Origin of the sequence: Pseudomonas sp. CNPSo 3701, from assembly GCF_028674975.1 — a bacterium.
Classification (GTDB): domain Bacteria; phylum Pseudomonadota; class Gammaproteobacteria; order Pseudomonadales; family Pseudomonadaceae; genus Aquipseudomonas; species Aquipseudomonas straminea.
The window spans coordinates 511,477-566,817 of the sequence record NZ_JAQZSI010000001.1 but is presented as its reverse complement, the minus strand read 5'-3'; the positions used below and the strand labels follow the sequence as shown (position 1 = coordinate 566,817).

General features: G+C 62.9%; 55 protein-coding genes and 1 pseudogene (2 of these 56 cut by a window edge). 23 read left to right on the top strand and 33 right to left on the bottom strand.

Features of this window, described 5'->3' with window-relative positions; all coding sequences use genetic code 11:
* The 3 genes from hemC to PVA39_RS02565 all read right to left on the bottom strand — a co-directional run.
* On the bottom strand, positions 1-145 hold the 5' end (the start) of the coding sequence (gene hemC, locus PVA39_RS02575; RefSeq protein ID WP_274122667.1) for a hydroxymethylbilane synthase. The gene continues 794 nt to the left of window position 1, outside the view; only the first 145 of its 939 coding nucleotides appear in the window; it begins with the start codon at positions 143-145; its stop codon lies off the left edge, out of view.
* A gap of 111 nt (positions 146-256) precedes the next feature.
* Complete coding sequence (locus PVA39_RS02570) at positions 257-1,003, bottom strand: LytR/AlgR family response regulator transcription factor (RefSeq protein WP_093500379.1); 747 nt, start codon at positions 1,001-1,003, stop codon at positions 257-259.
* Positions 1,000-2,076: a sensor histidine kinase gene (locus PVA39_RS02565; RefSeq protein WP_274122666.1), complete on the bottom strand. Its 1,077-nt coding sequence runs from the start codon at positions 2,074-2,076 to the stop codon at positions 1,000-1,002. Before PVA39_RS02565 ends, PVA39_RS02570 begins: the two co-directional genes overlap by 4 nt.
* A 219-nt stretch (positions 2,077-2,295) precedes the next feature.
* On the opposite strand from PVA39_RS02565, the gene argH reads away from it, so the two are divergent.
* From argH to PVA39_RS02550, 3 genes are read left to right on the top strand one after another with little or no spacing between them, the layout of a single operon-like run.
* Positions 2,296-3,690, top strand: a complete 1,395-nt coding sequence (gene argH, locus PVA39_RS02560) for an argininosuccinate lyase (protein ID WP_274122665.1) — start codon at positions 2,296-2,298, stop codon at positions 3,688-3,690.
* A 35-nt stretch (positions 3,691-3,725) separates the two neighbouring features.
* Complete coding sequence (locus PVA39_RS02555; protein ID WP_274122663.1) at positions 3,726-3,968, top strand: hypothetical protein; 243 nt, start codon at positions 3,726-3,728, stop codon at positions 3,966-3,968.
* A gap of 19 nt (positions 3,969-3,987) precedes the next feature.
* Complete coding sequence (locus PVA39_RS02550) at positions 3,988-4,467, top strand: GNAT family N-acetyltransferase (protein ID WP_093500388.1); 480 nt, start codon at positions 3,988-3,990, stop codon at positions 4,465-4,467.
* Position 4,468: 1 nt separating this feature from the next.
* Here the strand turns inward: PVA39_RS02550 and PVA39_RS02545 are convergent, their stop codons facing one another.
* Positions 4,469-5,134 (bottom strand): glutathione S-transferase family protein, encoded by a 666-nt coding sequence (locus PVA39_RS02545; RefSeq protein WP_274122661.1) that lies wholly within the window; start codon positions 5,132-5,134, stop codon positions 4,469-4,471.
* Between the two features lie 200 nt (positions 5,135-5,334).
* Between PVA39_RS02545 and PVA39_RS02540 the strand changes: the two genes are divergently transcribed.
* A complete protein-coding gene (locus tag PVA39_RS02540; RefSeq protein ID WP_075960223.1) occupies positions 5,335-5,577 on the top strand; it encodes a DUF4282 domain-containing protein in 243 nt (80 codons plus the stop codon).
* 27 nt (positions 5,578-5,604) lie between these two features.
* Here the strand turns inward: PVA39_RS02540 and PVA39_RS02535 are convergent, their stop codons facing one another.
* Entirely contained in the window at positions 5,605-6,228 is a 624-nt protein-coding gene (locus PVA39_RS02535) for a 2-dehydro-3-deoxy-6-phosphogalactonate aldolase (RefSeq protein ID WP_093500392.1), read from the bottom strand.
* A gap of 45 nt (positions 6,229-6,273) precedes the next feature.
* Positions 6,274-7,053, bottom strand: coding sequence for an IclR family transcriptional regulator (locus tag PVA39_RS02530; RefSeq protein ID WP_274122657.1), 780 nt, complete (start codon positions 7,051-7,053; stop codon positions 6,274-6,276).
* Positions 7,054-7,214: 161 nt separating this feature from the next.
* Here PVA39_RS02530 and PVA39_RS02525 point away from each other — a divergent pair, with 161 nt between their 5' ends.
* The 4 genes from PVA39_RS02525 (at position 7,215) to PVA39_RS02510 (ending at position 11,601) form a co-directional block, all read left to right on the top strand.
* Complete coding sequence (locus tag PVA39_RS02525) at positions 7,215-7,490, top strand: hypothetical protein (RefSeq protein WP_013789515.1); 276 nt, start codon at positions 7,215-7,217, stop codon at positions 7,488-7,490.
* 79 nt (positions 7,491-7,569) lie between these two features.
* Positions 7,570-8,418: a substrate-binding periplasmic protein gene (locus tag PVA39_RS02520; protein WP_093500399.1), complete on the top strand. Its 849-nt coding sequence runs from the start codon at positions 7,570-7,572 to the stop codon at positions 8,416-8,418.
* Positions 8,408-8,653, top strand: a complete 246-nt coding sequence (locus PVA39_RS02515; RefSeq protein WP_093500401.1) for a TIGR02647 family protein — start codon at positions 8,408-8,410, stop codon at positions 8,651-8,653. Before PVA39_RS02520 ends, PVA39_RS02515 begins: the two co-directional genes overlap by 11 nt.
* Positions 8,654-8,760: 107 nt before the next feature.
* Positions 8,761-11,601, top strand: coding sequence for a class I adenylate cyclase (locus PVA39_RS02510; RefSeq protein WP_274122653.1), 2,841 nt, complete (start codon positions 8,761-8,763; stop codon positions 11,599-11,601).
* A gap of 94 nt (positions 11,602-11,695) precedes the next feature.
* On the opposite strand, the gene rnk is transcribed toward PVA39_RS02510, so the two are convergent.
* From rnk to cyaY, 3 genes are all read right to left on the bottom strand, one after another.
* Entirely contained in the window at positions 11,696-12,103 is a 408-nt protein-coding gene (gene rnk, locus PVA39_RS02505) for a nucleoside diphosphate kinase regulator (protein WP_027903920.1), read from the bottom strand.
* Between the two features lie 132 nt (positions 12,104-12,235).
* Positions 12,236-12,439: a DUF1289 domain-containing protein gene (locus PVA39_RS02500; RefSeq protein WP_274122651.1), complete on the bottom strand. Its 204-nt coding sequence runs from the start codon at positions 12,437-12,439 to the stop codon at positions 12,236-12,238.
* Complete coding sequence (gene cyaY / locus PVA39_RS02495) at positions 12,429-12,761, bottom strand: iron donor protein CyaY (protein ID WP_093500407.1); 333 nt, start codon at positions 12,759-12,761, stop codon at positions 12,429-12,431. The genes PVA39_RS02500 and cyaY overlap by 11 nt, the downstream gene beginning before the upstream one ends.
* A 181-nt stretch (positions 12,762-12,942) precedes the next feature.
* Between cyaY and lptM the strand changes: the two genes are divergently transcribed.
* Genes lptM through PVA39_RS02465 form a run of 6 tightly spaced genes read left to right on the top strand, consistent with a single transcriptional unit; the run spans position 12,943 to position 17,519 of the window.
* Positions 12,943-13,074 (top strand): LPS translocon maturation chaperone LptM, encoded by a 132-nt coding sequence (gene lptM / locus PVA39_RS02490; protein ID WP_147175474.1) that lies wholly within the window; start codon positions 12,943-12,945, stop codon positions 13,072-13,074.
* Positions 13,075-13,083: 9 nt separating this feature from the next.
* Complete coding sequence (lysA, locus tag PVA39_RS02485) at positions 13,084-14,331, top strand: diaminopimelate decarboxylase (RefSeq protein ID WP_274122647.1); 1,248 nt, start codon at positions 13,084-13,086, stop codon at positions 14,329-14,331.
* A 5-nt stretch (positions 14,332-14,336) separates the two neighbouring features.
* On the top strand, positions 14,337-15,167 hold the full coding sequence (dapF, locus tag PVA39_RS02480) for a diaminopimelate epimerase (RefSeq protein ID WP_093500413.1): 831 nt from the start codon (positions 14,337-14,339) through the stop codon (positions 15,165-15,167).
* Positions 15,164-15,859: a DUF484 family protein gene (locus tag PVA39_RS02475; protein ID WP_274122644.1), complete on the top strand. Its 696-nt coding sequence runs from the start codon at positions 15,164-15,166 to the stop codon at positions 15,857-15,859. The genes dapF and PVA39_RS02475 overlap by 4 nt, the downstream gene beginning before the upstream one ends.
* A 56-nt stretch (positions 15,860-15,915) precedes the next feature.
* A complete protein-coding gene (xerC, locus tag PVA39_RS02470; protein ID WP_274122642.1) occupies positions 15,916-16,818 on the top strand; it encodes a tyrosine recombinase XerC in 903 nt (300 codons plus the stop codon).
* Complete coding sequence (locus PVA39_RS02465) at positions 16,815-17,519, top strand: HAD family hydrolase (protein WP_274122640.1); 705 nt, start codon at positions 16,815-16,817, stop codon at positions 17,517-17,519. The genes xerC and PVA39_RS02465 overlap by 4 nt, the downstream gene beginning before the upstream one ends.
* A gap of 181 nt (positions 17,520-17,700) precedes the next feature.
* Here the strand turns inward: PVA39_RS02465 and sutA are convergent, their stop codons facing one another.
* From sutA to glnK, 5 genes are all read right to left on the bottom strand, one after another.
* Entirely contained in the window at positions 17,701-18,021 is a 321-nt protein-coding gene (sutA, locus tag PVA39_RS02460) for a transcriptional regulator SutA (RefSeq protein WP_274122638.1), read from the bottom strand.
* A 76-nt stretch (positions 18,022-18,097) separates the two neighbouring features.
* Positions 18,098-18,523: a secondary thiamine-phosphate synthase enzyme YjbQ gene (locus PVA39_RS02455; protein WP_274122636.1), complete on the bottom strand. Its 426-nt coding sequence runs from the start codon at positions 18,521-18,523 to the stop codon at positions 18,098-18,100.
* A 131-nt stretch (positions 18,524-18,654) separates the two neighbouring features.
* The gene (locus tag PVA39_RS02450) at positions 18,655-19,905 is read right to left on the bottom strand and encodes an ammonium transporter (protein ID WP_274122634.1); all 1,251 of its coding nucleotides are present in this window, start codon (positions 19,903-19,905) and stop codon (positions 18,655-18,657) included.
* A gap of 118 nt (positions 19,906-20,023) precedes the next feature.
* Entirely contained in the window at positions 20,024-21,340 is a 1,317-nt protein-coding gene (locus PVA39_RS02445) for an ammonium transporter (RefSeq protein ID WP_274122632.1), read from the bottom strand.
* Between the two features lie 43 nt (positions 21,341-21,383).
* A complete protein-coding gene (glnK, locus tag PVA39_RS02440) occupies positions 21,384-21,722 on the bottom strand; it encodes a P-II family nitrogen regulator (protein ID WP_003096476.1) in 339 nt (112 codons plus the stop codon).
* 400 nt (positions 21,723-22,122) lie between these two features.
* Here glnK and PVA39_RS02435 point away from each other — a divergent pair, with 400 nt between their 5' ends.
* The 3 genes from PVA39_RS02435 to PVA39_RS02425 all read left to right on the top strand — a co-directional run bounded on the left by PVA39_RS02435 (position 22,123) and on the right by PVA39_RS02425 (position 26,115).
* Positions 22,123-22,395 carry an accessory factor UbiK family protein gene (locus PVA39_RS02435; RefSeq protein WP_274122630.1) on the top strand — a complete coding sequence of 91 codons (273 nt, stop codon included), beginning with the start codon at positions 22,123-22,125 and terminating at the stop codon, positions 22,393-22,395.
* Positions 22,396-22,429: 34 nt separating this feature from the next.
* Positions 22,430-23,920, top strand: coding sequence for a YifB family Mg chelatase-like AAA ATPase (locus PVA39_RS02430; RefSeq protein WP_274122628.1), 1,491 nt, complete (start codon positions 22,430-22,432; stop codon positions 23,918-23,920).
* A gap of 221 nt (positions 23,921-24,141) precedes the next feature.
* Entirely contained in the window at positions 24,142-26,115 is a 1,974-nt protein-coding gene (locus tag PVA39_RS02425) for a BCCT family transporter (protein ID WP_274122626.1), read from the top strand.
* A 476-nt stretch (positions 26,116-26,591) separates the two neighbouring features.
* Here the strand turns inward: PVA39_RS02425 and PVA39_RS02420 are convergent, their stop codons facing one another.
* From PVA39_RS02420 to PVA39_RS02390, 7 genes are all read right to left on the bottom strand, one after another.
* Positions 26,592-27,467, bottom strand: a complete 876-nt coding sequence (locus PVA39_RS02420) for an ABC transporter permease subunit (protein ID WP_274122624.1) — start codon at positions 27,465-27,467, stop codon at positions 26,592-26,594.
* A complete protein-coding gene (locus PVA39_RS02415) occupies positions 27,464-28,345 on the bottom strand; it encodes an ABC transporter permease subunit (protein ID WP_274123412.1) in 882 nt (293 codons plus the stop codon). Before PVA39_RS02415 ends, PVA39_RS02420 begins: the two co-directional genes overlap by 4 nt.
* Positions 28,346-28,368: 23 nt before the next feature.
* Positions 28,369-29,523 (bottom strand): polyamine ABC transporter ATP-binding protein, encoded by a 1,155-nt coding sequence (potA, locus tag PVA39_RS02410; protein WP_013789494.1) that lies wholly within the window; start codon positions 29,521-29,523, stop codon positions 28,369-28,371.
* A gap of 57 nt (positions 29,524-29,580) precedes the next feature.
* On the bottom strand, positions 29,581-30,675 hold the full coding sequence (locus PVA39_RS02405; protein ID WP_208604505.1) for a polyamine ABC transporter substrate-binding protein: 1,095 nt from the start codon (positions 30,673-30,675) through the stop codon (positions 29,581-29,583).
* 150 nt (positions 30,676-30,825) lie between these two features.
* Positions 30,826-31,926 carry a polyamine ABC transporter substrate-binding protein gene (locus PVA39_RS02400; protein WP_274122622.1) on the bottom strand — a complete coding sequence of 367 codons (1,101 nt, stop codon included), beginning with the start codon at positions 31,924-31,926 and terminating at the stop codon, positions 30,826-30,828.
* 166 nt (positions 31,927-32,092) lie between these two features.
* Positions 32,093-33,460: an aspartate aminotransferase family protein gene (locus tag PVA39_RS02395; protein WP_274122621.1), complete on the bottom strand. Its 1,368-nt coding sequence runs from the start codon at positions 33,458-33,460 to the stop codon at positions 32,093-32,095.
* 54 nt (positions 33,461-33,514) lie between these two features.
* Positions 33,515-34,873, bottom strand: a complete 1,359-nt coding sequence (locus PVA39_RS02390) for a glutamine synthetase family protein (protein WP_093500436.1) — start codon at positions 34,871-34,873, stop codon at positions 33,515-33,517.
* An 810-nt stretch (positions 34,874-35,683) separates the two neighbouring features.
* Here PVA39_RS02390 and PVA39_RS02385 point away from each other — a divergent pair.
* The 3 genes from PVA39_RS02385 (at position 35,684) to aguA (ending at position 39,346) form a co-directional block, all read left to right on the top strand.
* A complete protein-coding gene (locus tag PVA39_RS02385; RefSeq protein ID WP_274122618.1) occupies positions 35,684-37,063 on the top strand; it encodes a glutamine synthetase family protein in 1,380 nt (459 codons plus the stop codon).
* Between the two features lie 197 nt (positions 37,064-37,260).
* On the top strand, positions 37,261-37,884 hold the full coding sequence (locus tag PVA39_RS02380) for a TetR/AcrR family transcriptional regulator (protein ID WP_093500440.1): 624 nt from the start codon (positions 37,261-37,263) through the stop codon (positions 37,882-37,884).
* A 355-nt stretch (positions 37,885-38,239) separates the two neighbouring features.
* Positions 38,240-39,346: an agmatine deiminase gene (gene aguA / locus PVA39_RS02375; RefSeq protein ID WP_274122617.1), complete on the top strand. Its 1,107-nt coding sequence runs from the start codon at positions 38,240-38,242 to the stop codon at positions 39,344-39,346.
* A gap of 93 nt (positions 39,347-39,439) precedes the next feature.
* Here aguA and PVA39_RS02370 read toward each other — a convergent pair whose 3' ends face one another.
* From PVA39_RS02370 to desA, 3 genes are all read right to left on the bottom strand, one after another.
* Positions 39,440-40,792: an OprD family porin gene (locus tag PVA39_RS02370; RefSeq protein WP_274122616.1), complete on the bottom strand. Its 1,353-nt coding sequence runs from the start codon at positions 40,790-40,792 to the stop codon at positions 39,440-39,442.
* 420 nt (positions 40,793-41,212) lie between these two features.
* Complete coding sequence (locus PVA39_RS02365; protein ID WP_093500446.1) at positions 41,213-42,178, bottom strand: GGDEF domain-containing protein; 966 nt, start codon at positions 42,176-42,178, stop codon at positions 41,213-41,215.
* Positions 42,179-42,336: 158 nt separating this feature from the next.
* Positions 42,337-43,521, bottom strand: a complete 1,185-nt coding sequence (gene desA, locus PVA39_RS02360; protein WP_093500447.1) for a delta-9 fatty acid desaturase DesA — start codon at positions 43,519-43,521, stop codon at positions 42,337-42,339.
* Between the two features lie 163 nt (positions 43,522-43,684).
* Between desA and PVA39_RS02355 the strand changes: the two genes are divergently transcribed.
* Positions 43,685-45,946, top strand: a complete 2,262-nt coding sequence (locus PVA39_RS02355) for a putative bifunctional diguanylate cyclase/phosphodiesterase (protein ID WP_274122614.1) — start codon at positions 43,685-43,687, stop codon at positions 45,944-45,946.
* A 24-nt stretch (positions 45,947-45,970) separates the two neighbouring features.
* On the opposite strand, the gene PVA39_RS02350 is transcribed toward PVA39_RS02355, so the two are convergent.
* On the bottom strand, positions 45,971-46,648 hold the full coding sequence (locus PVA39_RS02350) for a glutathione S-transferase N-terminal domain-containing protein (RefSeq protein ID WP_274122613.1): 678 nt from the start codon (positions 46,646-46,648) through the stop codon (positions 45,971-45,973).
* Positions 46,649-46,875: 227 nt separating this feature from the next.
* Here PVA39_RS02350 and yccS point away from each other — a divergent pair, with 227 nt between their 5' ends.
* The gene (yccS, locus tag PVA39_RS02345; protein WP_274122612.1) at positions 46,876-49,065 is read left to right on the top strand and encodes a YccS family putative transporter; all 2,190 of its coding nucleotides are present in this window, start codon (positions 46,876-46,878) and stop codon (positions 49,063-49,065) included.
* A 5-nt stretch (positions 49,066-49,070) separates the two neighbouring features.
* Positions 49,071-49,552: pseudogene (locus PVA39_RS02340) on the top strand (GreA/GreB family elongation factor).
* On the opposite strand, the gene PVA39_RS02335 reads toward PVA39_RS02340, so the two are convergent.
* From PVA39_RS02335 to epd, 8 genes are all read right to left on the bottom strand, one after another.
* Positions 49,546-50,052, bottom strand: a complete 507-nt coding sequence (locus PVA39_RS02335; RefSeq protein ID WP_274122611.1) for a M48 metallopeptidase family protein — start codon at positions 50,050-50,052, stop codon at positions 49,546-49,548. The pseudogene PVA39_RS02340 and the gene PVA39_RS02335 sit on opposite strands and share 7 nt — an antisense overlap.
* A gap of 47 nt (positions 50,053-50,099) precedes the next feature.
* Positions 50,100-51,182: a PQQ-dependent sugar dehydrogenase gene (locus PVA39_RS02330; protein ID WP_274123411.1), complete on the bottom strand. Its 1,083-nt coding sequence runs from the start codon at positions 51,180-51,182 to the stop codon at positions 50,100-50,102.
* A 17-nt stretch (positions 51,183-51,199) separates the two neighbouring features.
* On the bottom strand, positions 51,200-51,643 hold the full coding sequence (locus PVA39_RS02325) for a hypothetical protein (protein WP_093500459.1): 444 nt from the start codon (positions 51,641-51,643) through the stop codon (positions 51,200-51,202).
* Positions 51,644-51,849: 206 nt separating this feature from the next.
* Positions 51,850-52,914: a class II fructose-bisphosphate aldolase gene (gene fba, locus PVA39_RS02320; RefSeq protein WP_093500461.1), complete on the bottom strand. Its 1,065-nt coding sequence runs from the start codon at positions 52,912-52,914 to the stop codon at positions 51,850-51,852.
* 100 nt (positions 52,915-53,014) lie between these two features.
* Positions 53,015-53,344 (bottom strand): MliC family protein, encoded by a 330-nt coding sequence (locus PVA39_RS02315; protein ID WP_274122610.1) that lies wholly within the window; start codon positions 53,342-53,344, stop codon positions 53,015-53,017.
* A gap of 157 nt (positions 53,345-53,501) precedes the next feature.
* A complete protein-coding gene (locus PVA39_RS02310) occupies positions 53,502-53,696 on the bottom strand; it encodes a hypothetical protein (protein ID WP_274122609.1) in 195 nt (64 codons plus the stop codon).
* Positions 53,697-53,801: 105 nt separating this feature from the next.
* Complete coding sequence (locus tag PVA39_RS02305; protein WP_443200931.1) at positions 53,802-54,971, bottom strand: phosphoglycerate kinase; 1,170 nt, start codon at positions 54,969-54,971, stop codon at positions 53,802-53,804.
* Between the two features lie 4 nt (positions 54,972-54,975).
* Positions 54,976-55,341 carry the end of an erythrose-4-phosphate dehydrogenase gene (gene epd, locus PVA39_RS02300; RefSeq protein ID WP_274122608.1) on the bottom strand. 699 nt of this gene lie beyond the right edge of the window, so 366 of the gene's 1,065 nt are visible here — the last part of the coding sequence; its start codon lies beyond the right edge, outside the window — the gene reads right to left on this strand; the stop codon is at positions 54,976-54,978.

Genomic DNA, 55,341 nt, shown 5'->3' with positions numbered 1-55,341 from the left:
CGAGCAATTTGTCGCCCTTGCTGACCATTGGCACCAGGCTCACTTTGAGGCCCGTATGGGCCGCTTCGAGACGGGCCTTGACGTGTTCGGCCTGCCACAGGGCCAGGGCACTCTTGCGGGTGGCGATGCGAATTTCGCGGGTCATGCGGACGTTCCAGAAAACCAATTGCCGCGAATGATAACAGGCTCACGGGGCGCCGGCCTGAAGCCGGCTGCGACCCTTCGCCCTACTGCTCGCGACTCTGCTACTGATTCGCTAGATCTGGTTCATCAGCTTGCGCACGCCCGCGACATGACGGCGGCTGACCACCAGTGCATCGCCATTGAGCCCCTTCAGATACAACTGGAAGTGACCCAGTGGAGTGCGCTGCAGTCGCTCGATGCGCTCGCGGGCCACCAGGGCATTGCGGTGGATACGCACGAAGCGATCACCAAATTCGTCTTCGAGGGCTTTGAGCGGCTCGTCGAGCAGTACTTCTCCACCATCATGACGCAGCGTCACGTACTTGTGGTCGGCGATGAAGTAGATCACGTCGTCCAGGGGAATGAGCTCGATACCTTTGCGAGTCCGCGCGCTGATGTGGCTGCGCGGGCCGACGCCGCTTTCCGCGGCTGGGCGGGTCAGTGCAGCCAATTGCACACGGTTGAGGCGCTCGGCCTTCTTCAGCGCATCTTCCAGATGCTCGGGACGCACGGGTTTAACCAGATAGCCCACCGCGCTGACCTGAAAGGCCTCCACGGCAAATTCATCATGGGCGGTGCAGAAGATCACCGCTGGCGGCGCCTCGCGCTCGCAGAGCCTGGCGGCGGCCTGCAGGCCGTCGAGGCCCGGCATGCGGATGTCGAGCAGTACTACGTCGGGTTTGAGGCTCTCCACGAGCGCCAACGCCTCTTCGCCATTGCTCGCAGAGGGCTCGACCACACGATAGCCGTCCAGCGCGGCCACCATTCGGCTCAGGCGCTCACGGGCAAGGGGTTCGTCATCAACGATCAAGACATTCATAATGATCTGGCTTCCTGCATGGGTCTTGCACATGGGTAGCGTAGACGGGTGTAGTGAAGGCCATCGCGGCGCTCCACACTGAGATTGGCCTGCGAACCGAAAAGTGCCGCAAGCCGTGCATCGATGTTGGCCAGTGCCTGGTGCGTACCGCGCGTGGCCATGGGTGCGCCGCCCTCCTCATAGGGGTTGCAGACGCTGAGATGGAATACACCATCGTTGTATGTGGCTGATATCTGCACCAGTCCCCCCTCGATACGTGGCTGGATACCGTAGATCAGAGCGTTCTCCAGCAGCGGCTGCAGAGTCAGCTGAGGAATCGGCAGGTCAGCGGGAACATCGTCGACATCCCACTGCAACTGTAGCCGTTCGCCAAGCCGGTATTGCTCGATCGACAGGTACCGCCGTGCCAGTTCCAGTTCCTCGCTCCAACTGACGAGGCTTCCGGGCTTGGCCAGGCTTGCCCGGAACAGGTCGGAGAGATCCAGCACCGCCTGTTCCGCCCTGGCAGAATCTGTGACAACCAGGCTCGCGATGCTGTTCAAACTGTTGAACAGGAAGTGCGGGCGGATGCGCGCCTGCAGCGACTCGATGCGCGCGCGCAGCTCGGCCTGCTCCTGACGCCGCCACTGGCTCTGCAGATAGAAATAGCGCAGCAACAAGGCCGACATGATCAGGCTGATCAGCGCATGGCGCAGGTACAGGTTGACCTCGCCCTCATGGGGCAACGGCCCGCCCAGATCGTAGTAGTCGGCCACCGCCGTGCAGCCCAGCGTCAGCCCGACCACCAGGGCGCAGCAGGTCGCCCCCGCCCACATCGCCCGCAACCTGGCGAGCAGCGGCCGCAGCCGGCACAGCAGCGCCGAAGAAAGCAGCACGATCCACTGCACGAACAGCGAGGTCAGCGCCAGGCGCACCCAGTCGAAACCGGGCAGCATCGGCTCGGCGAGCACCAGTACCAGCACCAGCAGTTCGGCGAGCAGCACGGTGCTGAGCAGCGCTTCGGGCTGGCACAGTTCGGGCACGAAGAAATCGTTCGGCGCCTGGGGGGTCGAGGTCTTGCGTTTGTCGTTCATCCACGCAGTGTCGACGTGCGTTGCGCAACGGGCAAGAGAGGCCGTGGCAGGCAGGCGAAATAAGCCGCGTAAACGCGTGGCCGAGGGACGAAACTGTGACCCAGGCGACACTCGCGCCGGCCACTGCGCAGGGTGCCGGGTCTGTTATCATCGACACACTTTTCCGCCATGACGGGCAGCCTTGATCCGTCCGAACACGCCTACAGCCGAGCCACATTCATGAGCCAAGAAAAAACCAACCAGTCCTGGGGCGGCCGCTTCAGCGAGCCCGTCGATGCCTTCGTCGCCCGCTTCACCGCCTCGGTGGAATTCGACAAGCGCCTGTACCGTCACGACATCATGGGCTCCATCGCCCATGCCACCATGCTGGCGAAGGTCGGCGTACTGACCGATGCCGAACGCGATGCGATCATCGACGGCCTCAAGCAGATTCAGGGCGAGATCGAAGCGGGCAGCTTCGACTGGCGCGTCGACCTGGAAGACGTGCACATGAACATCGAGGCGCGCCTGACCGACCGCATCGGCGTGACCGGCAAGAAGCTGCACACCGGCCGCTCGCGCAACGACCAGGTGGCCACCGACATCCGCCTGTGGCTGCGTGACGAGATCGACCTGATCCTGGCCGAAATCACCCGCCTGCAGCAGGGCCTGCTGGAACAGGCCGAGCGCGAAGCCGAGACCATCATGCCCGGCTTCACCCACCTGCAGACCGCCCAGCCGGTGACCTTCGGCCACCATCTGCTGGCCTGGTTCGAAATGCTTTCGCGCGACTACGAGCGCCTGGTCGACTGCCGCAAGCGCACCAACCGCATGCCCCTGGGCAGCGCTGCACTGGCGGGTACCACCTACCCGATCCAGCGCGAGATCACCGCCGAACTGCTGGGCTTCGACGCCGTGGGCGGCAACTCCCTGGACGGCGTTTCGGATCGCGACTTCGCCATCGAATTCTGCGCCGCCGCGTCGCTGGCGATGATGCACCTGTCGCGCTTCTCCGAAGAGCTGGTGCTGTGGACCAGCGCCCAGTTCCAGTTCATCGATCTGCCGGATCGTTTCTGCACCGGCTCCTCGATCATGCCGCAGAAGAAGAACCCCGACGTGCCCGAGCTGGTACGCGGCAAGACCGGCCGCGTGTTCGGCGCCCTGACCGGCCTGCTGACCCTGATGAAGGGCCAGCCGCTGGCCTACAACAAGGACAATCAGGAAGACAAGGAACCGCTGTTCGACGCCGCCGACACCTTGAGTGATTCGCTGCGCGCCTTCGCCGACATGATCCCGGCGATCAAGCCCAAGCACGCCATCATGCGCGAAGCGGCGCTGCGCGGTTTCTCCACCGCCACCGACCTGGCCGACTACCTGGTGCGCAAGGGCCTGCCGTTCCGCGACTGCCACGAGATCGTCGGCCATGCGGTGAAGTACGGCGTCGACAGCGGCAAGGATCTGGCCGAAATGAGCCTGGACGAGCTGCGCCAGTTCAGCGACCAGATCGAGCAGGACGTGTTCGCCGTGCTGACTCTGGAAGGCTCGGTGAATGCCCGTAACCACATCGGCGGCACCGCACCGGCCCAGGTGCGTGCGGCGGTGGCGCGCGGCAAGGATCTGCTGGCAAGTCGCTAAGCAGCGCTTGGCGAAAAACGGGAAAAGGAGTTCCCATGCCCGAATTGTTGCTACGCGGCTTGATGCTGCTCGCCGAGATCGTGCTCGAAATCCTCATCGGCTACGTCCTCTACGTCACCGGCTGGCTGGCACTCAGACTGCTGACCCTCGGCCACTATCCGAATCTGTCACTGCGCGTGGCCGACCCGATGGGGCCACGTAGCGCCTGGGTCGCCGCATTCGGCTTCTTTTGCCTGGTAGGCCTGCCCCTGACGTGGCTGACAGTCACATACAGCTAACAACGCAACGAGACATCTCATGACCCTGAACATCCGCCCCGCCGTACGCGAAGACGCTGCCCTTATCCTGCGTTTCATTACCGACCTGGCCATCTACGAGAAGGCCGAGCACGAAGTGAAAACCGATGTCGCCGGCATCGAGAACAGCCTGTTCGGCGAGGGCAGCACCGCCCACGGTCTGATCTGCGAACTGAACGGCGAGCCGATCGGCTACGCCGTGTATTTCTTCAATTACTCGACGTGGCTGGGCAAACACGGCCTGTATCTGGAAGACCTGTACGTTACCCCGCAGCAGCGCGGCGTCGGCGCCGGCAAGGCGCTGCTGCGCCACCTGGCCAAGCTGGCGGTGGCGCGCGGTTGCGGCCGCTTCGAGTGGTCGGTGCTGGACTGGAACACGCCCGCCATCGATTTCTACGAATCGATCGGCGCCAGGCCGCAGAACGAGTGGATCGGCTATCGCCTGACCGGCGAAGCCCTGACGAGCTTCGCCGCCGGCTGATTCAACCGCCGAAACGCGCCTTCATGTGGGCCAGGAACGGCCCCATCAACGCGTCCTTATCGGCCGCGATGCGCTGTACATTCGGGTTCTTGGCGAATCTATCGAGCAGTTCTTTTGCCTTGGGGAAATCGCCCAGCAGGTCGATGGCGAACACCTTGTGGGCCACGGCGGCGGCAAGGTCGACGCTGTACAGGAAATACAGGTCGGCCAGGCTCAGGCTGTCGCCCGCCACATAGGGCGAGAACTTGCCAAGGCGCTTGAGCGCATCGATGCCGCCGAGCAGTTCCTCGCGGCTTTTGGCCGCGATCGCCGGATCCACCTGCTGGCCAAAGAACGCCTGGGCGTAACAGGCACGCGCCGGCAGCTCGATATACAGCTCGATGTGCTTGGCCAGCTCGCGCACCTGTGCCTGCTTGTAGGCATCGCCAGGCAGCAGCGATGGCCCCTGGCCCAGCGCCTCGAGGTATTCGAGGATCGCCGAGGTCTCGCTGATGTAGCCATGTTCGCATTGCAGCACCGGCACCTTGCCGCGTGGGCTGATCGCCAGGAAGGCCTCGTCGCGAGACGCGAAGACCTGCACTTCCTCGAACGGCAACCCCTTCTCCAGCAGGGCGAGCTTGACCATGTTGTAGTAGTTGCTGACGGCGAAACCATGGAGCCTGAGCATGGATACGTTTCCTCTGGTAGGCAGACCGGGCTCGGTCAGGGCTACACGCTAGCGGCATTACCTGCCGGCCGCCAGGGGCATTTCGGACAACTGGCCGCCGCCCGTGACGACTGCTACCCTGCGCCCGCCCGACGTCGCCGACTACGCTTGGTGGCGCCAGCGACCGGGCCTATGCCAACCCATGGACTGGAGTTTCTCCCATGAAGAATCTGTTCTTCTTCGACGCAATGCTCACCCCGAAAATCATCACCTTCGTCTACTGGCTGATGCTGCTCAGCGTGGCCGTGAGTAGCCTGACGATGATGTTCGGCGCCTACGGCAGCTTCCTCGGCGGCCTGGGCACCCTGATCGGCGGAGTGATCGGCGCACGGATCGGCTGCGAGCTGATGATCGTGCTGTTCAAGATCCACGAGAACCTGCAGAAGATCGCCAACCGCCCCTGACCCCAGGCGCAAGGCAGGCGACTTGGCTCAGCGCTGGATCGCCTGCCAGGCTGCGACGAATGCGGCGGCGTTGTCAGCCACTTCGCTAACGCCCATGCCGGGCTTGTACAGCGCCGAACCCAGGCCGAAGCCGCTGGCCCCCGCCGCCACGTAGTCGGCCATGTTCGCTGGCGTGATACCACCCACCGGCAACAACGCGACATCACGGGCGAACACCGCGCGCCATGCCTTGACGATCTGCGGGTTGAATTGTTCGGCCGGGAACAGCTTGAGCACATCGGCACCCGCCTCAATCGCCGCGAAACCTTCGCTCGGTGTCGCCACGCCCGGTGCGCTGAACAGCCCGGCCTGGCGGGTCGCCTGAATCACCTGGGTATTGCAGTTGGGCGAAACGATCAGCCGCCCGCCGGCCTGCGCCACCTCCTCGACCTGGCGGACACTGAGCACGGTGCCGGCGCCGATCAGCGCGCGCTCGCCCAGCTCGGACGCCAGCAGGCCGATGCTCTGCAGTGGCTCGGGCGAGTTCAGGGGAATCTCGATAGCCCGGAAACCGGCCTCGTAGAGCGCCAGGCCCACAGGCACGATTTCCTCGGGGGCAACGCCGCGCAGAATGGCGATCAACGGCAGCTCGCGAAGGTAGGTAGCGGACATTACAGGCCCTCCTCGGGCGTCACGGAAATGGATGAAAGCTCGGTCTCAGGGCCGCCAGCCGAGCTCGGCGGAAATCGCCTGCGCGCAGGCAATAACCTCGGGTCGCAGGTCATGCAGGCGTGCCTCGGGCATATAGGGCACGGCACTGGCCACGCTCAGGGCAGCAACGATCTGCCCACCGGCATCACGTATCGGCGCGGCCACGCAGCGAATCCCCAGCTCGTTGTCTTCCAGATCGAGGCTAAAGCCGCCGCTGACGTAGTCGCGCATGCGGTCACGAAAATCTTCCCAGGACATCGCGGCGCTGCCGGCACGTAACTGGCGGTCGCGCTCATGGAGCACCTGCCATTCGCTTTCCGGCAGATCGAGCATCAGCGCCTTGCCGATGCCGGTCAGCGCCAGCGGCATGCGCAGGCCGATGCGCGAGCGCATTTCCAGACCGCGACTACCTGGCAGCTTGTCGATGTACAACACATCGCTGCCGTCACGCACGCCCAGGTGCACGGTGTCCTGGGTGGCCTGGGCCAAGCGGGCGAGATGCGCATGCGCGAGCTTGCTCAGCGGCATCTGCGCGCGAGCCTTGTAGCCGAGTTCGATCAGCCGCGGACCCAGCTGGTAACCGCCACTGCTGCCACCCAGGGCGCGCAGGTAATCCGCCTGCACCAGGGCGGCGATCAGCCGGTGAGTGGTACTGCGCGAGCAGCCGATGGCGGCGCCAATATCGGCCAGGCTGCAGGCGCCCTGGGCGACGGCATCAATGACCGCCAGGCCGCGAAACAGCGCCTGGGCGCCCGCCGGCGCCTGTTTTTCGTGATCTGCTTGCATGAGTTTCTCCAGACGCAGGACTGTAGTCGCGCGATCCGCAATTCTCAATATGAGAAATCAACTCCCACAATTCGGGAATGTATTTTGACCGCCACATCCATGGTCAGCAGCCAATCACCTGCCTACACTGCCCACTTTCTCCCGACCGACTGGACCGCCCCATGAGCAGCGCCGACGAGCACGACGACGACACCTTCACCGAAAACACCCTGGTTCAGGCCATCGAGAATCAGCTGGAGTCCGGTGAGCCGGCGTTCGCCCAGGCGGTGCTGAACAAGCTGACCCTGGTCGGCCATGACCGCGAGGAAAGCGTGCAGATGATGGCCATGGTGCTGGCCCACGAAGTGGACGCCATGCTGCGCGAAGATCGGCCCTTCGATGCCGAGAACTATGAGCGCCTGTTGCGCGCCCTGCCGACCCTGCCCGACGAAGCCTGAGCCCGCGCGACAGCCAGCCACCTTCTTTCCCGCTGCGGGCACTGCTATGGTTGCACAACGCCCCTGTGGATAAGCCCGGATGCGTTACTCCACATCCCTTAGCCTGTGCCTGACTCTGCTGCTCGCCACCAGTGCCCTGGCCGGGCAGGTGCCGCGCATCGGCGCCGAGGATGACTGGTATCCCTACACCGCCTACCGCGACGGCCGCGTGCAGGGCATGTCGGTGGAGATCGTCGAGGCCGCCTTCGCCGCCAGCGACACGCCGGTACAGCTGGTGCCCTACCCCTACGCCCGCTGCATGCAGATGACTGAAGAAGGCATATTGGCGGCCTGCTTCAACACCGCACCGGATGCGCGCATTGACGCCGATTATCTTATCCCCGAAGAGCCATTGTTCAGCGACGACATCCTACTCTGGGCCCGCGCCGGTGAAACGCCAGCAAACGGCAAGCCGCAGAGTCTCGCCGGGCGCAAGGTGGCGGTGACCATCGGCTACGAATACGGCGCGCGTCTGGACAACGACCAGCAGGTGATCCGCATCCCCGTGCGCCGCGACCTCAGCGGTTTTCTAATGCTGCAGCGCGGCCGCGTGGATTTCGTGGCCGCCTACCGCGGCACCGCCCAGGCGCTGTTTCGCGAGAACCCGCAACTGGCCGACCAGTTCGTGGCGCTGGAGACCCTCGACAGCCCCACGCTCTACTTAAGTTTTTCGCGTCACAATCCCGATGCAGCCGCGCTGCTCAAGCACTTCGAACAGGGCATGCGCGTCTTGCACAAAGATGGCCGTTACCAGAAGATTCTCGAGCGCTGGCAGCACGTTCCGGCGAACTGCCGCCGCCTTGACTACACTTCGCCTGCGGGGCGAACCCGCGATCCACGGCCCGAGCCGTGCACTACAACAACAGGCAGGAGTCACCATGGCCTTTAATGCCGATCTGGTCGCCGAACTGGAAATTCTTTTGCTGTTCAACCTGGACAATGGACAGGAGGGTCTGAAGATCCACCACGATGCCGCCTCATCCGCTGTCGCCGCTGCCGGGCGCCTGCATGGCAAGGGCCTGATCACCCTCCCGGATGGCGGCTACCTGACCCGCCTGGGTCACGAAGCTGCCGAACACGCGCAAAGCCTGAAAACCATCCTCACCACCGGCAAAGCGCTCTGACCGCCTGAACACGCCTGCCGTCCGAGGCGGCAGGCCCTATCCCGAACGCCATTGCGAGCAGGTGCGCCGCGCCTGTAGGCTTGCTCATCACCCGGCCGAGCCCGAGCATGACGCGCCACCTGCCCCTGCGACCCAATATCGATGACGGCATCGACCGCAAGGTGCTGACGCAGCTGCGCGCACGCTTCATGCGCATCAACCACGGCCGCCAGCAGCGCGCGATGCAGGCCGTGTCTACCCGCCAGCAACGAGTGCTGATGCTGTTACCCTTGCTGTTTCACGTCAATCATCCGTTACTGCCCGGCTACGTGTCGGCGCAGACGCCGGCTGGTCTGGCGCACTTCGAGCCTTCGGCGCAGCTGCTGGCCGAAGCTCAGCGCCTGACCCGCTCCTTCGCCTACAAACCGGCTCGCGCGCCGGCGCCAACGCCCATCCATGGCCTGTTTCTGATGGGCAGCCTAGGCACCGTGGCCCAGGCCGAACAGAGCGACATGGATTTGTGGGTCTGTCATGCCAGCGAGCTCGACCCTGGCGAACGCGAAGCGCTGCAACGCAAGTGCGACCTTCTGCAGAGCTGGGCGGCCAGCCAGGGCGCCGAAGCGCATTTCTTCCTGATCGACCCCGAGCGTTTTCGCAGCGGTTTACGGGACGCGCGGCTGACCTCGGACGACTGCGGCACCACCCAGCATTTCCTGCTCCTCGACGAGTTCTACCGCACGGCGATCTGGCTGGGCGGGCGTATGCCGCTGTGGTGGTTGGTGCCAGCGGACGACGAGCATCGCTATGCCCATGTCACCGAAGCCTTGCTGAGCAAGCGTTTCGTGCGCGCCGAAGATGTACTGGATTTTGGCCACCTGGCCGAGGTGCCGGCCGGTGAGTTTCTCGGCGCCGGTATGTGGCAACTGTTCAAGGGCATCGAGTCGCCCTACAAGTCAGCGCTCAAGTTACTGCTCACAGAGGTATACGCCAGCGAACATCCCCGGGTGCGCTGCCTGTCGCTGCGCTTCAAGCAGGCGGTTTACGACGGCCTGCTCGACCTCGACGAGCTGGACCCCTACGTGCTGATCTACCGCCGCCTGGAGCAATACCTGCAGGCACGCGGCGAAACCGAGCGCCTGGAACTGGTCAGGCGCTGCCTGTACCTGAAGGTCAACAAGAAGATCAGCAAGCCGCCGCGCCACCGCGAAAAGAGCTGGCAGCGCCTGTTGCTCGAACGGCTGACCGGCGAGTGGGGCTGGGGCGAGCGCCAGCTGATCCTGCTCGACAGCCGCAGCCAGTGGAAGGTCCGCCAGGTCGTCGCCGAACGCCAGGCGTTGGTCAATGAACTCAACTACAGCTACCGCTTTCTGTCGCTGTTCGCGCGCAATCGCCCTGCCGGTGTGGCGGCCAGCAGCCGCGACCTGGCCGTGCTGGGTCGGCGCCTGTACGCCGCCTTCGAACGCCGCGCCGGCAAGGTGGAATTCATCAACCCGGGCGTCGCCCCGGACCTGGGCGAAGACACCCTGACTCTGGTGCATAATCCGTCGCCAAAGGGCGAGCGCTGGGCGCTCTACAGCGGTAGCCTCGGCGCCCAGGAATGGCAGGATTTCGCCCCGCTACGTCAGGCCCGCAGCCTGATCGAGCTGCTCGCCTGGAGCCATCGCAATGGCGTGATCGACAGCGGCACGCACCTATCGCTGCATCCGGGTGAAAGCGACCTCACCGAAGTCGAGCTGAGCCAGTTGCTTGGCTGCCTGGCCCAGGCCCTGCCGATGCCCCTGGCGAGCGTGACCGAAGCCGCTCTGGCACGCCCACGCCGGCCTGCCGAAGAACTGCTGCTGATCAACGTCGGCATCGATCCGCTGCGACAGCACAGCCAGATGAACGTGCACATGACCAGTGAGCGCACCGACCCACTGGGCTATTCCGGCGTGCGCGACAACCTGGTGCTGACCCTGGACCGCATCACCCTAAACAGCTGGAACGAGTTGCTGGTCGAGCGCTACGACGGGCCCACCGCCCTGCTCGACTGCCTGAGCGATCTACTCAACGCGCTGCCTGGTCGCGATGAACGCCCCAACCTGAGGGTGTTCTGCTACTGCCGCAACCGCGCCACGACCATCGTCGAGCGCGTCGAGGGATTGCTGAATGAGCTGGTCGACTGCCTCGATAGCGGCCAGCAGCAGCGCTACCTGCTGCAGATCGCCCGCCGCTATCACCTGCTCGACCTAACGCCAGGCAGAGTGCGGCACAGCATGCTGGAGGATTTGCCCACGCTGCTCGAACACCTAGCCCAGGATCGCGCCGAATACAGTCCGCTGCGCCTGGACCGTAACGCGCTGGAAGGTGAAGACCTGGCGCTGATCCTCGAGGCCGGACGCCCGGCGTGCATCCAGGTGTTCTACCGCCTGCACGAAACGGAAGGCCTGGCGCAGATCAACGTGCTCGACGAATGCGGCGCATTGTGGCGCAGCCAGGTGCCGTTCCATAACGAAACCAGCCTGCTGACCCCGCTGCACCGCTTCCTGCAATCGCTGCTGTACCGGCGCGACGCCGCCCAGGCCCTCGAAGGCCCGCAGCAACCGCTCGAAATCCTCTACCACCAACTGCTGCCGGCCGCTCCGCTGCGTGCGCAGCGCCTGGAGCCCAGACCGGCGCCGCTGAACGAAGTCAGCCTGCCGTTCTATGACGTTCAGGCCATCGTCGAGCCGGGCAACGGCCCACGCGCGTACGTCAGCCTGTTCTGCAACCACAGGGAGTTCTCCGAGCTTGAACACGGCGAACAGCTATTCACCAACGTGGCTCGGCACATTCTCGCCCAACGCAGCGAGCAGCAACCCTATCCCTGCTACATCACCGACCTCGACCTTTCCGCGCTGCTCGGCGAGCGGCAGCCCTCGGTGGTGCATTACCTGCGCTACAAGGCCAGCCTCGAAGAGGCACTGAACGGCGCGCTGCGCACGTCCTGATCATGGGCGTTACCTGAAAACCCGAATCGCGGCGCGATCCGGGCCAAGAAGGGAGCCGACTCGGCAGAGGGAACGGCGCCGAGTCAGGTGCAACTCAGCGAGCGTATTCGCCTGCCGCTTCCGGCTGGTATTCGACTTCCAGCAGGGTCAGCTTGAGCACCTTGCCGCCCGGTGCCGGCCAATCGATGTGCTGGCCAACGCTCAGGCCCAGCAGGGCCGCGCCGACCGGCGCGAGGATCGATACCTTGCCTTCGCCGCCGGCGTCCTGGGGATAGACCAGGGTCAGGTGATAGTCCTTGCCACTCCCTTCCTCGCGGCAGTGCACACGCGAATTCATGGTCACCACCCCGGCCGGAATCTGCTCGTGGCCGACCACCTCGGCGCGGTCAAGCTCGGCCTGCAGGGCTTCGGCGGTCGGGCCAAACTCATCGAGGCCATCGAGCAGTTGCTCCAGGCGCTGCAGATCGAGGCGGGTAATGGTGATGGACGGTGTGCTGGCCATGGTGCGGGCATATCTCCTTTGCTGGACGCCAAAAAAGCAAAACCCCATCGAAACGACGGGGTTTTTGCAGAAGCTCATTTTGTAGAAGCCAGGCTGACCGTAACACAGCCACCCAAATAAACAAGAGCCGGCTCACCCGTCCATCAGGCGCCGCTCGGCCAGGTCGCGGATAACCCGCCGACGCTCGTCACTGGCGTTGCCCCATTCGAGGATTTCCGTCAGCAGTCGCCCGCAGCCCAGGCAGCGCTCGGCCTCGTTCAGGCAGCAGCGCCGGCGACAGGGCGAGGCCACCGCAGTGGCGCCCGGCGCGGGCTTGCCGGCATCTTCAGATTTCATCGAACTCGAGTTCGGCGCCTGCCTGCTCGGCGACGATACGCTCGAGCATCTCGCTCAGCAGTTCGTCGCTGCTGTCGCAGATCCAGCGCTGATTGTCCTCGTCGTAATCGAAGTGAAAACCTCCCGAACGGGCCGCCAGCCACAGCTGACGCAGCGCCGGCTGGCGGCTGAAGATCAGTTGCGAGCCGTTTTCGAAACGCACCGTCAGCACGCCCGCGGAGTTCTCCAGATCGATATCCAGGTCGCTGTCGTCGAAGATGTCTTCCAGCGCCTGCTGCACCGCATCGACCAAGTCGTGGAAACGGGCTTCGCTCAAACTCATTGCACTTACCTCATGAAAAATTCAGCTGCATCGGACCAACGCCAGGGCCAAGGACTGCGGTGCCTGCACAGGTCAGCCAGCCAGGGCAAAGCCCCGCCGGACGGGAACCCCGGCGCATAGGCAACATGCCGGGGGGTCGGTATACTCGGGGGCAATTATGCTTTATTACAAGGATTTGACCATGAAGCGGCTGTTCACTGCCCTCATCGCGCTCGTCGCCGTCACCACCCTGCTCGGCGGCTGCGGCCAGAAAGGCCCGCTGTACCTGCCGGATGATAACCAGTCCGGCTCGTCGCACGACCAACACAAATAAGGGCCACCCATGAACACCTTCGAATACCGCGACGGTTCGCTGTTCGCGGAAGGTGTGGCGTTGTCCGCCATTGCCCAGCGCTTCGGCACGCCCACCTACGTCTACTCGCGCGCCCACATCGAAGGGCAGTACCGCGCCTACTCCGATGCACTGGCGGGTATGCCGCATCTGGTCTGCTACGCGGTCAAGGCCAACTCCAATATCGGCGTGCTGAACGTGCTGGCGCGCCTCGGCGCCGGTTTCGACATCGTCTCCAGCGGTGAGCTGGAGCGCGTGCTGGCGGCCGGTGGCGAGCCGAGTCGCATCGTCTTCTCCGGTGTCGGCAAGAGCCGCGACGACATGCGCCGCGCACTGGAAGTCGGCGTGCACTGCTTCAACGTCGAGTCGGGCGTCGAGCTCGAGCGTCTGCAGAAGGTCGCCGCCGCGATGGACGTCAAGGCGCCCGTCTCCCTGCGCGTCAACCCGGACGTGGACGCCGGTACCCACCCGTACATTTCCACCGGGCTCAAGGAAAACAAATTCGGCATCGACATCGAGCAGGCCGAGGCGGTCTACGCCCGTGCCGCCGAGCTGCCGAACATCGAAGTGATCGGCGTCGACTGCCACATCGGTTCGCAGCTGACCACACTCGAACCCTTCCTCGATGCCCTGGATCGCCTGTTGCTGCTGGTCGACAAGCTGGCCGCGCGCGGCATCGTCATCAAGCACCTGGATCTGGGCGGCGGCCTCGGCGTGCAATACCGCGACGAGCAGCCACCGCAGGTCGGCGACTACATCGCCGCGGTACGCCAGCGCATGGCCGGTCGTGACCTGGCCCTGGTGTTCGAGCCGGGCCGCTTCATCGTCGCCAATGGCGGCGTGCTGCTGACTCAGGTGGAATACCTCAAGCACACCGAACACAAGGACTTCGCCATCATCGATGCGGCGATGAACGACCTGATCCGCCCGGCCCTTTACCAGGCCTGGATGGACGTATCGGCGGTGCAGCCTCGTGACGGCGAGGCGCGCAATTACGACCTGGTCGGGCCGATTTGCGAGACCGGCGACTTCCTGGCCAAAGATCGTCAACTGGTGCTCGAAGAAGGCGATCTGCTGGCCGTGCGTTCGGCCGGTGCCTACGGCTTCGTGATGAGCTCCAACTACAACACCCGCGGCCGCGCCGCCGAGGTGATGGTGGACGGCGAGCAGGCTTACGAAGTGCGGCGCCGCGAAACCCTGGACGAGCTCTTCGCGGGCGAAAGTCGCCTGCCGGAGTGATGCCCATGTTATTGCGCTTTACCAAGATGCATGGCCTGGGCAACGACTTCATGGTTCTCGACCTGGTCAGCCAGCATGCCCACATCCAGCCCAAGCACGCCAAGCAGTGGGGCGATCGTCACACCGGCATCGGCTTCGATCAGCTGCTGCTGGTCGAGCCGCCGCAGCACCCGGACGTGGATTTCCGCTACCGCATCTTCAATTCCGACGGTAGCGAAGTGGAACAGTGCGGCAACGGCGCACGCTGCTTCGCCCGCTTCGTGCTGGACAAGCGCCTGACGGTGAAGAAGAACATCCGTGTGGAAACCAAAGGCGGCATCATCGAGCTGAACGTGCGCGCCGATGGCCTGATCACCGTGGACATGGGCGCACCGCGCCTGGCACCCGAGCAGATCCCGTTCCAGGCCGATGGCGAAGCGCTGAGCTATGCCGTCGAGGTCGATGGCAAGGACCATCAACTGGCCACCGTTTCCATGGGCAACCCCCATGCGGTGTTGCGCGTCGATGATGTCGACGGCGCGCCCGTGCACGAACTGGGCGCGAAGCTGGAACACCATCCGCGCTTTCCGCAACGGGTCAACGTCGGCTTCCTGCAGGTGATCGATCGTCAGCGCGGCCGCCTGCGCGTCTGGGAGCGCGGCGCCGGGGAAACCCAGGCCTGCGGCACCGGCGCATGCGCCGCCGCCGTCGCGGCGATCCGCCAGGGCTGGATGGACTCGCCCGTACAGTTGGAGCTGCCGGGCGGCAAGCTGCACATCGAGTGGGCAGGCCCCGGCCAGCCCGTTATGATGACCGGCCCCGCCGTGCGCGTGTACGAAGGACAGGTTCGCCTATGACTGACCAGCAGGATTCGCCAAAGCCCCTGGACTCGGAAACGGTCGCCGCCTACCTGCGTCTGCACCCCGAGTTCTTCATCGACCACGATGACCTGATTCCCGAGCTGCGTATTCCGCACCAGCGCGGCGATACCGTGTCGTTGGTCGAGCGTCAGGTCAAACTGCTGCGCGAGCGCAACATCGAGATGCGCCAGCGCCTGTCGCACCTGATGGACGTGGCGCGCGACAACGACCGGCTGTTCGACAAGACCCGCCGCCTGGTGCTCGACCTGATGGACGCCAGCAGCCTCGAGGAAGTGGTCAGCTGCGTGGAAGACAGCCTGCGCCGCGAATTCCAGGTGCCGTTCGTAGGCCTGATCCTGTTCAGCGATACGCCACTGCCGGTCGGCCGCAGTGTCAGCAGTGCCGAGGCGCACCAGGCCATCGGCGGCCTGCTGGCCGGTGGCAAGACTATCTGCGGCGTGCTGCGCGAGCACGAGTTGAAGTTCCTGTTCGGCGAAGCCGGCAGCGACGTCGGTTCGGCAGCCGTGGTGGGCCTGTCCCATCAAGGGCTGCATGGCGTGCTGGCGATCGGCAGTGCCGACGCGCAGCACTACAAGAGCTCGCTGGGCACGCTGTTCCTCGGTTACATCGCCGAAGTGCTGTCGCGCGTGCTGCCACGTTTCTCCGCGCCGCTGCGCTCGGTCAGGTAACGCGCCGTCCACAGGGGCGCAAGCGTTGCGCCCTCTCGTCACGGAGCCGCCCGTTGATGCTTGTCGCCCACCTGGATGCCTACCTCGAACACCTGCGCAGCGAGCGACAGGTGTCAGCCCATACACTGGATGGCTACCGCCGCGACCTCACCAAACTGCTCGCTTATTGCGAAAAGGAAGACCTGAGTGACTGGGCCGCGCTCGACATCGCTCGCCTTCGCCGCCTGGTCGCCCGCCTGCACAAGGAAGGTCAATCGGCGCGCAGCCTGGCGCGCCTGCTCTCGGCGACCCGTGGTCTGTACCGCTACCTGATACGCGAAGGCCATTGCAAACACGACCCAGCCACCGGCCTGACGCCACCCAAGGGCGAACGCAAGCTGCCAAGAGTGCTGGACGTGGATCGCGCCACCCAGTTGCTCGACGGCGCCCAGGAAGACGACTTCATCGCCCGCCGCGATCACGCCATGCTAGAGCTGTTCTATTCGTCCGGCTTGCGCCTGTCGGAGCTGGTCGCACTGAACCTCGACTGGCTCGATCTACCCGCTGGCCTGGTGCGCGTCACCGGCAAGGGCAGCAAGGTGCGCGAGCTGCCAGTGGGCAGCAAGGCCCGTGAAGCACTGCAGCAATGGCTGCCGCTGCGGGCACTGGCCAACCCGGCCGATGGCGCGGTATTCATCAGCCGCCAGGGCCGCCGCATCGGCGCCCGCGCCGTGCAGTTGCGGGTACGCCAGGCGGGTGTCAGCGAGCTCGGACAGCACATTCATCCGCACATGCTGCGCCATTCGTTCGCCAGCCATATGCTCGAATCGTCCCAGGATCTACGTGCGGTACAGGAGCTGCTCGGCCACGCCGATATCGCCACCACGCAAGTCTATACCCACCTGGACTTCCAGCACCTGAGCAAGGTCTACGACAGTGCTCACCCACGGGCCAAGCGCCGCAAGGAACAGGATTCATGAGCATCCGCCTGATCACCTTCGACCTCGACGATACGCTGTGGGACAACCGCCCGGTGATTCTCGGTGCCGAGGCCGCCATGCGCGACTGGATCAGCGTCCAGGCACCGCGCCTGGCGAGCCAGCCGGTGGATCACCTGGGCCAGGTTCGCGGTCGTCTGCTGGAGGCCGAGCCCAACCTGAAATACCGCCTCAGCGAGCTGCGCCGACGCACCCTGCGCCATGCGCTGGAGGGCGTCGGCCATGCGCCCGAGGAAGCCGCGCAGTTGGCCGAGGCCGCCTTCCAGACGATGCTCGAAGCGCGCCACGCCATCACCTTCTTCAGCGACACCGTCACCACCCTGGAGCTGCTGGCCAATCGGTACAGCCTGGGAGTGATCACCAACGGCAACGCCGACGTGCGTCGCCTGGGTTTGGCGGACTACTTCAGTTTCATCCTCTGCGCCGAAGAACTGGGCGTCGGCAAACCCGATCGCAGGCCGTTCGAGGAGGCCCTCGCCCGCTCCGGCATGCAGGCCGAGCAGGCGGTGCATATCGGCGACCACCCCGGCGACGATATCGCTGGCGCACAGGCCGCCGGCTGGCGCGCGGTGTGGTTCAATCCGGAAGGTAAGACCTGGACTGGTGAGAAACCGGCCGATGGGCAGATCCGCAGCCTCGGCGAGCTGCCAGCGCTATTACAGCGCTGGGAGTCGATGTCTTAAGACGCAATGGGCTGCGCTAAACACCGTGGGAACGGGCCATGCCCGTGATTTCGCGCGCATGGCGCGCTCTCACCTTGACGGAGCCATCAGAGGCGGCCCTCTGCGCCACACAAGACATCTGCCATAAACGCAAAAGCCCGCCTTCTCAGGCGGGCTTTTGCATTCAAATCCGGCGTTCGCGTCAGATGGGGCGACTGCCGTACTTGCTGTCAGGCTTCTTAGGCGGGTCGGAAACGACGTTGGGCTCCACTTCCTGAACCTTGCCACCACGGGCCAGGAACTCTTCCATGGCGCGCGCCAGCGCATCGCGTTCCTTCTGCTTGGCTTCTACGCTCGGCAGCTCTTCGACCTCGACGGCCTTCTTGGCTTTGCCCTTGGCAGGTGCCGCGCTATCGGACTCGCTGTCGTCATCGGCAGCATCACCATCCGCGGCCGCCAGCTCCTCGCCGTCGTCCTCGTCTGCGCCTTCCAGCTCGTCTTGTTCCAGTTCTTCGTCGCTCATGTTCAGCCTCATGACTTGCGAAAAGCAGGTTAGTTATAGCCCAGTCGTCCGACGTTGCCGAACGCCTGGAAAAAATTCAATTTGCCGTACCTTGCAAGGTTGCCAGCACGCGGCGAGCGCCACCCTGTTCGCGGTGTTCGCCCAGGTAAACTCCCTGCCAGGTGCCCAGCGCCAAACGCCCGTTACTCACCGGCAACTGCAACTGAACGCCGAGCAGACTCGACTTGAAATGCGCCGGCAGGTCGTCCGGGCCTTCGTCGCAGTGCTCAAAGCCTGTCGCATCCTCAGGGACGAGGCGGCGAAAGAAGCGCTCGAAGTCGCGGCGTACCGCAGGGTCCGCATTCTCGTTGACCGTCAGGGACGCCGAGGTGTGCTGCAGCCACAGGTGTAACAGACCCACCCTGTAGCTCGCCAGTTCCGGTAATGCATCCAGCAGTTCATCGGTCACCAGGTGAAAGCCTCGCGCCCGTGGACGCAGGGTGATCAGCCGTTGCTGCCACATGCTCGTCGCCCTCGTTTTTCAACGCGCGCATTCTAGCGTGCCGGACAAAAAAGCAAAGGGCGCCTGAGCGCCCTTTTGCTGGTGTGCACCATCATTTTTATCGATGGCGCGGAGTCTGAGTCTGCCTCAGGTTACTTGCGGGTAAACTCGGGATAGGCCTCCATGCCGCATTCGGCGATATCCACCCCGTCGTATTCTTCTTCCTCGGAGACGCGCAGGCCGATGACCGCCTTGATGATGCCCCACACGATCAGGCTGGCGAAGAACACCCAGGCGAAGATACTGGCAATGCCCAGCAGCTGAGCGCCCAGCGACGCCTCGCTGTTGGTCAGGCAGACGGCCAGCAGGCCCCAGATGCCGACCACGCCGTGTACCGAGATGGCACCGACCGGGTCGTCGATCCTGATTTTGTCCAGCGCCAGGATGGAGAACACCACCAGCACGCCGCCCACACCACCGATCAGAGTGGCCTGCAGCGCGCTCGGCGTCAGCGGTTCGGCGGTGATGGCCACCAGGCCAGCTAGCGCACCATTGAGCGCCATGGTCAGGTCAGCCTTGCCGAACAGGATGCGTGCCACGATCAATGCAGCGATCAGACCGCCGGCAGCGCCCATGTTGGTGTTGACGAAAACCTGGGCGACGGAGTTGGCATCCTCGATGGTGCTCATCTTCAGCTGCGAGCCGCCGTTAAAGCCGAACCAGCCCATCCACAGGATGAAGGTGCCGAGCGTGGCGAGCGGCAGATTGGCGCCCGGAATGGCGTTGACCTGGCCGTTGGGGCCGTACTTGCCCTTGCGCGCACCGAGCAGCAGTACACCAGCCAGAGCGGCGGATGCGCCCGCCATGTGCACCACGCCGGAACCGGCGAAATCCAGGAAGCCAGCGGCATCGAGGAAGCCGGCGCCCCACTTCCAGAAACCCTGAATCGGGTAGATGAAGCCGGTCATGAATACGGCGAAGATCAGGAACGCCCACAGCTTCATGCGCTCGGCCACCGCACCGGATACTACCGACATGCAGGTCGCGGCGAACACGATCTGAAAGAAGAAGTCCGAACGGGCTGCGTAGTAAGGGGCGTCCTCGCCACCGGCCAGAACAGCCTCGGCGCTGTGTTCGTCACCGATCAGGAAACCCAGGCTCGGCAGAATGCCGCCTTCCGGACTGGAATACATGATGTGGTAGCCGATCACCAGGTACATGACGCTGGCGATGGCATACAACGCAATATTCTTGGTAAGGATTTCAGTGGTGTTCTTGGCGCGAACCAGGCCCGACTCGAGCATGGCGAAGCCAGCCGCCATCCACATGACGAGAGCGCCGCAAATCAGAAAGTAGAAGGTATCGAAACCGTACTGCAGAGCAGTCAGTGCTGTGTTATCCATTTTTTATTCACCTCTGGCCGTTGCGCAGGGGATGCGCTGTGCGGTCGAGGCGCCCGGGTTGGCTCCGGGCGCACTCCGTGTGCTTGTCGGCCCGCCACACCAGGCGGGCCGCTGGTACTTACAGGATGTAGCCGCGCTCGTTGTGCTGAGCCAGGTCGAGGCCGACCGACTCTTCTTCTTCGGTCACGCGCAGGCCCATCACGGCATCGATGACCTTGAGAATCACGAAGGTGACGATAGCGGTGTAGATCACGGTGACGGCGACGCCCTTGAACTGGATCCACAGTTGCAGGCCGATGTTTTCGACCTCACCGAAACCGCCCAGGGCCGGTGCAGCGAATGCGCCGGTCAGCAGTGCGCCGACGATGCCGCCCACGCCATGCACGCCGAACACGTCCAGCGAGTCGTCGTAGCCGAGCTTGCGCTTGAGGCTGGTGGCGCAGAAGAAGCAGATCACGCCGGACGCCAGGCCAATGATCAGCGCGCCCATCGGGCCGACGGTGCCGGCAGCCGGGGTGATGGCAACCAGGCCAGCAACCACGCCGGAGGCAATGCCCAGCGCACTCGGCTTACCGTGAGCGACCCATTCGGCGAACATCCAGGCCAGTGCGGCAGCAGCGGTGGCGATCTGGGTGACCAGCATGGCCATGCCGGCGGTCTGGTCAGCGGCGGCGGCGGAGCCGGCGTTGAAACCGAACCAGCCGACCCACAGCATGGCAGCACCGATCAGGGTGTAACCCAGGTTGTGCGGCGCCATGGCCACGCTCGGGAAGCCCTTGCGCTTGCCCAGTACGATGCACGCCACCAGACCGGCGATACCGGCGTTGATGTGCACCACGGTGCCACCCGCGAAGTCGAGTACGCCCCAGTCCCACATCAGCGCGCCGTCGCCACTCCAAACCATGTGCGCGATGGGCGCATAGACCAAGGTGAACCACACGGTCATGAATACCAGCATCGCCGAGAACTTCATACGCTCGGCGAAGGCGCCAACGATCAGTGCCGGGGTGATGATGGCGAAGGTCATCTGGAAGGTGATGAACACGCTTTCCGGAAAGGCCGAGGTCAGCGACTCCTTGGTCAGGTTGCCGAGGAACATGTTGCCCAGACCACCCACGAAGGAGCTGAAGTTGGTGACTCCGGCTTCCATCCCGGTGGTGTCGAACGCCAGGCTGTAGCCGTAGGCGAACCACAAAAGGCTCATCAGCGCGGTGATGGCGAAGCACTGCATCATCACCGACAGCACGTTCTTGGAACGCACCATGCCAGCGTAGAACAGTGCCAGGCCCGGAATGGTCATGAACAGCACAAGGGCGGTGGAGGTCAGCATCCAGGCCGTGTCACCGGAATTCAGGGTTTTCTCCTGAGCCATGACCAGGCTTGGGAAAAACAGGGACGAAAGGGCTCCAAGCCCTGCGATTTTTCGCAGAGTCATGATTTAACTCCTGGGACGATTTGGGGGGGGTGGGGGCGGAGCTTTAGATCGCGTCGGTATCGGTTTCGCCGGTACGGATGCGGATCGCCTGTTCCAGGTTTACGACGAAAATCTTGCCGTCACCGATCTTGCCGGTGTTGGCGGCCTTGGTGATGGCCTCAATGACGCGGTCCAGCTGATCGTCGGCGATGGCGACGTCGATCTTCACCTTGGGCAGGAAATCGACGACGTATTCGGCACCGCGGTACAGCTCGGTGTGGCCCTTCTGACGGCCGAAGCCTTTCACTTCGGTCACGGTGATGCCTTGCACCCCGATTTCCGACAGCGATTCACGGACGTCGTCCAGCTTGAATGGCTTGATGATGGCAGTGACTAGTTTCATGAAACTCTCTCCCGTGTAAGGTGGACTTGCCCCAGGAATTGTTACCCCGGCCCAAGTCTAAGCTCAGTGTCTGGCTTTTGTATGCATCGGTTGCCAAGACGGGCTGATCCGATACCACCGACTGCTCCCGGTGAACCACTTCCGCCCGCTCGTAATATCCGAACCGCATCGGTGCATGGGTCATGAGCGTCTAAGCAGAAATCTTGCCAATACCGGCAAAACGCCGCTTTTCAGGAACTTACGGGAGTCAGGGCAGGTGAGACCCACATTGCAGCAAAGCAGCCGCACCAGAAGAGCGCCAAACCGCACCACATAACGCACGATATCGGTGCACAGGCGCCGCGGCGGTCGCGAAAAAAGGGCGTGCTACACTGCCCCCAACTCATTTCGGAAGGTTCCCATGCTGCCACCCAAAGCGTTGCTCGATGCCCTCAGCAGTCAGGCCAGCCGCCTGCTCAGCGGTGACAACCCACTGCCGCGCAGTGAAATCGAAAGCCAGCTCAAGGTGCTGCTGCAGAGCAGCTTCAGCAAACTGGACCTGGTCAGCCGCGAAGAATTCGACAGCCAGATGATCGTGCTGGCCCGCACCCGCGCCCGTCTCGAAGCGCTGGAAGCCAAGGTCGCCGAACTCGAAACCCGCACCGCGAATATGCCGCACGCACCGGCCGAGTAATCCGCTCGGCTGGCAGACGATCAAGGAGTGATCGATGTCATTGGCCATCGTCCACAGCCGCGCCCAGATCGGGGTCGACGCACCCAGCGTCACCGTCGAAGCGCACCTGGCCAACGGCCTGCCCTCACTGGCCCTGGTGGGCCTACCGGAAACCGCGGTCAAGGAATCCAAGGACCGCGTACGCAGCGCCATCCTCAACTGCGCGTTCGACTTTCCACCAAGGCGAATCACCTTGAACCTGGCGCCGGCCGATCTGCCCAAGGACGGCGGCCGCTTCGACCTGGCCATTGCCTTGGGCATTCTCGCCGCCAGCGGCCAGGTGCCGGTCGACAGCCTGCCCCCGCTCGAATGCCTGGGCGAGCTGGCCTTGTCCGGCGCGATACGCTCCGTTCAGGGCGTGCTTCCGGCAGCGCTGGCAGCCCGCGAAGCCGGGCGCACGCTGGTGGTGCCACGCGAGAACGCCGAAGAGGCCAGCCTGGCCAACGGCCTCACCGTGCTGGCGGTTGATCACCTGCTGGAGCTGGTCGCACATCTCAATGGCCAGGCGTCCCTGACGCCCTACCAGCCCCTGGGCCTTTTGCGTCACACCCAACCCTACCCGGACCTGGCTGAAGTGCAGGGCCAGATCGCTGCCAAACGAGCGCTGCTGGTGGCGGCGGCAGGCAATCACAATCTGCTGCTGAGTGGCCCGCCCGGCACCGGCAAGACGCTGTTGGCCAGCCGTCTGCCGGGGTTGCTGCCGCCATTGACCGAGGAGGAAGCCCTGCAGGTAGCGGCCATCCGCTCGGTGGCCAGCCACACGCCACTACAGAGCTGGCCGCAGCGCCCCTTTCGCCATCCGCACCACAGCGCATCCGGCCCGGCACTTGTCGGTGGTGGCAGTCGCCCGCAACCTGGAGAAATAACACTGGCTCACCACGGTGTTCTTTTTCTCGATGAATTGCCCGAGTTTGATCGCCGCGTGCTTGAGGTTCTTCGCGAACCCCTGGAAAGCGGGCAAATTGTCATCGCCCGCGCCCGCGACAAGGTCAGCTTCCCTGCCCGCTTCCAGCTGGTGGCGGCCATGAACCCTTGCCCGTGCGGTTTTTTGGGTGACCCCAGCGGGCGCTGTCGCTGCAGTGCCGAGCAGATCCAGCGCTATCGCGGCAAGCTGTCCGGGCCGTTGCTTGATCGCATTGATCTACACATCACCGTCGCCCGGGAAAGCACCCAACTCGACGCGCCCACCGATGCAGGCGAAAACAGCGCCCAGGCGGCTGAACGTGTTGCCGCCGCACGCGATATTCAGCTGCAGCGTCAGGGTATCGCCAATGCCTTTATTGACCTACCCGGGCTTCGCGCCCACTGCGCACTGGCCGACGCCGACCGCCAGTGGCTGGAGCACGCCTGCGAGCGCCTGACGCTGTCACTGCGCTCGGCCCATCGGGTATTGAAGGTGGCGCGCACTCTGGCCGATCTGCAAGCGCAGCAGGCGATCAGCCGTCAGCACCTGGCCGAGGCGCTGCAGTACCGCACCAACCTGTGAGCGCACAAAAAAGCTGAACGAAACGAAGCGCTTTCCTATCGATAAAAGGCAGGTTCAAGAACCCCGACTAACGGCAATGGTACAATCGCGGGCCTTCCGCTTTTGGCGGCCATCCGAAAACCGAGTCGTCTCTCCGCTCCACTCCCCTGCGCGATCCAGCGACAGCCAGATCAACGGGTGCGTGAATCATGGACTGACTCCGAACAAGGAGAGCTAGCTCAATGGAGGCACCTTTGTCTTCTCGCTCAAACCTCAACCCGCCGGTCTTTTTCGGCTCCACAATTATCATCGCCTGCCTGGTGATCTATAGCACCGTCTTCAAGGACAACGCCCAGAGCGTGTTCGGGGCGACCCAATCGTGGATCATCGAGAACGCCAGCTGGGTCTATATCCTGGCCGTGGCGATCATCCTGCTCTTCGCGGTTTTCCTGGCCATCAGTCGCTACGGCGACATCAAGCTCGGCCCGGACCACAGCGAGCCGGACTACAACAACCGAACCTGGTTTTCCATGCTGTTCTGCGCCGGCATGGGCATCGGCCTGATGTTCTTCGGCGTTGCCGAACCGGTGATGCACTTCCTCGCACCGCCCGTGGGTGACGCTCAGACCGTCGAGGCGGCCAAGGAGGCGATGAACGTCACCTTCTTCCACTGGGGCCTGCATGCCTGGGCCATCTACGCCATCGTCGCGCTGATTCTGGCCTACTTCAGCTTCCGCCATAACTTGCCGCTGACCCTGCGCTCGGCGCTCTATCCGCTGATCGGCGACCGTATTTATGGGCCCATCGGCCATGCTGTGGATATCTTCGCAGTGATCGGCACCGTGCTCGGCGTGGCCACGTCGCTGGGCTACGGCGTGATGCAGATCAACACCGGTTTCAACCACCTGTACGGCATGCCGACCACCACTACGATGCAGCTCCTGCTGCTGGCCGGCACCATGGGCCTGGCCACCATTTCGGTGGTCAGCGGCCTGGACAAGGGCATCCGCATGCTCTCCGAACTGAACATGCTGTTGGCCGTGTGCCTGATGCTGTTCGTACTGGTGCTCGGCCCGACCGTGTTTGTACTGCAGACCTTCGTGCAGAACACCGGCCAGTACCTGTCGGAGATCGTCAGCAAGACCTTCAACCTCTACGCCTACGAGCCGACCGACTGGATCGGCGGCTGGACGCTGTTCTACTGGGGCTGGTGGTTGTCCTGGTCGCCATTCGTGGGCTTGTTCATCGCCCGCATTTCCCGCGGCCGCACCATTCGCCAGTTCATCGGCGGCGTGCTGGTGGTACCGGCCGGCTTCACCCTGCTGTGGATGACCGTGTTCGGCGATACCGCGATTCACATGATCCTGGTCGACGGCGTCACCGATCTCGCGGCGGCGGTCGACAAGGACAGTTCGCTGGCGTTATTCGCATTCCTCGAACACTTCCCGTTCTCGGCAATCCTTTCGCAGATCGCGGTGTTGATGGTGGTGGTGTTCTTCGTCACTTCCGCCGACTCCGGCGCCATGGTCGTGGACATGCTTGCCTCTGGCGGCCAGGACCAGACACCGGTATGGCAACGCATCTTCTGGGCCGTGCTGATGGGCGTGGTCGCCGCCTCGCTACTGCTGGCCGACGGACTCAAGGCACTGCAGACCGCGACCATCGCCAGCGCTCTGCCTTTCGTGATCGCCCTGATGGCATCGATGTGGGGCCTGCTGCGCGCGCTGCAGATCGATGCAGCCAAACGCAATCTGCGTGACCAGGTCGCCCTCAGCCCACGTGGTGCCTCGAGCACTGGCGGCTGGCAACGTCGCCTGCGTAGCATGGTGATGCTGCCGCGTCGCTCCCACGTCAACCGCTTCATCGCCGAAACCGTGCTGCCGGCCTGTCAGCAGGTGGCTGAGGAAATGCGCAAGCAGGGCCGCGAAGCCCAGGTAGAGAGCGGCGAAGATGGGCGTGTCACGCTGTCGGTCAGCCATGGCGCCGAAGCCGACTTCCAGTATCAGGTTCGCCCCCGCGCACTGATCCAGCCGAGTTTCGCCTTGCGCGATACCCGCGATGACTCCAGCGAAGAGCGTAAGTACTTCCGCGCCGAGGTACACCTCAACGAGGGCGGCCAGGATTACGACGTGATGGGCTGGAACCGTGAAGAAGTGATCGGCGACATCCTTGATCAGTACGAGCGCCATATGCACTTCCTGCACCTGACGCGCTAAGCGTCTGCAACAACCCAAACGCCCGGGCCGTAATAGCCCGGGCGTTTTCATTTCTACGTCCGCCTTGCTTCTGCAAAGCAACCAGCGCTGAAGCCTGGTGCGGCTTGATGACTACGTGGCGAGCGATGCGCGCCCCAGGAGCCGAGTCGCCAGCCTCTCTAAGAGCCTGTTCACGACCTTTCGGCTCGATTTTCAGCGCTTTACCTGAGAAAAGGCGGAAGCAGCCGTTTGCTGATCTATTGTGGGAGCACGCCATGCGCGAGAAAAATCGCGGGCATGGACTGGGCGTCCCCGCCCTCTCCCACAGGTACTGCATCGATGTTCCCTTCTGCCTTGTAGCCGTCTCTCTCTAATGCCGCCCAAAACGCTCGTGAACAGACTCTAGCGGTTGATGCGGGCATCACCATGCGAATGCCGGAAATGAAAATGCCCGCCCTGCTTGCGCAGTGGCGGGCATCGTCTTGCCGCTCAGCTGATCAGTGAGCCGGCTTGGCCTCCGGACGGGCGCCGATAGCGTGCTGGCTTTCTTCCATGACCTGCTGGATCGCCTTGCGACGGCGCTCCTCGGCGCGGTGGCTGAAGAACCACACCAGGAAGGTGGCCAGCGATACCGCCAGCAGGATCAGACTGGCGATGGCGTTGATCGCCGGGGTCACGCCCAGGCGCACCTTGGAGAACACCTCCATCGGCAGCGTGGTGGCGCCAGGACCGGACACGAAGCTGGCCAGTACCAGGTCATCCAGCGACAGGGCGAAGGACATCATGCCGCCAGCCACCAGCGAAGGCGCGATCATCGGGATGGTGATCAGGAAGAACACCTTCCATGGCCGCGCGCCGAGGTCCATGGCCGCTTCTTCGATGGACAGGTCCAGCTCGCGCAGGCGCGCCGACACCACCACGGCCACATAGGCCGAACAGAACGTGGTGTGGGCGATCCAGATGGTCATCATGCCGCGCTCCGCCGGCCAGCCGATCAGCTGGGCCATGGCCACGAACAGCAGCAGCAGTGACAGACCGGTGATCACTTCCGGCATTACCAGCGGTGCGGTGACCAGGCCGCCGAACAGCGTGCGGCCCTTGAAGCGGCTGATGCGGGTCAGCACGAAGGCCGCCAGCGTACCCAGCGCCACCGCGGCGATCGCCGTGTAGCAGGCGATCTCCAAGGAACGCCAGACGGCGCCCATCAGCTGGCGGTCGTCGAGCAGGCTCACGTACCACTTGGTCGACCAGCCGCCCCACACCGTCACCAGCCGCGAGGCGTTGAACGAGTAGATCACCAGGATGACCATCGGCAGGTAGATGAAGGTCAGGCCTGCCCACAGCATCAGCGTGGAGAAACGGAAATTCTTCATGTCCGGCCCTCCAGCTCTTTGGCTTGGTTACGGTTGAACAGAATGATGGGCACCAAGAGGATCGCAAGCATCACCACCGCCAGCGCCGAGGCTACCGGCCAGTCGCGGTTGTTGAAGAACTCCTGCCACAGCACCTTGCCGATCATCAGGGTTTCCGGCCCGCCGAGCAGCTCGGGGATCACGAACTCGCCAACCACCGGGATGAACACCAGCATGCAGCCGGCGATGATGCCGTTCTTGGACAGCGGTACGGTGATCTTCCAGAAGCTGTTGAAGGTGCTCGAACCCAGATCCGAAGCTGCTTCGAGCAGGCTCTGATCGTGTTTCACCAGGTTGGCGAACAGCGGCAGGATCATGAACGGCAGGTACGAGTAGACGATGCCGATGTACACCGCGGTGTTGGTGTTGAGGATCTGCAGTGGCGCGTCGATCAAGCCGATGCTCTGCAAAAAGCCGTTGAGCAGACCGTTGTTGCTGAGGATGCCCATCCACGCGTAAACGCGGATCAGGATCGCGGTCCAGGTCGGCATCATCACCAGCAACAGCAGGACCGTCTGGGTTTCCTTCTTGGCCCGGGCGATGGCGTAGGCCATCGGGTAGCCGATCAGCAGACAGGCCAGGGTGCTGAAAAAGGCGATTTTCAGCGAGCCAAGGTACGCGGCCAGATACAGCTCATCCTCGGTAAGGAAGATGTAGTTGCCCAGGTTCAGCACCACCTGCAGGGTGTTGTCGACCCAAGTGTAGATTTCCGTGTACGGCGGGATCGCCACATCGGCTTCGGCGAAGCTGATCTTCAGCACGATGATGAACGGCAGCAGGAAGAACAGGAACAGCCAGATGAATGGGATGCCGATCACCAGGTGCCGGCCATTAGGCATACGCTTGGTCAGGCTGCTCATTTTCATGACTGCAACACCACGCCGCTGTCGTCTTCCCAGAACACCACCACCGGGTCATCCCAGGTCGGCCGCTTGCCGCGGCGCTCGGCGTTGGCGATGAAGCACTGCACGATCTGCCCGGAAGTCAGCTTGACGTAGTACACCGAATGGCCGCCCAGATAGGCGATGTCATGCACCGTGCCGTTGCTCCAGTTGTATTCCGGGTGCTCGTGGTCAGCCGGCAGCTGGGTGGCCATCAGCAGTTTTTCCGGGCGCAGGGCGTAGGTCACCTGGGTCTCCTGGGCACGGGTGCTGATGCCGTGGCCGATGTAGATCGGCTTGTCGAGCTGCGGGCAGTCGATCACCGCGTGGTCGGTGTCGTCATGCACGATCTGCCCGTCGAACAGGTTGACGTTGCCGATGAACTCACAGACCAGACGGCTGGCCGGCGTCTCGTAGACGTCGATGGGGCTGCCGATCTGGGCGATCCAGCCCAGGTGCATGATGGCGATGCGCTGGGCCATGGTCATGGCCTCTTCCTGGTCGTGGGTGACCATCACACAGGTCACGCCGACACGCTCGATGATTTCCACCAGCTCGAGCTGCATCTGCGAGCGCAGCTTCTTGTCCAGCGCGCCCATGGGCTCGTCGAGCAGCAGCAGCTTGGGGCGTTTGGCCAGCGAGCGGGCCAGCGCCACGCGCTGACGCTGGCCGCCGGAAAGCTGGTGCGGCTTGCGCTTGGCGTACTGGGTCATGTGCACCAGCTTGAGCATCTCGGCCACGCGGGCGTCGATCTCGGCCTTGGGCATCTTGTCCTGCTTGAGGCCGAAGGCGATGTTGTCGGCCACGCTCATGTGCGGGAACAGCGCGTAGGACTGGAACATCATGTTGATCGGTCGATCGTACGGCGGCAGGTCGGTAATGTCCTGGCCGTCGAGGAAGATGCGCCCTTCGGTCGGCCGCTCGAAGCCGGCGAGCATGCGCAACAGGGTCGACTTGCCGGAACCGGAACCACCGAGCAGGGCGAAGATCTCGCCCTTGTTGATGGTCAGCGAGACATCGTCGACCGCGACGGTTTCGTCGAACTTCTTGGTCACACGCTCGATCTTGACCAACACCTCTTTGGGTTGCTGGCTCCCCTCGATGACCTTCTTATAGGTACTGGAAGCAACTGCCATTACCAAACTCCCGCAGTAAAAATGGCGCCCGACAGAGGCCGGGCGCTAAAGGGTTGATCATCTTCCGGACTTGATCTTCGTCCAGCTTCGCGTCATCAGGCGCTGCGCCTTGGGCGGCAGTTCGGCCATCACGTACAACTTGTCCAGCACGGCCTGCGGCGGGTACACCGACTCGTCCTCGCGGATTTCCTGATCCATCAGCTCGCCCGCCTTGGTGTTGGCATTGGCGTAACCCACGTAGTCACTGACCCCGGCGATCACCTTGGGATCTAGGAGGTAGTTGATGAAAGCGTGGGCCTCTTTGACGTTGCTGGCATCCTTGGGGATGGCAAGCATGTCGAACCACAGGTTGGCGCCTTCCTTGGGAATCGCATAGGCGATTTCGACGCCCTTGCCTGCCTCCGCGGCACGGTCGGCGGCCTGCAGCACGTCACCGGAGTAGCCGAACGCCACGCAGATGTTGCCGTTGGCCAGATCGGAGATGTACTTGGAGGAGTGGAAGTAGCTGATATAGGGGCGTACTTCCATCAGCTTGGCTTCGGCCTTGGCGTAGTCGTCAGCGCTCTGGCTGTTCGGGTCCAGGCCCAGGTAGTTGAGCACCGAGGGAATCACCTCGTCCGCCGAATCCATGAAGGACACGCCGCAGCTGGCGAGCTTCTTCATGTTCTGCGGCTCGAACAGCACGGCCCAGGAGTCGATCTTGTCGACACCGAGCACTTCCTTGACCTTGGCCACGTTGTAGCCGATACCGTTGGTACCCCACAGATAAGGCACAGCGTATTGATTGCCCGGGTCGTTGGTTTCCAGCTGCTTGAGCAGCGCCGGGTCGAGGTTGTTCCAGTTCGGCAGCAGCGAACGGTCGAGCTTCTGGAACGCGCCCGCCTTGATCTGCTTGCCGAGAAAATGATTGGACGGCACCACCACGTCGTAGCCGGTACGGCCGGCGAGCAGTTTACCTTCCAGGGTTTCGTTGGAGTCGAAGACGTCGTAGACCGGCTTGATGCCCGTGGCCTTCTGGAACTCGGCCAGGGTGTTCTCGCCGATGTAGTCGCTCCAGTTGTAGATATGCACGGTGCCGTCCGCATGTGCCAGGGTTGCCAAGCCAACCGAAAGCGCGGTCGTTGTCAGGATCTTGCCCAGGGAAAAATGCACAGGTCGTCCTCTTCTTGTGTCTTGTCACCGAGGTGACGTATCGCGATCAGGGAGAGCGCCACGGTCGTGGCGCTGCCCTGGATGGGCGACGATCCGCCCCTTTGCCTGCCGAAACGGACCGCGGCGCCAGGTGCCGCGGTCATCAGCCGATCAGCGACCGGACTTGATCTTGGTCCAGCTGCGGGTCATGGTGCGCTGGGCGGCCGCCGGCAGGTCCGGGAAGGCATACAGCTTGCCCATGGTTTCCTGGGTCGGGTAAACGCCCGGGTCGTTACGAATGGCTTCGTCGACCAGCGGGGTGGCTTTCGCGTTGCCGTTCGGGAAGTGCACTTCGTTGGTGATCTCGGCCATGATTTCCGGCTTGAGCAGGAAGTTCAGGAAGGCATGGGCGGACTCGACGTTCTCCGCATCGGCCGGAATGGCCACCATGTCGAAGAAGGCGCCGGCACCTTGCTTGGGAATGTTGTAAGAGACCTTGACCTTGCCACCGGCCTCTTCGGCGCGCGACTTGGCCTGGTAGATGTCCCCCGAGTAACCCACGGCCACGCAGAGGTTGCCGTTGGCCAGGTCGGAGATGTACTTGGAGGAGTGGAAATAGGTGATCGACGGGCGGATCTTCATGAACAGCGCTTCGGCTTCCTTGAGCTGCTTCGGATCGGTGCTGGTCGGTTCATAGCCCAGGTACTGCATGGCGATCGGCAGGATCTCGGTTGGCGAGTCGAGGAAGGACACGCCACAGGACTTCAGCTTCTCGATGTTCTCGGGCTTGAACAGCAGGTCCCAGGAATCGACCGGGGCGTTTTCGCCCAGCGCAGCCTTGACCTTCTCAGGGTTGAAACCGATGCCCACGGTGCCCCACATGTACGGGAAGGAATACTTGTTACCCGGGTCGCTGACCTCGACGGTTTTCAGCAGGTTCTTGTCCAGGTTGTCCCAGTTCGGCAGCTTGGACTTATCCAGCGGCTGGTAGACCTTGGCCTTGATCTGCTTGGCCAGGAAGCTGTTGGACGGCACCACGATGTCGTAACCAGATTTGCCGGCGAACAGCTTGGCTTCCAGGGTTTCGTTGGAATCGAAGACGTCGTAGGTGACCTTGATGCCGGTCTCCTTGGTGAACTTCTCGATGGTGTCCGGGGCGATGTAGTCCGACCAGTTGTAGATGTTGAGGACCTTGCCATCAGCCTGCGCCATACCGGCCACGGCGCCGGCCAGCGTCACCGCCAGCAGAGTCTTGCCGAAAGTCTTGATCATGCGGTTCAGCTCCCTATTGTGATGTCGATTAACCGGGCCGCCGCGCTGTGCGGCAGGCCCGTTTTTTTGGCCGGCAAGTCTGGCGATAGCAGCCCCATCGCTCAAGCCCTGGCAGGCAATTTATTGCACCAACTGTCGCTACCTTCGAAACGCGTTGCAGCAGCCGTCAGGCCAGTAAAGCACGGGCGGTGAGGTCCAGGCACTTGCGGGCCTTTTCCACCAGCTCGTCGATCTCGCTCTTGCTGATCACCAGCGGCGGCGAAATGATCATGGTGTCGCCCACGGCGCGCATGATCAGTCCGTTCTCGAAACAGTGACCGCGGCAGATCATGCCCACCGCCTTGTCGCTCGGGTAACGCGCGCGAGTGGCTTTATCCTTCACCAGTTCGATGGCGCCGAGCATACCCACGCCGCGCACTTCACCGACCAGCGGGTGATCCGCCAATTCGCGCAGGCGCTTCTGCAAATACGGTGCCGTTTCTTCTCTGACCCGCTCGATGATCTTTTCTTCGCGCAGAATTCGGATGTTCTCCAGTGCCACCGCCGCCGCCACCGGGTGCCCGGAATAGGTGAAGCCGTGGTTGAAGTCGCCACCCTCGTTGAGCACCTTGACGATCTCGTCGCGCACCACCAGGCCGCCCATCGGCACATAGCCGGAGGTCAGGCCCTTGGCGATGGTCATCATGTCCGGCTTGTTGCCGTAGAAGTCGCTGCCGAACCACTCACCGGTACGGCCGAACCCGCAGATCACTTCATCGGCGACGAACAGGATGTCGTACTTGGCGAGAATCTCGCGCACCCGCGGCCAGTAGCTGTCCGGCGGGATGATTACGCCGCCCGCGCCCTGAATAGGCTCAGCCAGGAAGGCAGCGATATTGTCTTCGCCGACTTCGAGAATCTTCTTCTCCAGCTCGTCGGCAGCCCAGATGCCGAAGGCTTCCGGCGTCATGTCGCCGCCCTCGCCGAACCAGTAAGGCTGGGCGATATGCACGATACCCGGAATCGGTAGGTCGCCCTGCTCGTGCATGCCCTTCATGCCGCCCAGGCTGGCGCCGGCGACGGTGGAGCCGTGGTAGCCGTTCTCGCGGGCGATCACCACCTTCTTGTTCGGCTTACCCTTGAGCGCCCAGTAATGGCGAACCATGCGCAGCATGGTGTCGTTGCCTTCCGAGCCCGAGCCGGTGAAGAACACGTGGTTCATGCCAGCTGGCGTCACCTCGGCGAGCGCCTTGGCCAGCTCCAGCACTGGCGGGTGGGCGGTCTGGAAGAAGGTGTTGTAGAACGGCAGCTCGCGCATCTGCTTGCTAGCCGCCTCGACCAGTTCCTCGCGGCCGTAGCCGACGGCCAGGCACCACAGCCCGGCCATGCCATCGAGGATCTTGTTGCCTTCGCTGTCCCACAGGTGCACACCTTCACCGCGGGTGATGATGCGCGGGCCTTTCTCGGCCAATTGCTTGAAGTCGCTGAAAGGCGCCAGGTGATGATCGCGGCTCATGGCCTGCCATTGCTGGGTCTTTGCATTGTTTGCCGTCATGTTCACCTCTTATAAATGCGGGGCCGGTCGGATCACACGACAGCCCCGGCTGGATCAGACCGAGAGCAGCAGGAACTCGCGTTCCCAGGAGCTGATCACCCGCTTGAAATTCTCGTGCTCGGCACGCTTGACCGCCACATAGCCGCTGACGAACTTGTGGCCCAGGTACTGTTCGACCACCTGGCAGGTTTCCATGCGCTCCAGCGCCGCCTCCAAAGTCAGCGGCAGGCGCAGGTTGCGGCGCTCGTAGCCGCGACCGACGACCGGCGCGCTGGGCTCGATGCCCTCGACCATGCCGATGTAGCCGCACAGCAGGCTGGCTGCCAGGGCCAGATAAGGGTTGGCGTCAGCGCCAGCCAGGCGATTTTCCACGCGGCGGTTATTCGGCGTGGCATCCGGCACGCGCAGGCCGACGGTGCGGTTTTCCTCGCCCCACTCGACGTTCACCGGCGCCGAGGTGTCGGGCAGGAAGCGGCGGAACGAGTTGACGTTGGGCGCGAACAGCGGCAGCACTTCGGGGATGTATTTCTGCAGGCCACCGATGTGGTGCATGAACAGCTGGCTCATCGAACCGTCTTCGTTGGAGAAGATGTTCTTGCCGGTCTTCACGTCGATGATGCTCTGGTGCAGGTGCATGGCGCTGCCCGGCTCATCGGTGATCGGCTTGGCCATGAAGGTCGCCGCCACGTCGTGCTTGAGCGCCGCCTCGCGCATGGTGCGCTTGAACACCAGAATCTGGTCGGCCAGGTGCAGGGCTTCGCCGTGACGGAAGTTGATCTCCATCTGCGCCGGGCCTTCCTCGTGGATCAGAGTGTCCAGGTCCAGGCCCTGCAGCTCGCACCAGTCGTACATGTCTTCGAACAGCGGGTCGAATTCGTTGGCCGCATCGATCGAGAAACTCTGCCGGCCGGTTTCCGGGCGCCCGGAACGGCCCATCGGAGCCACCAGCGGGAAGTCCGGGTCGCTGTTGCGCTTGGTCAGGTAGAACTCCATCTCCGGCGCCACGATGGGTTGCCAGCCTTTCTCTGCATACAGGCGCAGCACCTTCTTGAGGATGTTGCGCGGCGACAGCTCGATGGGGTTGCCCTGCTTGTCGTAGGTGTCGTGGATCACCTGGGCGGTGGGCTCGATGGCCCAGGGTACGATGAACACGGCGTTCTCGTCCGGACGGCAGAACATGTCGATATCCGCCGGGTCGAGCAGGTCGTAATAAATGTCGTCTTCGACATAGTCACCGGTGACAGTCTGCAGCAACACGCTTTCAGGCAGGCGCATGCCCTTTTCGTCGAGGAATTTGTTGGTCGGCGAGATCTTGCCCCGGGCAATCCCCGTCAGGTCGCTGACCAGACATTCGACTTCGGTGATCTTGCGTTCTTTCAACCAGCTCGAGAGCTGGTCCAGTTTGGTGCTCATAGAGACCTCAGTGTTTTGAAACCGGCATCCTCGGCCGGCTCGACATGCCCCGCACCACGAGAAGCCTGGCAGGCCTGCCAGGTGGATGCGGAATAAACCAGGGTGTTACACGACTGCGGGCAACTGCCCGAGCGACCCTCCAGGCACTGGCGGCAGAGCGCAGCGCATGCCCAGCGGTGCTTCACCATCGTGCACCGACTGTAACCGACCTTTGTTGCACTCGACAGGGCCAGATGCCTTTGCAAAGCGCGCGCCGTCACCTGCTTCACGGCAAGGTTCACGATTGGCAATGCCGTTGAGCGCATCGAGGCGTCGCGATACTCGTCGCCTCGCAATGGAGACGCAAACGTCTTCAAGGATTGAGAAGTGTGCAGATTTTCGAGCGAAGGAGCAGGTAAGAGATACCGCAACGCGATGCGCCGCAGTGCGCGCCGCAAGGGCTGCGCAATAGGATCGAGCAACCTCTACCACAGCCGGCAATGCCGCGCACCGTGGGAGGCTGGCAATGACGCCGGACAGCGACATGCAGCTCATGAAACACCCGTATTGTTGGATTATGTGGGGTTCGACCGAGCTTATCCTTGTTCATTTTTCAACACAAGCTGGCTCAATGATTCGCGCATCGCCCCACAGCCACGTCTAAAAGGGTGCAGAGATCTAACGCTGGAAATGCCCTGAAACGCCCTAAAAATGGCCGCAGCGCCCCTCATTGGGGCAACATCGAGCTGCCTTGACAGCCTCTGGCGTTTGGGATTGACTCGCAGTGCGTCAGCAATTGATTGATATTTTTAACAACAAAGGTGTTGCATCATGTCGGTACCCCCGCGTGCCGTTCAGCTCAATGAAGCGAACGCGTTCCTCAAGGAACACCCTGAGGTTCAGTTCGTCGACCTTCTGATTGCAGATATGAATGGTGTCGTGCGCGGCAAGCGCATCGAACGCGCCAGCCTCCACAAGGTGTACGAAAAGGGCATCAACCTGCCCGCTTCGCTGTTCGCTCTGGACATCAACGGCTCAACCGTCGAAAGCACCGGCCTTGGCCTGGACATCGGCGACGCCGACCGTATCTGCTTCCCCATCCCCGATACCCTGTGCAAGGAACCCTGGCAGAAGCGCCCGACCGCGCAACTGCTGATGACCATGCACGAACTGGACGGCAGCCCCTTCTTTGCCGACCCACGTGAGGTATTGCGTCAGGTGGTACAGAAGTTCGACGAACTTGGCCTGACCATCTGCGCGGCCTTCGAACTGGAGTTCTACCTGATCGACCAGGAGAACGTGAATGGCCGTCCCCAGCCGCCGCGCTCGCCGATCTCCGGCAAGCGCCCGCACTCGACTCAGGTTTATCTGATCGACGACCTCGACGAGTACGTCGACTGCCTGCAGGACATGCTCGAAGCCGCCAAGGAGCAGGCGTTGCCCGCCGACGCCATCGTCAAGGAAAGTGCACCGGCGCAGTTCGAGGTCAACCTGCATCACACCAATGATGCGCTCAAGGCCTGCGACCACGCGCTGCTGCTCAAGCGCCTGATCAAGAACATCGCCTACGACCATGAGATGGACTCCACCTTCATGGCCAAGCCCTATCCGGGTCAGGCGGGCAATGGTCTGCATGTGCACATCTCGCTACTCGACAAGAAGACCGGGCAGAACATCTTCGCCACCGAGGATCCGGAGCACCACGCCCCGCTGCGTCATGCCATTGCAGGCATTCTCGACACCATGCCGGCGTCGATGGCCTTCCTGTGCCCGAACGTCAACTCCTACCGCCGTTTCGGCGCGCAGTTCTACGTCCCGAACGCGCCGAGCTGGGGCCTGGACAACCGCACCGTAGCCGTACGCGTGCCGACCGGCAGCAGCGATGCGATCCGCATTGAACACCGGGTAGCCGGCGCCGATGCCAACCCGTACCTGATGATGGCGGCGATCCTGGCCGGTATTCATCACGGTCTGACCAACCAGCTGGATCCGGGTGAGCCCATCGAGGGCAACTCTTACGAGCAGCTGGAGCAGAGCCTGCCGAACAACCTACGCGATGCCCTGCGTCAGCTGGACGACAGCGAGGTACTCAACAAGTACATCAGCCCGGATTACATCGATATCTTCGTCGCCTGCAAGGAAGCCGAGTTGCAGGAGTTCGAGACGACCATCTCCGATCTCGAGTACAACTGGTACCTGCACACCGTGTGATGCGCAAAACGCCGGCGGAAGCCGGCGTTTTCATAGTCGCCTGGCGCTATCATTCGGCGACCGGCCAGATACTGACGCCAAGGTATCTCGTCGCACTCGCCACCATCGTCAAATAGGAAGACCGCATTGATTCACCGCCTTCCGGCTTTGCCAGTTATTGGCCTGGCACACGCCTGCAAGCAGCCAGGAACGCCTGAGTGAGCGCCCGCAAGCCCCGCGCCAGCAGCCAGGCACGTATCGAACAGATTCTCGCCGCGGCCCGCACGCTACTGGCCGAGCAAGGGGTGGCGGCGCTGTCGATCTACACCGTGGCCGAACGCGCGGAAATCGCACCGTCCTCGGTCTACCACTTCTTTCCCAGCGTACCCGCCTTGCTCCAGGCGCTGACGGCCGATGTTCACCGTGCCTTCCGAGACTGCCTGCAGGAGCCCATCGACGCGGACCAGTTGCAGTCCTGGCGTGATCTTTCCCGAATCATCGAGCAGCGAATGCTGCGCATCTATGCCGGCGATGCGGCGGCCAGGCAACTGATCCTCGCCCAACACGGTCTGAGCGAGGTGACCCAGGCTGACCGCCAGCACGATATCGAGCTTAGTCAGCAGCACCGGGCACTGTTCGACCGCTACTTCGAGTTGCCGGCGCTGCCGGACGATATCGATGTGTTCGGCCTGGCCATGGAGCTTGGCGATCGGGTATACGCCCGCTCGATTCACCAGCACGGGGAAATCACCCCACGCTATGCCGAGGAAGGCTTGCGCGTATTCGAAGCGTACCTGGGGCTTTACCTGCCGCCCTTCCTGCGCAAACGCGCAATCAGCTGAAAAGGTGCCCCCGTGGCCATGCTTCGCTGAACCGCCATGCGAGTTGCGCCCATCAGCCCGAACAATTTCATTTAATACAAATACTTATCCGCAAATATATTTTAAAGATGCTGGATAGTGATAAAACCATCCTTTTAAAGCCGATATTTATCGACTATAAGATCATCTCGAATGGGCATTTCTCGACGCGTATAAGCCCTCGCCTCGCCGCAATACAGGCATGTGATGCAAGGACTGTAAGCGCACCAGGGATAAGCTCCGTAAACGGCGACCAGATTCTCTATGGCCCATTGAACCCCAGGATGGCGCAACCGCCTCCTGACCCCTTGAACGACTTCAGCACCGGAGCAACGCCATGAACACCTTGACCTCCACACCCCGCGCCGATGGCTTCCGCATGCCGGCCGAATGGGAGCCACACAGCCAGACCTGGATCGTGTGGCCGGAGCGCCCGGACAACTGGCGACTGGGTGGCAAGCCTGGCCAGCACGCGTTCGTCGCCGTAGCCAAGGCCATCGCCGAGTTCGAGCCGGTCACCGTCTGCGCCTCGGCGGCGCAATACGAAAATGCCTGCGCACACTTGGATCACGAGCGTATTCGCGTCGTCGAGATGACCACCGACGACGCCTGGGTGCGTGATACCGGCCCGACCTTCGTCACCGACCAGAAGGGCGAAGTGCGCGGCGTCGACTGGGGTTTCAACGCCTGGGGCGGCTTCGAGGGCGGCCTGTACTTCCCCTGGCTGCGTGATGATCAGGTCGCCAGCAAGATCCTCAATATCGAAGGCTGCGACCGCTACCGCACTGAAGGTTTCGTGCTCGAGGGCGGCTCGATCCACGTCGACGGCGAAGGCACCCTGATCACCACCGAAGAGTGCCTGCTCAACCACAACCGCAACCCGCACCTGAACCGTGAACAGATCGAAGCCATGCTGGCTGATCACCTGGCCATCGATACCGTGATCTGGCTGCCGCATGGCCTGTACAACGACGAGACCGACGGCCACGTCGACAACTTCTGCTGTTACGTGCGACCGGGCGAAGTGCTGTTGGCCTGGACCGACGATCCGCAGGATCCCAACTACAGCCGTTGCCAGGAAGCCATGGGCGTACTGGAAAAGGTCCGCGACGCCAAAGGCCGCGCCCTGACCGTGCACAAGATGCCGATCCCGGGCCCGCTGTATGCCACCGAGGAAGAATGCGCCGGTGTCGACCGCGCAGCCGGCAGCCAGGAGCGCAGCCCTGAGGTGCGCCTGGCCGGTTCCTACGTGAACTTCCTGATCGTCAACGGCGGCATCGTCGCCCCCAGCTTCAATGACCCCAAGGACGGCGAAGCCAAGGTCATTCTCGAGCGGCTGTTCCCCGAACACCGAGTGGTGATGGTGCCGGGCCGGGAAATTCTGCTGGGCGGCGGCAATATCCACTGCATCACCCAGCAGCAGCCTGCAGCTACTGCCGATTGATTTAACCAACCAGCAGAAAAGCAAAAGCCCGGAACCAGTCCGGGCTTTTGCATGTGAACGAGCCGCCGCGTGGTGCGGCTCGATACGGTCTGCTTACAGCAGCGGGATGCTGTAGCTGACGATCAGGCGGTTCTGGTCGGTGTCAGCAGTAGCTTCGCTGCGCAGCGAGGCATTACGCCAGGCGAAGCCCAGGCCTTTGGCAACGCCTTCCTGTACCACGTAGCTGACGGTCAGGTCACGCTCCCACTCTTTCTGGTCACCACCAACTGCTTTGATGTTGTCGCCTTTCATGTACAGCACGTTGGCGGTCAGGCCCGGCACACCGATCTTGCCGAAGTCGTAACCGTACTGGGTGATCCAGGTACGCTCGCCAGCGCGGGCAAAGTTGGTGATCTGACGGTCGGTGATCAGGTAAGTGGTAGCACCGCCCTGGCCAGGGATCGAAGTCTGGTTCAGCTGCATGAAGTTACTGTCACCAGACACCTGTTGGTAGCCAGCACTGAGGGCATGGCCTTCCAGGCTATAAGTGAAGAAGGCGCTCCAGGTGCGGTTGTCAGCTTCGCCGTCATTACCCGGCTTGCCAGCTGCGCGGTAACCTTCAGCACGACCAGCGACACTGCCATTCTTGCCGTCGGAGCTGGTATCGAAATAACGGAGGTCAGACTTCAGGGAACCAGCGCCAAGAGCGAGCGTATGGGTCAGCCCCAGGAAGTGCTGCTTGTAGAAGTCGTCCAGGTTACCGTAGTAGTACTGCACCAACAGATCCTTGTTGATTTTGTAGTCAGCACCACCGTAGTAGAACTTATTGCTATCGGCGCCATTGGCAGCACCAGCAATCGCCAGGGAGTCGGCGTTGCTGGAGGTACGCCCCTTGGCGTGCTCCAACTGACCTGCAATCAAGGTCAGGTTGTCGATTTCATTGGAGGTGATCTGCGCACCTTCGAAGGTTTGCGGGATCAGGCGACCATCGTTGAAGGTCACGACCGGCAGTTTCGGCTGCAAAGTACCAATCTGTGCAACCGTCTTGGAGAAGCGGATCTTGCCGGTCAGGCCCAAGCTACTGAACTCATCGCGAGCACTGCCATCGCTTTCAAGCGGAAACATAGCGCTCGGGGTACGATCTTGACCGGCTTTGCCTGCACGGCCACCACCATCAAGACGCACACCCAGCAGGCCCAGTGCGTCTACACCAAAACCAACGGTGCCTTCGGTGAAGCCCGACTGCAAGTTCAGCTGAAACGCTTGGCCCCACTCACGAACTTGGCCACTACGAGCAGCACCAACGCCAACGTCACCTTGGCTTTCACGGTTGTCGTTATCGAAGTAATAGTTACGCAGATCCAGCTTGGCCGTGCTGTCTTCAATAAAGGCAGCGTTGGCAACGTTGCCCAGGGTCAGACCCAGAGTGCCGGCGGCTACGGCCAGCGCCAGGGAAGCTTTTTTCATCGTGATCTCTCCAGTGTTCTGTTCTTTTAGTGGTGTTGCACATCGGCCCGCCAGATGCCGCCTTCATGGCGCGCAGCCAGCCGAATTCGGGTACGGCCGTCAGGCGACAGGCAGCCGGAGGGCGCCATGACTACGGAGACGGCAATACAAAAACTTAGGGGTAAGGGTGAAACAGGTTGGACTGACTGCTGCGACAGGCAATAGGCATCGTTCGACTCTCGGCATTGTTATTTTCGGCTCTGTAGGCCGTTGCTGTGGAATTTAGCACAGCAGATTGCATGCCATGGACGACCAAAGTCGCATAAGCGCCAACATTTCAATATGTTACTGGCAAAATGACAGGAAGGGGCGTGCGCTCATCGATAAAAATGAGCGATTTTCCGCCGTACAAAAGCAAGGTTAAGGCGATATTCCGCCAACTCAGCTGGTGACGATCTGATTCTTTCCCTGACGCTTGGCCTGGTACATCGCCGCATCGGCCCGTGCGTACAGCACGTCCAGGCCCGGGTCCCCGCTGCGTAACGTGGTCAGGCCCTGGCTGACGGTAATACCGAAGGTGGTGCCTTCATGGCTGAAGGACAGACGCTGAATCTCGCGCTGCAGGCGCTGGGCGATCTGCGAGGCCAGCTCCGGCTCGCACCCCGGGAACAGTGCTGCGAACTCTTCACCACCGATTCGCCCGAACAGGTCACCACGGCGCAGTACCGAACTGGCGCAATTGGCCAGCTGCTGCAGCACCTGGTCGCCGACCTGGTGGCCGTAGGTGTCATTGATATGCTTGAAGTCGTCCAGGTCGAGCAGCAAGAAAGCCAGCGGCTGCCCGTGGGTGCGCGCCAGCTCGAACTCGCTTTGCGCGCATTCGAAGAAGTGCCGACGGTTGCTGCTCTGGGTCAGCACGTCGGTGGTGGCCAGGCGGTGCAGCTCGCCTTCGAGCTGCTTCTTCTCGGTGATGTCTTCGGCAATACCGAAGATGATCGGCGACGCATGGGTTTCGCTTTGTCTGCCGATAAAGCATTTGTCGCTGAGCCAGCGAATCTCGCCGTCAGCGCGGATGATCCGGTATTCGCGAGCCTCAACGGCACCGGTCTCCAGCACCTTGGCCATACTTTCGGCCGCGTATTCCACATCATCGGGATAGATGCTGTTGCGCCACTCGCCATAGTCGGCCAGCAACAAGCCGGCCGAGCGTCCGAAAATCAACTCGTAAGCCGGGCTGACATAGATGATCTGTTGAGCCTCCCAGTCGAACGCCCAGAGCACCGCATTGACGCTGCCCAGGAGCGTGCTGAACAGTTGCTCGCGCTCACGCAGCCGGGTGCCTTCGGCACGGCTGTGCAGCAAAGCCAGGGTCAGCTCTTCCAGGTCAATAGCAGCGAGTTCATCCATATACCGATCCAGAGCATTGGCCCTTTGCTTGCGGTTAAGGCCGCCAAGGAGGATCGAAAAAGCCCGCCGAATGGCGGGCTTTTGGGTGGCAGCCGGGTCACAACTATGACCATGGCTGCAGTGGGCGGTTCACCGACCTCCCGGCTTTGTGCACTACATCACGCGGCCACTGGGCGCAGGGAGTAGGTTTTCAACTGCTCGGCGAAATCACGCAACGATTGAATGCCGCTCGCTTCGGCGTCATGTACCCAGTGCTTGATCGCTTCGAGCATGTCATGACCATTGGCACTGGTACGCGCCCATATCAGTTGCAGCGCCAGGCGCTTCTCGTAGATCACCTTGAGCGCTTGACTGTGCGCCAGCATGGCGTCGATACGCACCTGCTGCTTGTCCTGCAGCAGACTCGGTTCACGAGAGAGCAGGCGCTTGGCACGGCGAAACTGATGACGAACGGACTCGTCGGCCTTGGCCAGCTCCTGCTTGACCAGCGGCCCGATCACCAGCTTGCGGTACTGGGCCATGATCTGGAAACGGTTGTTGAGGATGGCCATGGCGGTGTCCATGTCCAGAATTCCCTTGCCCGGCACGCGGTGAGCAATCGGCGCAACCCGCTGAACCTTGGCCAGGCCCAGCATGCTGAACAGGCGGATCCACGCCCAGCCCATGTCGAACTCCCAGCGTTTGACCGACAGCTTGGCGGAGTTCGGGTAGGTGTGGTGGTTGTTGTGCAGCTCCTCGCCGCCAACGATGATGCCCCAGGGCACCAGATTGGTAGCCGCGTCGCGGCATTCGAAGTTGCGATAACCGACGGCATGGCCCAGCCCGTTGATGACCCCGGCAGCCCAGAAGGGAATCCAGATCATCTGTACGGCCCAGACGGTCAGGCCCAGGGCGCCGAACAACAGCACATCGATGATCAGCATCAGCGACACGCCGCCAATCGGGAAGCGCGAATAGATGTTGCGCTCGATCCAGTCATCCGGGCAGTTCTTGCCGTAGATCCGCAGGGTGTCTTCGTTCTTCGCCTCTTCGGCATACAGCTCGGCACCTTTGCGCATTACCGTGCCGAGGCCCTTCACAACCGGGCTGTGGGGGTCTTCGGCGGTTTCACATTTGGCGTGATGCTTGCGGTGGATGGCCGTCCACTCGCGGGTGTTCATGCCTGTGGTCATCCACAGCCAGAATCGGAAGAAGTGCTTGAGAGCAGGGTTCAGCTCCAGGGAGCGGTGCGCCGAATAACGGTGCAGATAGACCGTGACGGCTACGATGGTGATGTGAGTCAGCACCAGGGTGACGACGATGAGCTGCCAGACCGGCAGATCGAGAAAACCGTTGTACCACATGGGCAGGGGTACCTCTTGCAGAGAAAAAGCGATGCGGACAAAGTGCCGCATCTCCATTATCAACACTCGCTGCTGGAAAACCACTTGGTCTTTTGGCTAAGGATGTTACAAGGATGCCCCCACGGATGATCTTTCCCCCCGAAAACCAAGCCAACCATTCCCCATGAGCACTCGCCAGGGCGCACTGCGCCTGACTTTGAACTACCTGATCGCCGCTGGCCTGTGGATCGTGTTCAGCGACCTGCTATTGGCCTCGCTCGGTCTCACCGCCCGACAGGCGGAGCAGGTACAGGTCTGGAAGGGTCTGGTGTTCGTGCTGCTGACCAGCGCACTGCTGTACCTGACGATCAGTCGCCACCTGGAACGCCAGGCGAAGATCGGCACCGCGCTGCGCGCCAGCGAAGAGCGACTCAGCCTGGCGCTGTCGGCCACCGAAGATGGTCTATGGGACTGGGATCTGATCCACCAGCGCGTGTATTACTCGCCGGCTTATCACGCCCTGCTGGGCATGCACGATGGTGAGCTGAGCGCCGACCGCGACCATTGGCAAGAACTGCTGCATCCCGACGACCGCGCCGTTTATCAGCGCGTTCTCGGCCAATTGATGCAGGCCAGCGAAGACAGCGCCTACGAAAACAGCTATCGCCTACGCCACCGTGACGGCAGCTACCGCTGGGTGCTGTCGCGCGGACGGTTGCAGCTCGATACACAGGGGCGCCCTGCGCGCTTTATCGGCACGGTCAAGGACATCACCCAGCGCCGCGCCGATGCCGACAGTCTGCGCCAGGCGGCGGCGGTATTCGAATCCACCCAAGAAGGTGTGCTGGTCACCGATGCGCAGCAGACCATCGTGCACATCAACCCGGCGTTCAGTCGCATCACTGGCTACAGCGAAGCGGAAATCCTCGGCAAGCACCCGACCCTACTCAAGTCCGGTCGCCATGACGCGGCGTTCTACCAGCATCTCTGGCATACGCTGCAAAGCCAGGGCACCTGGAGCGGCGAGGTGTGGAACCGCCGCAAAAACGGCGAAATCTATCCGCAGTGGCAGTGCATCCGCGCCATTCGTGGTGATCACGGCCTGCTCAGCCATTACGTGGCGGTGTTCTCGGACATCACCGTGCTCAAGCATTCCCAGCATGAGCTCGATCACCTCGTCCACCATGATCCTCTGAGCGGCCTGCCCAACCGCCTGTTGTTCAGCGAGCGAGTCGAGCATGCCCTGCAGCGCGCCCAGCGTGATGAGGAGCGTGGCGCCGTGCTGGTCGTCGACCTGGATCACTTCAAGCACATCAACGAAAGCCTCGGCCACAACCTCGGCGACCTGCTGCTCAAGGCCACTGGTGAGCGACTGGCCAGCCAGTTGGGTAACGGCAGCACCCTGGCGCGCCTGGGTGGCGACGAGTTTGCCGTGCTCAGCGAGGACTGCACCCAGGCCGAGCAGGCGGCGCACCTGGCACAGATACTGATCGATTGCCTGGACGCCCCCTTCCTGCTCGAAGGCCAGGAGCTGTTCATTTCCGCCAGTGTCGGTATCTGCCTGTATCCGGATGACGCCAACAGCGTCGATCAGGTGCTGCGTAACGTCGACTCGGCGCTGTTCAAAGCCAAGAGCACTGGCCGTGGCGGCTTCGCATTCTATGATCAGGAGCAGACCGAGTATGCCCGCCAACGTGTAGAGCTGATCGCCGGCATGCGCCACGCCATCGAGAACAGCGAGCTGCGGGTGCATTACCAACCGCTTCACAGCCTGACCGACAACCAATTGATAGGGGTAGAGGCCCTGGTGCGCTGGCAGCACCCGCAACGCGGCCTGGTGCCGCCCGGCGAATTCATCCCGATTGCCGAAGACAGCGGCATGATCACCGCCATTGACGCCTGGGTGCTCGAACAGGCGTGCCGGCAGATGGTCGCCTGGCGCAGCGCCGGGCGTAGCCTGCAATTCGTCGCCGTGAATGTTTCCAGCCGCCTGTTCAGCCGCGGCGAACTGGACCAGCGCGTCGCCCAGATATTGGCCAGCACCGGCCTGCCGGCCGGCTGCCTGGAACTGGAGGTGACGGAAAGTGCGGTGATGGACGACCCGGATCAGGCCCAGGCCTTGCTCGAACGCCTACGCGGTCTGGGCGTGCGCTTAGCCATTGACGACTTTGGCACCGGCTACAGTTCGCTAGCGCGCTTGAAACGCCTGCCGGTGCACAAGCTCAAACTCGATCAAAGCTTCGTCGCCGGCCTGCCCGACGACAAGGACGACCTGGCGATCACCCGGGCGGTCATTGCCCTTGCCCACAGCATGGAGATGAAGGTGCTCGCCGAAGGCGTGGAACGCGCCGAGCAGCTGGAGCGCCTGCGCCAGCTGGGCTGCGACTACGTTCAGGGTTATTACATTGGCCGGCCGGTGCCGGCGCAGGAGCTGCAACTGGCGTAACTGGTGCCACGCTAGCAGCCCATTTCAGAACAGCGCCTTGCGCGCCTCGCTGGTCAATACCTCATCCGGTCGCTGGCCGATGGCTTCCGCGACCTGATAGGCGCGCTGCACTGCCGAACGTTTGCCCATGCGCGCCAGCCAGGCGGCCATGTTGGGGAAATCCTCCAGGCGCTGGCGCTGCAGCTCCCAGCCCTTGGCCCAAGGATAGATGGCCATGTCGGCGATCGAGTAGTCGCCGGACACGTACTCGCGCCCCTCGAGGCGACGATCGAGCACACCGTACAGGCGCGCGGTCTCCTTCACGTAGCGGTCGATGGCGTAAGGAATCTGCTCCGGCGCGAAGCGTACGAAGTGATGGTTCTGCCCCGCCATAGGGCCCAGGCCACCCATCTGCCAGTGCAGCCACTGCTGCACCTCGACGCGCAGGCGTGGCTGCAGCGGCATGAAGCGCCCGATCTTGTCGGCCAGGTATTCAAGAATCGCCCCGGACTCGAACAGCGAAATCGGCTCGCCGCCGTCGCTGGGATTGTTGTCGACGATGGCCGGAATACGGTTGTTCGGCGCGATCTTCAGGAACGCCGGCTCGAACTGCTGGCCTTCGCCGATATTGACCGGGTGCACGTTGTACTCCAGCCCGCTCTCTTCGAGAAAGATGCTGATCTTGTGGCCATTGGGGGTCGTCCAGTAATGGAGGTCGATCATGGTGCGCTCCTGTCGATGATGGCGGGCAATGAGATGAGTAAAACTTTGGAGCCAGGCGCTGCACGCAGAGTTCAGCCCTGGTGACCGAGACGCTGCGCCCGTCGTCAAGCATGAGCGGCTCGGCGTATCACGCAAGCGCCGCTCGCACTGAACGATGCCAGCAAGGCACAATCGAAACGCCGCGTTGAGCCCCAATCAGTAACCTCACCCAACAGGTCGCGATCCGGATGCCGTCTTCCTCCTTGCGCCACTCGCTGCGCCGCCTCTGGGCGCTGGACAAGTTCAGCTACAGCCTGCGGGTGTTCATCGCCCTTGGCGGCAGCCTGGCGCTGTGCTGGCATCAGGGCTGGATGCCCAGCCTGATTCCGCTGTTTCTCGGTGTGATCGCCAGTGCCCTGGCCGAGACCGACGACAGCTGGCAGGGCCGGCTGACCGCGCTACTGGTCACTCTGGGCTGCTTCACCGCTGCAGCCTACACGGTCGAATTCCTGTTCCCCTACCCCTGGCTGTTCGTCACCGCCCTCGCGCTCTCCGCCTTTTCCCTGACGATGCTCGGCGCCCTTGGCGAGCGCTTCGCCACCCTCGGCTCGGCCACGCTGATTCTGGCGGTGTACAGCATGATCGGCGTAGAACAGCGCGGCGGCGTTGCCGGATTGTGGATGGAACCGCTGCTGCTGGTGGCGGGCGCAGCCTGGTACGGCTTGCTCTCGGTGCTCTGGCATGCCTTGTTCGCCCACCAACCGGTACAGCAGAGCCTGGCCCGGCTGTTCCGCGAGCTGGGGTTGTACCTCAAGCTCAAGGCGGCGCTGTTCGAGCCGCTGCGTCAGCTGGACGTGGAAGCGCGGCGCCTGGATCTGGCCAAGCAGAATGGCCGCGTGGTGGCGGCGCTCAATGCCACTAAGGAAATCATCCTGCACCGGGTCGGTAATGGTCGTCCCGGTCCCAAGGTCAGCCGCTATCTCAAACTGTACTTTCTCGCCCAGGACATCCACGAGCGCGCCAGCTCCTCGCACTATCCCTACAACGCCCTGGCCGAAGCCTTCTTCCACAGCGACGTGATGTTCCGCTGCCAGCGCCTGCTGCGCCTGCACGGCAAGGCCTGTCATGCCCTGGCCCAGGCCATCGAGCTGCGCCAGCCATTCGAGTACGGCGAGCAATATAGCCAGGCCCAGGCCGACCTGCAGGCCTCCTTGGAACACCTGCGCATCCAAAGCAACCCAGCCTGGAAACAACTATTACGCTCGCTCGGCGCTCTGGCCGGCAATCTCGGTACGCTCGATCATCTGCTCAGCAGCGCCAGCAACCCCGACGCCCTGGCCGAGGAGCAGGACAGCTCACTGCTCGACCGCGAGCCGCAATCGCTGCGTGATGTGTGGGAGCGCATCCGCCTGCAGCTCACCCCCACCTCGTTGCTGTTCCGCCATGCCCTGCGCCTGTCCATCGCCCTGGCCGCCGGTTACGGCGTGCTGCACTGGATCCATCCCACCCAAGGCTACTGGATTCTGCTCACCACCCTGTTCGTCTGCCAACCCAACTACGGCGCCACGCGCATGAAGCTGGTGCAGCGCATCATCGGCACCGTGCTCGGCCTGCTGCTGGGCTGGGCGCTGATCGATCTGTTCCCGGCACAGCTGATTCAGGCCTTCTTCGCGGTCGCCGCCGGCGTGGTGTTCTTCGCCACCCGTGCCAGCCGCTACACAGTGGCCACCGCGGCGATCACCCTGCTGGTGCTGTTCTGCTTCAACCAGGTGGGCGACGGCTACGGGCTGATCCTGCCGCGCCTGTTCGATACCCTGCTCGGCAGCCTGATCGCCGGCCTGGCGGTGTTCCTGATCCTGCCGGACTGGCAGGGCCGCCGACTCAATCGCGTGGTGGCCAACACCCTGAGCTGCAACAGCACCTACCTGCGGCAGATCATGCGCCAATACGCCGAAGGCAAACGCGACGACCTCGCCTATCGCCTGGCCCGGCGCAATGCCCACAATGCCGATGCAGCGCTGTCGACCACCCTGGGCAACATGCTGATGGAGCCGGGACACTTCCGGAAGGAGGCGGATATCGGCTTTCGCTTTCTGGTGCTCTCCCACACTCTGCTCAGCTACCTGTCGGGACTCGGTGCGCACCGTGGCGAGGCGCTTTTGGCCGACGAGCAGAACGAACTGCCGGCCAGTGCCTTGCGCCTGGCAGACAGCCTCGACGAGATTGCCCGCGGCCTCAGCGAACAGACGCCGGTGGCCATCCAGAGTGACCATGAGGATCGCCTTGCCAGCAGCCTGGAGCAGATGCCCGATGACCTGGACGACGCCCAGCGCCTGGTGCAAACCCAGCTGTCGCTGATCGCCCGCCAGCTCGGCCCACTACGCACCCTGGCGGCGCACTTGCTGAAGAACCGCGAAAAGACGGCAGGCGGGGTCTGACCGCCATGGACAAGCAGGCTATCGTACAGCAGGTCATCGAACGGCTCGGTCTGGAACTGCAGGCCGCCGAACAGGCAGCGCGGGTCGCCCATGAAACGGCCACCCATGAAGAGAACATCGCCGAGAACAAGTACGACACGCTCGGGCTGGAAGCCGCCTACCTGGCCGCCGGGCAGGCGCGTCGCGTGGAAGAGATCGGCCGGCGCCTGCGCGTCTGGCGCCAGCTGCAGGTGCGCCCCTATGACGATGCCCAGGGCATTCGGCTGACCAGCCTGGTACTCTGGCCGACGAAAACGACCAGCAGCAATGGCTGTTTCTCGGTCCGGAAGGCGCGGCGATCAAGGTGCAGGTCGAGCAGCGCGCGATTCTCGTGCTGAGCCCGGATGCACCGCTCGGCCAGCGTCTGCTGGGACGGCACATCGGTGACGAAATCGAGCTGACCGTCGCCGGCCGCTCGCAGCATCACGAAATCATCGAAGCCTATTGAGGCGTACCAGCCTGCAGATCACGCCAGGTTAGATACAGGCGCAGGTCGAACTCCAGTTGCTGATAGTCCGGCAGCATGTATTCGCAGAGTTTGTAGAACGCCTTGTTGTGATCGCTTTCCTTCAGGTGCGCCAGCTCGTGCACCACGATCATCTGCAGAAACTGCGGCGCCGCCTCGCGAAACAGCGAGGCGACGCGAATCTCCTTCTTGACCTTGAGCTTGCCGCCCTGCACCCGAGAGATACTGGAGTGCAGGCCGAGGGCGCGATGGGTCAGGTCTAAACGGTTGTCGAACAGCACCTTGTCGATGGCCGGCGCATTCTTCAGGTGTTCCTGCTTGAGCGCCATGACGTAGACGTACAGCGCCTTGTCGCTCTGGATCCCGTGGCGGCCCTGATAGCGCTGCGCCAGGTAATCGCCCAGGCGCTCGCCCGCAATCATCTGGCGGACTTGCTCCTGCAAGGAGGCGGGATAACCCTGGAGGTATTTGAGGGGTGTCATGGCGATACGGCAGGTCGGACTTGGCGGTCAATTATGCCGCACCTGCACTACAGCGGCACGACCCGCAGCAGCCTGCCTTCCTCGCTGTCGGTTAGCAGATACAGCGCGCCATCGGGCCCGTCGTAGACACCGCGAATGCGCTCCTCCAGTTCCTGGAAGAGGATGTCCTCCCCTGCCAGCCGGCCTTTCTCCAGGCGCACCCGGCGCACGCTCTTTTCCTTCAGCGTGGAAACGAACAGATCGCCCTTCCAGTGCGGGAAACGGTCACCGGTGTACAACGCCAGCCCGGAGGGCGCGACCGACGGCGTCCAGTGCAACTCCGGCGAGAGGTAATCCGGCAGCTCGGTAAAAGGGGTGACCAGCGCGCCGGTGTAATCGACGCCAAAGGACGCCAGCGGCCAGCCGTAATTGCCGCCGGGCTGCAGCAGGTTCAGCTCGTCGCCGCCTTTGGGGCCGTGCTCGTGGCTGTACAGGCGCTGGCGCTGGCGGTCGTAGACGATGCCCTGCACGTTGCGGTGTCCGAGGCTGTAGATCTCCTCGGCGGCGCCCGGCTGGCCACGCAGCGGGTTGTCCGGCGGAATGCTGCCGTCGCGGTTCAGTCGCACCGTCTTGCCCAGGTGATTGGCCGGGTTCTGCGCCTGCTCACGCCAGTCGAAGCCATCGCCCAGGGTCAGCACCAGGGTGTCGTCCGGCAGGAAGGCGATGCGCCCGCCATAGTGGGAGGCGCCGGCCTTGGCCGGCTGGGCGGTGAACAGCACCTGAAAATCACGTAGCTCGCCATCGACCAGCCGGGCGCGAGCCAGCCGTGTGTTGTTGGCATCCGCCTCACCATGGGCGTAGCTCAGGTAGATCCACGGGTCGCTGGCAAAATGCGGGTCTAGCGCTACCTCCATCAGGCCGGCCTGGGTGGCCACGAAGGGCGCCGGCATACCGCCGATTGGCTCGGCCTGCAGCTTGCCCTGGGCGTCGATGAGGCGTAGCTGCCCAGTGCGCTCGGTCACCAGCATGCGGCCATCGGGCAGGAAGGCCATAGACCAAGGGTGCGCCAGGCCGCCGGTGACGGTTTCGATCCGGTAATCGGCCTCGGCCAGCGCGCTCGCGCAGAGCCCCATTGCCAGCAAAGCCGCCATCACGTTCTTCAAAGCCATCAGCGTGCGCCCCCACTGAAGCGTGCGAACACCAGACTACCCAGGCCGCCGCAACACATCAGCGCCAGGGTGCCGACCAGGGTGCGATTGGCGCCGATCAGGGTTGGCATCGGCGCCACGGCATTGGCGAAGGTCAGTGCCAGCCACATGGCCAGGGCGCCCGCGAGCAGAAACGCCAGCCAGCGCAATGCGCCGCGGGCAGGCGCCAGCCAGGTGGTCAGCGGCAAGGCGATGATGAAAGCAGCGATCACCAGAGCGGCGAGAGTCGGGCTGAAGCCCAGCAGATCACGGGCAGTGGCTTGCAGGCGAATAGCTGGCGGGATCTGCGCCCCAAGCTGCTGCAGGGCGGCGAGATTGAACTGGGTCTGAACGATGCTGCCGAGTACGGTGGCAACGAGCACGGCCAAGCCGAATGGCAGCCAGAGGCGAGAGTTCTGAGGCATGGGAGCCGACATCCTGAAACGCGTGGCGGCAGTATGGCGCAGCGCCTCGGGCGCGGTGGAACAGGAGTTTTACATGGTTTTTCGTGGGCGACAGACGACACGCGCGTACCTGGTCGACACCCAATACTCGCAATCAAAACGCCGTCACCAGATACAGAAAAGCCGACGGCCCCGCTAAGGGCAGGCGGCTTTGCGGCTATGCGAGATCAGTTAATCTTGGCGGCCAGCTCACCCTTGGCGTAACGCAGGAACATGCCTTCCAGAGAGATCGGCTTGATCTTCGAGGCATTACCGGCGGTGCCGAAAGCTTCATAACGGGCGATGCAGACGTCACGCATGGCTTCGACGGTCTTGGCGAAGTATTTGCGCGGGTCGAACTCGGCCGGGTTCTGGGCCATGAAACGACGGATCGCACCGGTGGAGGCCAGGCGCAGGTCGGTGTCGATATTGACCTTGCGCACGCCGTACTTGATGCCTTCGACGATCTCTTCGACCGGCACGCCGTAGGTTTCCTTGATGTCGCCGCCGTACTCGTTGATGATCGCCAGCCAATCCTGCGGCACCGAGCTGGAACCGTGCATCACTAGGTGGGTGTTGGGGATGCGCTTGTGGATTTCCTTGATGCGCTCGATGGACAGCACATCGCCGGTTGGCGGCTTGGTGAACTTGTAGGCGCCGTGGCTGGTGCCGATGGCGATGGCCAGGGCGTCGACCTGAGTCTTCTTGACGAAGTCAGCCGCTTCTTCCGGGTCGGTCAGCAGTTGGCTGTGATCGAGCACGCCTTCGGCGCCGACGCCGTCTTCTTCACCGGCCATGCCGGTTTCCAGGCTACCCAGGCAGCCCAGCTCACCTTCCACCGAAACGCCGCAGGCGTGAGCGAAGGCAACGGTCTGCTGGGTGACGCGCACGTTGTAGTCGTAGTCGGCCGGAGTCTTGCCGTCTTCCTTCAGAGAGCCGTCCATCATCACCGAGCTGAAACCCAGCTGGATGGAGCGCTGGCACACGTCAGGGCTGGTGCCGTGGTCCTGGTGCATGCACACCGGGATGTGCGGGAATTCTTCGATCGCAGCGAGGATCAGGTGGCGCAGGAACGGCGCACCGGCGTACTTGCGGGCACCCGCAGAGGCCTGGACGATGACCGGCGAATCGGTCTTGTCGGCGGCTTCCATGATGGCGCGCATCTGCTCGAGGTTGTTGACGTTGAAGGCCGGCACGCCGTAGCCGAATTCGGCGGCGTGGTCGAGCATCTGGCGCATGCTGATAAGTGCCATGTTTTGCTATCTCCCGATAGGGCTCGTTGATCGTGCAAGCCTGCCGCAGTGGCAGGCGCTATTCAAGTTTGCGCGAGCAGCCAGGCTGCTCGCGGGTCTTTCAGGGCGCCTTGCAGCCACGCCCGAGCAAATCGTCATTAGCGGTGCGATAGACCAGACCTTCCTCGCCCTTGGCATGGAAGGACAGCGTACCGTCGCTGTAAAGCTCGCCGGAGCCGGACGGCTCCAGGCTCAAACGATGGACGACATCGCTGCCCCCCATACGCACATCGACCTTCTCATGGGCCGGGTCGGCGTAGCGCCAGAACACTTCCGCCTGGCTGTCGCAGACCCAGTGATTCCACGGCTGGCTCTCGGCGTAATCCTTGCTGGCACAGCCGGCCAGCATGGCCAGCCCAAGCAATGCAGCAGCGTACTTATAACGGTTCATCGCACTCTCCTTAGAACCTGTTCACAATCTAGCGAGCTAGAGCTCTACAAGGCAAAAACAAGCGAGGAAGCGGAGTTTACGTGCTGTAAATGAGCATTCCGAGCTTGTTTTTAACGCAGTAGGGCCGACGCGCAGTAGATCGTGGATAGGTTCTTACCTAGCAGTTCTGCTCGCCAATGGGCGGCGTCGAATCACCGGTACTCTGCCCTTCGATGCGCTGATCGTCGCGCGTGGTCGGCAGATCGATTTCCGCCGGGCTCAGGACTCGGCAGGCGTCGTCGCGTGGCGAGCCGCCACCTGCACATCCGCCCAGAACCACACACACCATCAGTACCACGGCCGCGTTACGCATGGGTCACTCCTTGCTGGCTGATTTCCGTACAAGGCTAATGACCACCACAGGCCGCCAAGGTTTAGGGTCTGTACGCAAGCGTACCGACCCTGGCTTTTACCTTTATTACTCGGCGGCGCGCTTCTGCAGGATTTCCACTGCCGGCAGTACCTTGCCCTCGACGAACTCGAGGAAGGCACCGCCGCCGGTGGAAATGTAGGAAATGCGCGAGGCCACATCGTACTTGTCGATGGCTGCCAGGGTGTCGCCACCACCAGCGATGGAGAACGCCGGGCTTTCGGCGATGGCCAGGGCAAGGGCCTTGGTGCCTCCACCAAACTGATCGAACTCGAACACACCGACCGGGCCGTTCCACAGAATGGTCTTCGAGGCCTTGAGCAGCTCGGCGAACTGCTTAGCGGTTTGCGGGCCGATGTCGAGGATCATGTCGTCGTCGGCCACGTCGGCGACCGCTTTGACGGTCGCGGCGGCAGACTCGGAGAACTCCTTGGCGACCACCACGTCGACCGGCAGCGGCACGTTGACCTTGGCGGCGATGGCCTTGGCGGTGTCGACCAGGTCAGCCTCGTACAGCGACTTGCCGACGGGAAAACCGGCCGCCGCCAGGAAGGTATTGGCGATGCCGCCGCCGACGATCAGCTGGTCGCAGATGCCGCTCAGGCTGTTCAACACGTCCAGCTTGGTCGACACCTTGGAGCCGGCGACGATCGCCGCCATCGGCTTGGCCGGCGCACCCAGGGCCTTGCCCAGCGCGTCCAGTTCGGCGGCCAGCAGCGGGCCGGCCGCGGCGACCTTGGCGAATTTGGCCACGCCGTGGGTCGAGCCCTCCGCACGGTGGGCAGTACCGAAGGCGTCCATCACGAACACGTCGCACAGGGCGGCGTATTGCTGGGCCAGCTCGTCGGCGTTCTTCTTCTCGCCCTTGTTGAAACGCACGTTCTCGAACAGCACCAGCTCACCGGCCTTCAGTTCGACACCGTTCAGGTAGTCCTTGACCAGCGGTACCTCGCGGCCCAGGGCTTTGCTCAGGTAGGCGGCCACCGGCGCCAGGCTGTTCTCTTCGCTGAATTCACCTTCGGTCGGGCGGCCCAGGTGCGAGCAGACCATTACCGCGGCGCCTTTTTCCAGGGCCAGCTTGATGGTCGGCAGCGCGGCAAGAATGCGCGCATCACTCTTCACAACGCCGTCCTTGACCGGCACGTTGAGGTCTTCACGGATCAGCACGCGCTTACCTTGCAGATCAAGGTCGGCCATTTTCGCGATGTTCAGGGTCATTGAATCAGTCCTTAACAGGGGCTGGTGATAAGTGAGCGGCGGCATCGAGATAATGCACGGCCATGTCGAGCATACGATTGGCGAAACCCCATTCGTTGTCGAACCAGGCCAGCAGGTTGACCAGGCGTGGCCCGGAAACCCGCGTCTGACTGCCGTCGACGATGGCCGAATGGGGATCATGATTGAAGTCGCAACTGGCGTGCGGCAACTCGGTGTAAGCCAGTAGACCCTGCAGCGGCCCCTGTTCGGCGGCCTGGCGCAGGATCTGGTTGATCTCCTCGGCACTGGTGTCGCGGGCGGTCTGCAAGGTGATATCCAGGCAGGACACGTTGACCGTCGGCACCCGAATGGCTTTGGCCTGGATTCGCCC

Excerpts from the sequence above, each read along its gene's own strand:
- PVA39_RS02570 (WP_093500379.1), bottom strand. The coding sequence starts at position 1,003 with ATGAATGTCTTGATCGTTGATGACGAACCCCTTGCCCGTGAGCGCCTG.
- PVA39_RS02565 (WP_274122666.1), bottom strand. The coding sequence starts at position 2,076 with ATGAACGACAAACGCAAGACCTCGACCCCCCAGGCGCCGAACGATTTC.
- argH (WP_274122665.1), top strand. The coding sequence starts at position 2,296 with ATGAGCCAAGAAAAAACCAACCAGTCCTGGGGCGGCCGCTTCAGCGAG.
- PVA39_RS02555 (WP_274122663.1), top strand. The coding sequence starts at position 3,726 with ATGCCCGAATTGTTGCTACGCGGCTTGATGCTGCTCGCCGAGATCGTG.
- PVA39_RS02550 (WP_093500388.1), top strand. The coding sequence starts at position 3,988 with ATGACCCTGAACATCCGCCCCGCCGTACGCGAAGACGCTGCCCTTATC.
- PVA39_RS02545 (WP_274122661.1), bottom strand. The coding sequence starts at position 5,134 with ATGCTCAGGCTCCATGGTTTCGCCGTCAGCAACTACTACAACATGGTC.
- PVA39_RS02540 (WP_075960223.1), top strand. The coding sequence starts at position 5,335 with ATGAAGAATCTGTTCTTCTTCGACGCAATGCTCACCCCGAAAATCATC.
- PVA39_RS02535 (WP_093500392.1), bottom strand. The coding sequence starts at position 6,228 with ATGTCCGCTACCTACCTTCGCGAGCTGCCGTTGATCGCCATTCTGCGC.
- PVA39_RS02530 (WP_274122657.1), bottom strand. The coding sequence starts at position 7,053 with ATGCAAGCAGATCACGAAAAACAGGCGCCGGCGGGCGCCCAGGCGCTG.
- PVA39_RS02525 (WP_013789515.1), top strand. The coding sequence starts at position 7,215 with ATGAGCAGCGCCGACGAGCACGACGACGACACCTTCACCGAAAACACC.
- PVA39_RS02520 (WP_093500399.1), top strand. The coding sequence starts at position 7,570 with ATGCGTTACTCCACATCCCTTAGCCTGTGCCTGACTCTGCTGCTCGCC.
- PVA39_RS02515 (WP_093500401.1), top strand. The coding sequence starts at position 8,408 with ATGGCCTTTAATGCCGATCTGGTCGCCGAACTGGAAATTCTTTTGCTG.
- PVA39_RS02510 (WP_274122653.1), top strand. The coding sequence starts at position 8,761 with ATGACGCGCCACCTGCCCCTGCGACCCAATATCGATGACGGCATCGAC.
- rnk (WP_027903920.1), bottom strand. The coding sequence starts at position 12,103 with ATGGCCAGCACACCGTCCATCACCATTACCCGCCTCGATCTGCAGCGC.
- PVA39_RS02500 (WP_274122651.1), bottom strand. The coding sequence starts at position 12,439 with ATGAAATCTGAAGATGCCGGCAAGCCCGCGCCGGGCGCCACTGCGGTG.
- cyaY (WP_093500407.1), bottom strand. The coding sequence starts at position 12,761 with ATGAGTTTGAGCGAAGCCCGTTTCCACGACTTGGTCGATGCGGTGCAG.
- lptM (WP_147175474.1), top strand. The coding sequence starts at position 12,943 with ATGAAGCGGCTGTTCACTGCCCTCATCGCGCTCGTCGCCGTCACCACC.
- lysA (WP_274122647.1), top strand. The coding sequence starts at position 13,084 with ATGAACACCTTCGAATACCGCGACGGTTCGCTGTTCGCGGAAGGTGTG.
- dapF (WP_093500413.1), top strand. The coding sequence starts at position 14,337 with ATGTTATTGCGCTTTACCAAGATGCATGGCCTGGGCAACGACTTCATG.
- PVA39_RS02475 (WP_274122644.1), top strand. The coding sequence starts at position 15,164 with ATGACTGACCAGCAGGATTCGCCAAAGCCCCTGGACTCGGAAACGGTC.
- xerC (WP_274122642.1), top strand. The coding sequence starts at position 15,916 with ATGCTTGTCGCCCACCTGGATGCCTACCTCGAACACCTGCGCAGCGAG.
- PVA39_RS02465 (WP_274122640.1), top strand. The coding sequence starts at position 16,815 with ATGAGCATCCGCCTGATCACCTTCGACCTCGACGATACGCTGTGGGAC.
- sutA (WP_274122638.1), bottom strand. The coding sequence starts at position 18,021 with ATGAGCGACGAAGAACTGGAACAAGACGAGCTGGAAGGCGCAGACGAG.
- PVA39_RS02455 (WP_274122636.1), bottom strand. The coding sequence starts at position 18,523 with ATGTGGCAGCAACGGCTGATCACCCTGCGTCCACGGGCGCGAGGCTTT.
- PVA39_RS02450 (WP_274122634.1), bottom strand. The coding sequence starts at position 19,905 with ATGGATAACACAGCACTGACTGCTCTGCAGTACGGTTTCGATACCTTC.
- PVA39_RS02445 (WP_274122632.1), bottom strand. The coding sequence starts at position 21,340 with ATGACTCTGCGAAAAATCGCAGGGCTTGGAGCCCTTTCGTCCCTGTTT.
- glnK (WP_003096476.1), bottom strand. The coding sequence starts at position 21,722 with ATGAAACTAGTCACTGCCATCATCAAGCCATTCAAGCTGGACGACGTC.
- PVA39_RS02435 (WP_274122630.1), top strand. The coding sequence starts at position 22,123 with ATGCTGCCACCCAAAGCGTTGCTCGATGCCCTCAGCAGTCAGGCCAGC.
- PVA39_RS02430 (WP_274122628.1), top strand. The coding sequence starts at position 22,430 with ATGTCATTGGCCATCGTCCACAGCCGCGCCCAGATCGGGGTCGACGCA.
- PVA39_RS02425 (WP_274122626.1), top strand. The coding sequence starts at position 24,142 with ATGGAGGCACCTTTGTCTTCTCGCTCAAACCTCAACCCGCCGGTCTTT.
- PVA39_RS02420 (WP_274122624.1), bottom strand. The coding sequence starts at position 27,467 with ATGAAGAATTTCCGTTTCTCCACGCTGATGCTGTGGGCAGGCCTGACC.
- PVA39_RS02415 (WP_274123412.1), bottom strand. The coding sequence starts at position 28,345 with ATGCCTAATGGCCGGCACCTGGTGATCGGCATCCCATTCATCTGGCTG.
- potA (WP_013789494.1), bottom strand. The coding sequence starts at position 29,523 with ATGGCAGTTGCTTCCAGTACCTATAAGAAGGTCATCGAGGGGAGCCAG.
- PVA39_RS02400 (WP_274122622.1), bottom strand. The coding sequence starts at position 31,926 with ATGATCAAGACTTTCGGCAAGACTCTGCTGGCGGTGACGCTGGCCGGC.
- PVA39_RS02395 (WP_274122621.1), bottom strand. The coding sequence starts at position 33,460 with ATGACGGCAAACAATGCAAAGACCCAGCAATGGCAGGCCATGAGCCGC.
- PVA39_RS02390 (WP_093500436.1), bottom strand. The coding sequence starts at position 34,873 with ATGAGCACCAAACTGGACCAGCTCTCGAGCTGGTTGAAAGAACGCAAG.
- PVA39_RS02385 (WP_274122618.1), top strand. The coding sequence starts at position 35,684 with ATGTCGGTACCCCCGCGTGCCGTTCAGCTCAATGAAGCGAACGCGTTC.
- aguA (WP_274122617.1), top strand. The coding sequence starts at position 38,240 with ATGAACACCTTGACCTCCACACCCCGCGCCGATGGCTTCCGCATGCCG.
- PVA39_RS02370 (WP_274122616.1), bottom strand. The coding sequence starts at position 40,792 with ATGAAAAAAGCTTCCCTGGCGCTGGCCGTAGCCGCCGGCACTCTGGGT.
- PVA39_RS02365 (WP_093500446.1), bottom strand. The coding sequence starts at position 42,178 with ATGGATGAACTCGCTGCTATTGACCTGGAAGAGCTGACCCTGGCTTTG.
- desA (WP_093500447.1), bottom strand. The coding sequence starts at position 43,521 with ATGTGGTACAACGGTTTTCTCGATCTGCCGGTCTGGCAGCTCATCGTC.
- PVA39_RS02355 (WP_274122614.1), top strand. The coding sequence starts at position 43,685 with ATGAGCACTCGCCAGGGCGCACTGCGCCTGACTTTGAACTACCTGATC.
- PVA39_RS02350 (WP_274122613.1), bottom strand. The coding sequence starts at position 46,648 with ATGATCGACCTCCATTACTGGACGACCCCCAATGGCCACAAGATCAGC.
- yccS (WP_274122612.1), top strand. The coding sequence starts at position 46,876 with ATGCCGTCTTCCTCCTTGCGCCACTCGCTGCGCCGCCTCTGGGCGCTG.
- PVA39_RS02335 (WP_274122611.1), bottom strand. The coding sequence starts at position 50,052 with ATGACACCCCTCAAATACCTCCAGGGTTATCCCGCCTCCTTGCAGGAG.
- PVA39_RS02330 (WP_274123411.1), bottom strand. The coding sequence starts at position 51,182 with ATGGCGGCTTTGCTGGCAATGGGGCTCTGCGCGAGCGCGCTGGCCGAG.
- PVA39_RS02325 (WP_093500459.1), bottom strand. The coding sequence starts at position 51,643 with ATGCCTCAGAACTCTCGCCTCTGGCTGCCATTCGGCTTGGCCGTGCTC.
- fba (WP_093500461.1), bottom strand. The coding sequence starts at position 52,914 with ATGGCACTTATCAGCATGCGCCAGATGCTCGACCACGCCGCCGAATTC.
- PVA39_RS02315 (WP_274122610.1), bottom strand. The coding sequence starts at position 53,344 with ATGAACCGTTATAAGTACGCTGCTGCATTGCTTGGGCTGGCCATGCTG.
- PVA39_RS02310 (WP_274122609.1), bottom strand. The coding sequence starts at position 53,696 with ATGCGTAACGCGGCCGTGGTACTGATGGTGTGTGTGGTTCTGGGCGGA.
- PVA39_RS02305 (WP_443200931.1), bottom strand. The coding sequence starts at position 54,971 with ATGACCCTGAACATCGCGAAAATGGCCGACCTTGATCTGCAAGGTAAG.